Origin of the sequence: Rhodococcus sp. WS3 (assembly GCF_003797085.1) — a bacterium.
GTDB lineage: Bacteria > Actinomycetota > Actinomycetes > Mycobacteriales > Mycobacteriaceae > Rhodococcus_F > Rhodococcus_F globerula.
Genome location: NZ_RKMA01000003.1, coordinates 459,189 through 516,073, shown reverse-complemented (window position 1 = coordinate 516,073; position 56,885 = coordinate 459,189). Strand labels below are relative to the sequence as shown.

Annotated in this window: 57 protein-coding genes (1 of these 57 only partly in view); 29 read left to right on the top strand and 28 right to left on the bottom strand. The window is 62.3% G+C overall.

Going from position 1 to position 56,885, the window contains the following annotated elements:
• From EEB13_RS23565 to EEB13_RS23555, 3 genes are all read left to right on the top strand, one after another.
• A protein-coding gene (locus EEB13_RS23565) for a response regulator transcription factor (protein WP_230590122.1) crosses the window boundary here: on the top strand, positions 1-494 show its 3' portion. Its footprint begins 277 nt before the window's first position; only the last 494 of its 771 coding nucleotides appear in the window; its start codon lies beyond the left edge, outside the window; the stop codon is at positions 492-494.
• A 94-nt stretch (positions 495-588) separates the two neighbouring features.
• Entirely contained in the window at positions 589-1,755 is a 1,167-nt protein-coding gene (locus tag EEB13_RS23560) for an LLM class flavin-dependent oxidoreductase (protein ID WP_141486395.1), read from the top strand.
• Between the two features lies 1 nt (position 1,756).
• Positions 1,757-2,035, top strand: a complete 279-nt coding sequence (locus EEB13_RS23555; protein WP_141486394.1) for a hypothetical protein — start codon at positions 1,757-1,759, stop codon at positions 2,033-2,035.
• Between the two features lie 9 nt (positions 2,036-2,044).
• Here the strand turns inward: EEB13_RS23555 and EEB13_RS23550 are convergent, their stop codons facing one another.
• The gene (locus EEB13_RS23550) at positions 2,045-4,477 is read right to left on the bottom strand and encodes a YbhN family protein (RefSeq protein ID WP_033234118.1); all 2,433 of its coding nucleotides are present in this window, start codon (positions 4,475-4,477) and stop codon (positions 2,045-2,047) included.
• A 225-nt stretch (positions 4,478-4,702) separates the two neighbouring features.
• Here EEB13_RS23550 and ppk2 point away from each other — a divergent pair, with 225 nt between their 5' ends.
• Positions 4,703-5,671, top strand: coding sequence for a polyphosphate kinase 2 (gene ppk2 / locus EEB13_RS23545; protein WP_261984627.1), 969 nt, complete (start codon positions 4,703-4,705; stop codon positions 5,669-5,671).
• Positions 5,672-5,681: 10 nt separating this feature from the next.
• Here ppk2 and mgrA read toward each other — a convergent pair whose 3' ends face one another.
• Genes mgrA through EEB13_RS23525 form a run of 4 tightly spaced genes read right to left on the bottom strand, consistent with a single transcriptional unit; the run spans position 5,682 to position 9,387 of the window.
• Positions 5,682-6,713 (bottom strand): L-glyceraldehyde 3-phosphate reductase, encoded by a 1,032-nt coding sequence (gene mgrA, locus EEB13_RS23540; protein ID WP_116102174.1) that lies wholly within the window; start codon positions 6,711-6,713, stop codon positions 5,682-5,684.
• Between the two features lie 16 nt (positions 6,714-6,729).
• Complete coding sequence (locus EEB13_RS23535; RefSeq protein WP_033234119.1) at positions 6,730-8,073, bottom strand: sensor histidine kinase; 1,344 nt, start codon at positions 8,071-8,073, stop codon at positions 6,730-6,732.
• The gene (locus tag EEB13_RS23530; RefSeq protein ID WP_033234120.1) at positions 8,070-8,774 is read right to left on the bottom strand and encodes a response regulator transcription factor; all 705 of its coding nucleotides are present in this window, start codon (positions 8,772-8,774) and stop codon (positions 8,070-8,072) included. Before EEB13_RS23530 ends, EEB13_RS23535 begins: the two co-directional genes overlap by 4 nt.
• A gap of 37 nt (positions 8,775-8,811) precedes the next feature.
• On the bottom strand, positions 8,812-9,387 hold the full coding sequence (locus tag EEB13_RS23525) for a TetR/AcrR family transcriptional regulator (RefSeq protein WP_033234121.1): 576 nt from the start codon (positions 9,385-9,387) through the stop codon (positions 8,812-8,814).
• Positions 9,388-9,476: 89 nt separating this feature from the next.
• Between EEB13_RS23525 and EEB13_RS23520 the strand changes: the two genes are divergently transcribed.
• Positions 9,477-10,472, top strand: coding sequence for a hypothetical protein (locus tag EEB13_RS23520; RefSeq protein WP_045069791.1), 996 nt, complete (start codon positions 9,477-9,479; stop codon positions 10,470-10,472).
• On the opposite strand, the gene EEB13_RS23515 is transcribed toward EEB13_RS23520, so the two are convergent.
• Positions 10,469-10,846, bottom strand: a complete 378-nt coding sequence (locus EEB13_RS23515) for a DUF952 domain-containing protein (RefSeq protein WP_033234122.1) — start codon at positions 10,844-10,846, stop codon at positions 10,469-10,471. The genes EEB13_RS23520 and EEB13_RS23515 overlap by 4 nt on opposite strands.
• A gap of 76 nt (positions 10,847-10,922) precedes the next feature.
• Between EEB13_RS23515 and EEB13_RS23510 the strand changes: the two genes are divergently transcribed.
• Complete coding sequence (locus tag EEB13_RS23510; RefSeq protein ID WP_141486393.1) at positions 10,923-11,510, top strand: TetR/AcrR family transcriptional regulator; 588 nt, start codon at positions 10,923-10,925, stop codon at positions 11,508-11,510.
• Positions 11,511-11,520: 10 nt separating this feature from the next.
• Positions 11,521-12,870 (top strand): cryptochrome/photolyase family protein, encoded by a 1,350-nt coding sequence (locus EEB13_RS23505; protein ID WP_141486392.1) that lies wholly within the window; start codon positions 11,521-11,523, stop codon positions 12,868-12,870.
• Positions 12,871-12,914: 44 nt separating this feature from the next.
• Here the strand turns inward: EEB13_RS23505 and EEB13_RS23500 are convergent, their stop codons facing one another.
• A complete protein-coding gene (locus EEB13_RS23500) occupies positions 12,915-14,153 on the bottom strand; it encodes an MFS transporter (protein WP_141486391.1) in 1,239 nt (412 codons plus the stop codon).
• A gap of 111 nt (positions 14,154-14,264) precedes the next feature.
• On the opposite strand from EEB13_RS23500, the gene EEB13_RS23495 reads away from it, so the two are divergent.
• Positions 14,265-14,852 (top strand): TetR/AcrR family transcriptional regulator, encoded by a 588-nt coding sequence (locus EEB13_RS23495; protein ID WP_141486390.1) that lies wholly within the window; start codon positions 14,265-14,267, stop codon positions 14,850-14,852.
• 28 nt (positions 14,853-14,880) lie between these two features.
• Here EEB13_RS23495 and EEB13_RS23490 read toward each other — a convergent pair whose 3' ends face one another.
• Entirely contained in the window at positions 14,881-15,462 is a 582-nt protein-coding gene (locus tag EEB13_RS23490; RefSeq protein ID WP_141486389.1) for a TetR/AcrR family transcriptional regulator, read from the bottom strand.
• An 85-nt stretch (positions 15,463-15,547) separates the two neighbouring features.
• On the opposite strand from EEB13_RS23490, the gene EEB13_RS23485 reads away from it, so the two are divergent.
• The gene (locus EEB13_RS23485) at positions 15,548-15,934 is read left to right on the top strand and encodes a DUF1304 domain-containing protein (RefSeq protein ID WP_033234126.1); all 387 of its coding nucleotides are present in this window, start codon (positions 15,548-15,550) and stop codon (positions 15,932-15,934) included.
• A 307-nt stretch (positions 15,935-16,241) separates the two neighbouring features.
• On the opposite strand, the gene EEB13_RS23480 is transcribed toward EEB13_RS23485, so the two are convergent.
• The 8 genes from EEB13_RS23480 to EEB13_RS23445 all read right to left on the bottom strand — a co-directional run bounded on the left by EEB13_RS23480 (position 16,242) and on the right by EEB13_RS23445 (position 24,810).
• Complete coding sequence (locus tag EEB13_RS23480; protein WP_033234127.1) at positions 16,242-17,087, bottom strand: mycofactocin-coupled SDR family oxidoreductase; 846 nt, start codon at positions 17,085-17,087, stop codon at positions 16,242-16,244.
• A gap of 92 nt (positions 17,088-17,179) precedes the next feature.
• Complete coding sequence (locus EEB13_RS23475) at positions 17,180-19,096, bottom strand: propionyl-CoA synthetase (RefSeq protein ID WP_033234128.1); 1,917 nt, start codon at positions 19,094-19,096, stop codon at positions 17,180-17,182.
• Positions 19,097-19,223: 127 nt separating this feature from the next.
• Positions 19,224-20,288: a hypothetical protein gene (locus EEB13_RS23470; protein ID WP_261984626.1), complete on the bottom strand. Its 1,065-nt coding sequence runs from the start codon at positions 20,286-20,288 to the stop codon at positions 19,224-19,226.
• Complete coding sequence (locus EEB13_RS23465) at positions 20,285-21,772, bottom strand: acetyl-coenzyme A carboxylase carboxyl transferase subunits beta/alpha (protein ID WP_141486388.1); 1,488 nt, start codon at positions 21,770-21,772, stop codon at positions 20,285-20,287. Before EEB13_RS23465 ends, EEB13_RS23470 begins: the two co-directional genes overlap by 4 nt.
• 75 nt (positions 21,773-21,847) lie before the next feature.
• Positions 21,848-23,041 (bottom strand): ABC transporter permease, encoded by a 1,194-nt coding sequence (locus tag EEB13_RS23460; protein WP_141486387.1) that lies wholly within the window; start codon positions 23,039-23,041, stop codon positions 21,848-21,850.
• A complete protein-coding gene (locus tag EEB13_RS23455; RefSeq protein ID WP_033234131.1) occupies positions 23,038-23,934 on the bottom strand; it encodes an ABC transporter ATP-binding protein in 897 nt (298 codons plus the stop codon). Before EEB13_RS23455 ends, EEB13_RS23460 begins: the two co-directional genes overlap by 4 nt.
• Before the next feature lie 35 nt (positions 23,935-23,969).
• Positions 23,970-24,506, bottom strand: coding sequence for a hypothetical protein (locus EEB13_RS23450; protein ID WP_033234373.1), 537 nt, complete (start codon positions 24,504-24,506; stop codon positions 23,970-23,972).
• Entirely contained in the window at positions 24,499-24,810 is a 312-nt protein-coding gene (locus EEB13_RS23445) for a helix-turn-helix transcriptional regulator (RefSeq protein ID WP_033234132.1), read from the bottom strand. The genes EEB13_RS23450 and EEB13_RS23445 overlap by 8 nt, the downstream gene beginning before the upstream one ends.
• A 92-nt stretch (positions 24,811-24,902) precedes the next feature.
• Between EEB13_RS23445 and EEB13_RS23440 the strand changes: the two genes are divergently transcribed.
• The 3 genes from EEB13_RS23440 to EEB13_RS23430 are packed head-to-tail and all read left to right on the top strand — an operon-like array spanning position 24,903 to position 26,346.
• Entirely contained in the window at positions 24,903-25,322 is a 420-nt protein-coding gene (locus tag EEB13_RS23440) for a hypothetical protein (protein WP_045069090.1), read from the top strand.
• Between the two features lie 34 nt (positions 25,323-25,356).
• Positions 25,357-25,770: a VOC family protein gene (locus EEB13_RS23435; protein ID WP_033234134.1), complete on the top strand. Its 414-nt coding sequence runs from the start codon at positions 25,357-25,359 to the stop codon at positions 25,768-25,770.
• Positions 25,771-26,346, top strand: a complete 576-nt coding sequence (locus EEB13_RS23430) for a TetR/AcrR family transcriptional regulator (protein WP_141486386.1) — start codon at positions 25,771-25,773, stop codon at positions 26,344-26,346.
• A gap of 13 nt (positions 26,347-26,359) precedes the next feature.
• Here the strand turns inward: EEB13_RS23430 and EEB13_RS23425 are convergent, their stop codons facing one another.
• From EEB13_RS23425 to EEB13_RS23415, 3 genes are all read right to left on the bottom strand, one after another.
• Positions 26,360-27,199: an aldo/keto reductase gene (locus EEB13_RS23425; protein WP_141486385.1), complete on the bottom strand. Its 840-nt coding sequence runs from the start codon at positions 27,197-27,199 to the stop codon at positions 26,360-26,362.
• 132 nt (positions 27,200-27,331) lie between these two features.
• Positions 27,332-28,963 carry an ABC-F family ATP-binding cassette domain-containing protein gene (locus EEB13_RS23420; protein ID WP_141486384.1) on the bottom strand — a complete coding sequence of 544 codons (1,632 nt, stop codon included), beginning with the start codon at positions 28,961-28,963 and terminating at the stop codon, positions 27,332-27,334.
• A 31-nt stretch (positions 28,964-28,994) separates the two neighbouring features.
• Positions 28,995-29,591, bottom strand: a complete 597-nt coding sequence (locus EEB13_RS23415) for a class I SAM-dependent methyltransferase (RefSeq protein ID WP_141486383.1) — start codon at positions 29,589-29,591, stop codon at positions 28,995-28,997.
• Between the two features lie 118 nt (positions 29,592-29,709).
• Here EEB13_RS23415 and EEB13_RS23410 point away from each other — a divergent pair, with 118 nt between their 5' ends.
• Complete coding sequence (locus EEB13_RS23410; RefSeq protein WP_092806665.1) at positions 29,710-30,558, top strand: aldo/keto reductase; 849 nt, start codon at positions 29,710-29,712, stop codon at positions 30,556-30,558.
• A gap of 69 nt (positions 30,559-30,627) precedes the next feature.
• On the opposite strand, the gene EEB13_RS23405 is transcribed toward EEB13_RS23410, so the two are convergent.
• Positions 30,628-31,779: an NADH:flavin oxidoreductase gene (locus tag EEB13_RS23405; protein WP_051730468.1), complete on the bottom strand. Its 1,152-nt coding sequence runs from the start codon at positions 31,777-31,779 to the stop codon at positions 30,628-30,630.
• Between the two features lie 106 nt (positions 31,780-31,885).
• Between EEB13_RS23405 and EEB13_RS23400 the strand changes: the two genes are divergently transcribed.
• Complete coding sequence (locus EEB13_RS23400; RefSeq protein WP_033234140.1) at positions 31,886-32,350, top strand: MarR family winged helix-turn-helix transcriptional regulator; 465 nt, start codon at positions 31,886-31,888, stop codon at positions 32,348-32,350.
• Positions 32,351-32,370: 20 nt separating this feature from the next.
• A complete protein-coding gene (locus tag EEB13_RS23395) occupies positions 32,371-32,760 on the top strand; it encodes a DUF5313 family protein (protein WP_371851324.1) in 390 nt (129 codons plus the stop codon).
• A gap of 17 nt (positions 32,761-32,777) precedes the next feature.
• Here EEB13_RS23395 and EEB13_RS23390 read toward each other — a convergent pair whose 3' ends face one another.
• From EEB13_RS23390 to EEB13_RS23365, 6 genes are all read right to left on the bottom strand, one after another.
• A complete protein-coding gene (locus tag EEB13_RS23390) occupies positions 32,778-33,572 on the bottom strand; it encodes an MHYT domain-containing protein (protein WP_092806673.1) in 795 nt (264 codons plus the stop codon).
• A 33-nt stretch (positions 33,573-33,605) separates the two neighbouring features.
• Complete coding sequence (locus EEB13_RS23385) at positions 33,606-34,193, bottom strand: GTP-binding protein (protein ID WP_141486382.1); 588 nt, start codon at positions 34,191-34,193, stop codon at positions 33,606-33,608.
• On the bottom strand, positions 34,174-34,545 hold the full coding sequence (locus EEB13_RS23380; protein ID WP_033234143.1) for a DUF742 domain-containing protein: 372 nt from the start codon (positions 34,543-34,545) through the stop codon (positions 34,174-34,176). Before EEB13_RS23380 ends, EEB13_RS23385 begins: the two co-directional genes overlap by 20 nt.
• A 5-nt stretch (positions 34,546-34,550) precedes the next feature.
• Positions 34,551-34,967, bottom strand: coding sequence for a roadblock/LC7 domain-containing protein (locus EEB13_RS23375; RefSeq protein ID WP_141486381.1), 417 nt, complete (start codon positions 34,965-34,967; stop codon positions 34,551-34,553).
• The gene (locus tag EEB13_RS23370; RefSeq protein ID WP_141486380.1) at positions 34,964-37,801 is read right to left on the bottom strand and encodes an ATP-binding protein; all 2,838 of its coding nucleotides are present in this window, start codon (positions 37,799-37,801) and stop codon (positions 34,964-34,966) included. Before EEB13_RS23370 ends, EEB13_RS23375 begins: the two co-directional genes overlap by 4 nt.
• Positions 37,802-38,023: 222 nt before the next feature.
• Positions 38,024-39,130, bottom strand: a complete 1,107-nt coding sequence (locus tag EEB13_RS23365; RefSeq protein ID WP_141486379.1) for an NAD(P)-binding domain-containing protein — start codon at positions 39,128-39,130, stop codon at positions 38,024-38,026.
• Positions 39,131-39,245: 115 nt separating this feature from the next.
• Between EEB13_RS23365 and EEB13_RS23360 the strand changes: the two genes are divergently transcribed.
• The 14 genes from EEB13_RS23360 to EEB13_RS23295 all read left to right on the top strand — a co-directional run bounded on the left by EEB13_RS23360 (position 39,246) and on the right by EEB13_RS23295 (position 55,580).
• On the top strand, positions 39,246-39,977 hold the full coding sequence (locus EEB13_RS23360; RefSeq protein WP_045069110.1) for an enoyl-CoA hydratase: 732 nt from the start codon (positions 39,246-39,248) through the stop codon (positions 39,975-39,977).
• 43 nt (positions 39,978-40,020) lie between these two features.
• A complete protein-coding gene (locus tag EEB13_RS23355; protein WP_045069113.1) occupies positions 40,021-41,136 on the top strand; it encodes an MBL fold metallo-hydrolase in 1,116 nt (371 codons plus the stop codon).
• Between the two features lie 68 nt (positions 41,137-41,204).
• Positions 41,205-43,703: an HAD-IC family P-type ATPase gene (locus tag EEB13_RS23350; protein ID WP_261984625.1), complete on the top strand. Its 2,499-nt coding sequence runs from the start codon at positions 41,205-41,207 to the stop codon at positions 43,701-43,703.
• Between the two features lie 115 nt (positions 43,704-43,818).
• On the top strand, positions 43,819-44,010 hold the full coding sequence (locus EEB13_RS23345) for an antitoxin (RefSeq protein WP_033234149.1): 192 nt from the start codon (positions 43,819-43,821) through the stop codon (positions 44,008-44,010).
• A gap of 94 nt (positions 44,011-44,104) precedes the next feature.
• Positions 44,105-45,766, top strand: a complete 1,662-nt coding sequence (locus EEB13_RS23340) for a Na+/H+ antiporter (RefSeq protein WP_033234150.1) — start codon at positions 44,105-44,107, stop codon at positions 45,764-45,766.
• On the top strand, positions 45,763-46,977 hold the full coding sequence (locus EEB13_RS23335) for a lipase family protein (RefSeq protein WP_095888404.1): 1,215 nt from the start codon (positions 45,763-45,765) through the stop codon (positions 46,975-46,977). Before EEB13_RS23340 ends, EEB13_RS23335 begins: the two co-directional genes overlap by 4 nt.
• On the top strand, positions 46,978-48,195 hold the full coding sequence (locus EEB13_RS23330) for a histidine kinase (protein ID WP_141486378.1): 1,218 nt from the start codon (positions 46,978-46,980) through the stop codon (positions 48,193-48,195).
• Between the two features lie 51 nt (positions 48,196-48,246).
• Entirely contained in the window at positions 48,247-49,038 is a 792-nt protein-coding gene (locus EEB13_RS23325; RefSeq protein ID WP_092806687.1) for a LytR/AlgR family response regulator transcription factor, read from the top strand.
• Positions 49,035-49,406, top strand: a complete 372-nt coding sequence (locus tag EEB13_RS23320; protein WP_141486377.1) for a hypothetical protein — start codon at positions 49,035-49,037, stop codon at positions 49,404-49,406. Before EEB13_RS23325 ends, EEB13_RS23320 begins: the two co-directional genes overlap by 4 nt.
• 11 nt (positions 49,407-49,417) lie before the next feature.
• The gene (locus EEB13_RS23315; RefSeq protein WP_141486376.1) at positions 49,418-51,169 is read left to right on the top strand and encodes a cation acetate symporter; all 1,752 of its coding nucleotides are present in this window, start codon (positions 49,418-49,420) and stop codon (positions 51,167-51,169) included.
• A gap of 150 nt (positions 51,170-51,319) precedes the next feature.
• The gene (locus tag EEB13_RS23310; protein WP_033234155.1) at positions 51,320-51,682 is read left to right on the top strand and encodes a DUF485 domain-containing protein; all 363 of its coding nucleotides are present in this window, start codon (positions 51,320-51,322) and stop codon (positions 51,680-51,682) included.
• On the top strand, positions 51,679-53,316 hold the full coding sequence (locus tag EEB13_RS23305) for a cation acetate symporter (RefSeq protein WP_033234156.1): 1,638 nt from the start codon (positions 51,679-51,681) through the stop codon (positions 53,314-53,316). Before EEB13_RS23310 ends, EEB13_RS23305 begins: the two co-directional genes overlap by 4 nt.
• A 70-nt stretch (positions 53,317-53,386) precedes the next feature.
• Positions 53,387-53,818, top strand: coding sequence for an SRPBCC family protein (locus tag EEB13_RS23300; protein ID WP_141486375.1), 432 nt, complete (start codon positions 53,387-53,389; stop codon positions 53,816-53,818).
• A gap of 166 nt (positions 53,819-53,984) precedes the next feature.
• Complete coding sequence (locus EEB13_RS23295; protein ID WP_261984624.1) at positions 53,985-55,580, top strand: substrate-binding and VWA domain-containing protein; 1,596 nt, start codon at positions 53,985-53,987, stop codon at positions 55,578-55,580.
• A 6-nt stretch (positions 55,581-55,586) separates the two neighbouring features.
• Here EEB13_RS23295 and EEB13_RS23290 read toward each other — a convergent pair whose 3' ends face one another.
• A complete protein-coding gene (locus tag EEB13_RS23290) occupies positions 55,587-56,495 on the bottom strand; it encodes a transporter substrate-binding domain-containing protein (protein ID WP_095888408.1) in 909 nt (302 codons plus the stop codon).
• Positions 56,496-56,562: 67 nt separating this feature from the next.
• Positions 56,563-56,835: a WhiB family transcriptional regulator gene (locus EEB13_RS23285; protein ID WP_051730469.1), complete on the bottom strand. Its 273-nt coding sequence runs from the start codon at positions 56,833-56,835 to the stop codon at positions 56,563-56,565.
• Between the last annotated feature and the right edge of the window lie 50 nt (positions 56,836-56,885).

Below are 56,885 nucleotides of genomic sequence, written 5' to 3'. Positions count from 1 at the left end.
CGCAATCTCGGGCAACATTGATGTCGTCCCCGGCCATCACCCACACTCAATTATTGGATGTGCCATCGGAATCGGCGACGTACCTCAGCGATTTTCTTTATCGCAAGCGTTTGCACAGCGCAGCGGTCATGCACCTCCAACTGGCTCATGGCGTTCACGGATTGGTCGGGATTTTCGATTCGGAGGGCAAGGATCTGTCCGCGACCGACGTGGCGGGCTTGGGGATAGTGGGTCGGCAACTATCACTGTTGTGTCAGACCTTGCCCGGTCAGTCGAGTCCGAGTTGGCAGGAAAAGTTGACGCGGCGGCAGCGTGATCTTGCCGAACTGTTGGCCGACGGCCATACCAACGACGAGATCGCGGTGATCTTGTCGTTGAGTCCCGACACGGTGAAGAAATACGTCAGCCGGATCCTCGCTGTGCTGCACGTGCGCAATCGGGCGGAGTTCGTGAAGTTGGTCTACCAGCACAAATTGGCCGACCAGCAGGCCTGAAATTATCCACTTTCGTGCACTGTGACTGGCGTCACTCGATGGATAGCCTTTGTGTGCACGGCCAAGAATTGGACCACGGCACAAGGAGAAACTCATGAGCAGGCTTCGCTTCGGGTATTTCATGGCACCGTTCCACGTCCCCGGACGTAATCCGACGGCAGCGTTGCAGCGCGATCTCGAACTGGTCGAACATCTCGACCGGTTGGGCTACGACGAGGCGTGGTTCGGTGAACATCACTCCGCCGGAAGCGAAATCATTGCATCACCGGAAATCATGATTGCCGCGGCATCGCAGCGGGCACCGCGAATCCGGTTCGGAACCGGCGTGACGTCGCTGTCGTATCACAATCCTCTGTGGGCAGCTGATCGAATCATGCAGTTGGACCATCTGACTCACGGTCGCACGATCTTCGGCGTCGGGCCCGGATCGTTGCCCACCGACTCGGCGATGATCGGACTCAATCCGACAGACACGCGAGAGTTGTTGCAGGAGAATCTCGACATCGTCGTTCGGCTGCTCCGTGGCGAGACGGTATCGGCAAAGACGCGCACTCACGAGTTGTTCGACGCGAAGCTGCAACTTGCCCCGTATTCGGAGAACGGTATCGAAATAACCGTTGCCGCAGTCGCTTCCCCGACCGGGCCACGACTGGCCGGCACACATGGTCTGGGTTTGCTGTCCATCGGTGCGACCCTGTCCGCCGACGGTTTCGATGCGCTGGCACATCATTGGAACGTGATGGAGGAGCGCGCAGAAGCCAACGGCACCACGGTGGACCGTCGCAGGTGGTCTCTGGCGGGGCCGTTCCACATCGCGGAAACCGAGGCGGAAGCGCGCAAGCAGGTGGAGTACGGAATCGAGGAGTGGTTCGACTACTTCCAGCACGTCGCGGCCTTCCCTCAGATGGCGGTCTCGGGGTCTCGTTTGAACGAGATGATCGACTTCGTCAACGAGGCGGGAATCGGCGTTATCGGCACGCCGGAGCAGGCTCGGCGTCAGGTGCAACGACTGTGGGATCAGTCCGGTGGATTCGGATGCATGCTGCAGATGGGACACGACTGGGCGAATCCGCAGGACACGCGTCGTTCGGCAGAGTTGTTCGCGCAGGAGGTCTTTCCCCATTTCCAGGGGCAGGCGCAGGCCACGTTGGATGCTGCGCAGCATGCACGGGACGTCCGGGAGGGACATGCCAAGGCGCAACTCGACGCGGTGGATCATATGACGAAGAAGTACGCCCAAGAGGTCGCAGACAAGGCCTGACGTGTACGTCAGGGTCGAGGAAGGCCGGGTCAGCGTCGAGGATGCCGGGAACCTACGGGACTTCCATGTCGAGGTGCCGTCGGACATGACCGAGCGTGAACTCGACGAGGTGCTGCGCGCCCGGGATTTCGGTTATGTGCGCGGTGCAAGCGCTTTCATTCTCACGAAGCGAATCGAGAACGCCGCGGCAGGCGTGGCGGAGATGATCGACTACGCCAGGAGTAAGGGCTGGATCGACGAGGACGGAAAAGCCTTGCAAGCCCACGTTGTTCGCACGTAGCGGCTTCTTTCAGACCATGTCTTTCTTCTGTAGCCATCGCAAGATGGGCCAACCGCAGAAGACGGGCAGCCAGCAGGTCAGCACGCGGTAGAGAAGGACCGACGGGACCGCAATGCTCGCGGGGAGTCCGAATGCCGTCAGGCCGCCGATGAGGGCGGCCTCGACGGCGCCGACGCCGCCGGGTGTCGGGGCGGCAGATGCAAGCGTTCCGCCGATCATGGTCACGATCGTGACGGTGATGAACGTTGTTCCGCCGCCGAACGCTTCGACGCTGGCCCACAGTGCCAATGCTGCGCCGAGAGTTGTTGCCGCACTTCCGCCGACGATGATGAGGAAGCGTGTGGGGTTACGTGCCAGCTGACTCAGTTCGCCGAGAACCTCGGTGATCTGTGGCTTGAGATCCTCGTTGAGCCAGCGCCGCAGTTTAGGGATGAACATGAATGCGCCCAGAATTCCCAGGGCGATGCCGCCGATGAGGGACAGCACTGTCGTTCCGGGGATGAAGTGCGACAGGTTGGCATCTCGGCCGGCCACGACGGAGAAGAAGATCAGCAGACCCACGTGGGTCACTACTTGAACCGTCTGTTGCAACGCAACTGCAGCTGTGGCTCGGACGGTTCCGAGTCCACCCTTCTGGAGGAAGCGAACACTCAGTGCCAGGCCGCCGACACCGGCCGGCGTGGTGGTGGCCGCAAACGTGTTGGCCACCTGCATGATCAGCAGATGCCGATAGCTGACCATCGACGACGCGCAGGCCCACAGCGCTGCGGCGGCACCGACATACGTCAGTGCTGAGACTCCGAGTCCCAGCAGTGCCCACCACCAGTTGGCGGTCTCGAGTTCGGACAGGAATGTCGGCACCTGAACCACGAACGGGTAAGCGACGTAGACCAAGCCGATGAGGAGCACCAGCTGGATGATCTGATTGCGACTGAATCGTGTGACCTGTGCCGGGGCGACTTTCTCGATGCCGTTCTTGGCGCCGACTTCGTCGCGGATCTCGGTCATCAGCGGGGTGGAATCGGGGATTCCCTTGCGGATTCGGTTCGGCATAGCTGAGGCGGTCAATCGTCCGGAAGCGGCAAGAATTGTTTCCGCGCCCTGGGTGCGGATAGCCGCGTCCACAGCCGACTCGACGCCGAACAGTGCTGCCGTGGTGAGGAGCAGCTGTGCGTTGTCCGATTGCATCTGCACGTCGGTAGCGCCGAATTCGGAGTAGGCGTAACCGCCGAACAGGACTCCGCCGCCGTCGATGTGGATCTCGGATGCGCGGAGGTCGCCGTGTGCCATCTGGTGGACGTGCGTCGTGTGCAGTGTCTGCCACAGTGTGTCGACAAGCTTGGTGGACGGACCGTCCGCGTCGAGATCCTCGGTTTTCTGATCCCGGGCAGCGACTGTGAGTGGGATCCCACGGGGAGTGGGGCGAGCGTACATTTCCCAGCCACGATCGAGTGGTGCGGTTGCCACTGCCTTGGAACTTGCGAGTCCGATGTCGGCAAACGCGATTCCCATCAACGCACGATGTTCGACGGCTCGGCGGAGCGACGCATGACGCGGCGGAGTCTCGCGATTGCGCAGGGAAATCCAGCGGAAAGTCTGCCGGATCACGCCGCTGCTGCGCTGATTCTGTCCGTACAGTTCGACGGTCAGATCCTCGCAGAGTTCGTCGTCGGGGACTTCGTCGACGGCTGCGGACAGTACGAGTGGGCCGAGACCTGAGGGGCTGACCACTCGGAACGCCGTGACCCGGTAGCCGCGTTTCGACAGCACACGCACTGCGGAATCGAGCGGAACTTCGAGAGCGGGTGTGCCGACCAGCAGGACGATGACGGCACCGATGAGATAACCGACGGCCAATCCGAGCATCGACCGGGCGGGCACGATCGCACTGACGACGAGGTGGATCGGCGCGAACAGCAGAAGCAAGGTCCACCAGACACGTCGCCACTTCTTTGCCAGCCACGGTCCGGACACGGTCAGAACGGCGGCCAGCATCGCGATCCAGCGGGGATCGTCGAGGAACTGGGACAGGAAGGTGGCGTCGAGGCGGTCGGGCACGTCGAGGTGCCATTTCGGGGCGGAGAGCCCGGTTCCGGTGAATGACAGCGCCACCAGCGCGCACATCGCCGCCGCGGCATACCCGGCAAACAGTTTCCAGCGTCTGCCGACGATCAGTTCGATGAGAATCGCGAACGGCAGAGCCAGGATAGAGAGGCCGTACAGCAGGTACACCGTGTCGGACAGGCTGGGCGAGAGAACACCGACGATGTTGGACACGGAGGTCTCGAGGGCGTCCCACTGACTACGGGTGATCAGCGAACCGGCGATCACACCGCCAAGGACTACCGCAGCAAATACGACGCGCATGATGTCGCTGGTTCTGCGTTGCAGCGGCGGCAGCAGACTTCCCGTTACCGGGATGTCCCGTCCGTCAACACGCATATCCTCAGAACTCTTCTCATGCAGGTATCGGCAGCCGTTGTGGTTACCTCGACTCAAAGTACCGTGCCGGCGTCAGTGCGCCGCAAGGCAGCGACGTGTTGTCCATCCGCGAGCAAGCACGTGTTGCCGCGCGTTCGCGGTAAATGCAGCAGAGATCGTACGTGGCCGGACATCAGAGCGTAAAATTCACATTCCGGATGCTCGACGGTAAGGAGCGCACCACTTATGAGTCCTGAGTCGAACGGTGTCGACGGTCGGGTTCCAGACTTGTCCGTCAAAGGCGCCAGAATCTCCGTGACCGAGGACTACGCGCACGAGATCGACGAGATTGCGAACCTGACGGACAAACTCGGTGGGCTGGAGCCTGCCGAATACACGGATGCCTGGAAACAGGGGTACCCGTACGAGAAGAAGATGTCGCGGCGGGAGTACGAGCGTAAGAAGCGCCGCCTCCAGATCGAATTGCTCAAGCTGCAGTTGTGGGCCAAGGAGACCGGTCAGAAGATTCTGATCATCTTCGAAGGGCGAGACGCGGCGGGCAAGGGTGGTTCCATCAAGCGGTTCACAGAACATCTCAATCCGCGTGGCGCGCGCGTCGTTGCCCTGGAGAAGCCGACCGATATCGAGCGCACACAGTGGTATTTCCAGCGGTACGTCGCGCATCTTCCGAGTGGCGGCGAAATCGTGATGATGGACAGGTCGTGGTACAACCGCGCCGGCGTCGAACGTGTGATGGGGTACTGCACGCCGACGCAGTATCTCGAATTCATGCGGGAAGCACCGGACTTCGAGCGGATGCTCGTCAACTCCGGGATTCACCTGCACAAGCTGTGGTTCTCGGTGAGCCGTGAGGAGCAGTTGGCGCGGTTCGCCGCCCGTCGAACCGACCCGGTGCGTCAGTGGAAGCTTTCACCCACCGACCTTGCCTCCCTGGACAAGTGGGACGACTACACCCAGGCCAAGGAGGCGATGTTCTTCTACACGGACACCGGCGACGCTCCGTGGACGGTGATCAAGAGCAACGACAAGAAACGCGCTCGGCTCGAGGCGATGCGTCACGTGCTCGCCTCCTTCGAATACCCCAACAAGGATCACCGGGTTGTGGGAATCCCGGATCCCCTGATCGTCGGACCGGCGTCAGCCGTCTTCGAAGAGGGCGAGCACGTCAACGTCGAGTTGCCGACCCTGGCCTAGGTCCGCCTGTTCAGATCGAACTGGCCTCCGCCCACAGATTGATGCCGCTCTCACGCGCGTGTCGATCGATGGAGGCGAGTTCGTCGGCGCTGAACTCGAGATTGTCGAGTGCTCCGACGTTGGCTTCGAGCTGCGGCACACTGGATGCTCCGATCAGCACCGAGGTGACGCGCGAATCGCGGAGCGCCCAGCTGAGCGCGAGTTGCGCCAATGACTGGCCACGACCACGGGCGATGGCGTCGAGGGCCCGGATGTGGGTCAGAGCATCGTCGGTGAGCCACGACGGGTCGAGTGATTTGCCTTGTGCCGCACGTGAATTCTCGGGGACGCCGTCGAGGTAGCGGTCGGTGAGCATTCCCTGGGCCAAGGGGGAGAACGCAATCACGCCGACGCCGAGTTCGTCGACAGTGGCGAGTAGATCCTGTTCGATCCAGCGGTTCAGCATCGAGTAACTCGGCTGGTGGATCAACAGCGGAACACCGGCTGCTTCGAGTAGTGCGGCGATCGCGCCGGTGCGCTCGGGGGAGTACGAACTGATCCCCGCATACAACGCCTTGCCCTGCTGGACGGCGCTGATGAGAGCTCCGGCAGTCTCCTCGATCGGGGTCTCCGCGTCGGGGCGGTGACTGTAGAAGATGTCGACGTAGTCGATACCGAGGCGGCTCAGCGACTGGTCGAGTGAAGCCAGCAGGTACTTGCGTGAACCGCCGAAACCGTAAGGGCCCGGCCACATGTCCCACCCGGCTTTCGACGAGATAATCAACTCGTCGCGATGGGATGCAAAGTCCTCCCGCAAGATCCGTCCGAAATTGGTTTCGGCACTGCCGTACGGCGGGCCGTAGTTGTTGGCCAGATCGAAGTGGGTGATGCCGAGGTCGAATGCGCGTCGTAGCACGGCCCGTTGGCGGTCGATGGGGACGTCGTCGCCGAAGTTGTGCCACAGGCCCAGTGAAATGGCGGGAAGCTTCAACCCGCTCTTGCCGGTACGACGGTAGGGCATGGTGTTGTAGCGATCGGGCTGCGCGACATACGGTTCGGACATTGTTCCTGCCTTCGATTCAGTGGTGCGTTGACAGATCCTTGAGTTCGATCAGCAGTCGTGCACCGCCCAACGGGCTGTCGTGGAACGATGTGCTGCCGCCGTGTATGGAGGCTTGCTGCGCTACCAGTGCAAGCCCCAACCCGGAACCGGTCTGACTCGCAGTGGACCCGCGGGTGAATCGCCCGAACACTGCTTCGCGCTCGTCTACCGGGATACCTGCCCCGTTGTCGTCGACGGTGATGGTGAACTCGGCGGGTGCGGCGGCCCGATAACTCAGCGTGATACGCACTTCGGTGGCACGGCCGTGCCGCACGGCATTGGTGATGGCATTGTCGAGAATCAGACGAATTCCACCTGGGAGTGCGTGAATGCGATACGGCACAGGCGAATCGGCGGCGTCGACGCTCACGCGCAGATCCGGATACAGGCGCATCGCCTCCTCGGCGGCGATATCGCACACTTCGATCAGATCGGTGTCCTTGAAGTCCTCGGACGTGGACAGTTCGCCCTTCGCAAGTCGCTCGAGGTCTCGCAGGGTCGATTCCACCCGGCCTTGAGCGCGGGCGAGATCAACCAGAATCTCTTGTCTCTGAGACTGGTTCAGATCAAGGGTGGACAGCACTTCGATATCTGTGCGCATTGCTGTCAGCGGAGTGCGTAGCTCGTGTGCGGCAGCGGAGGCAAAGTCGCGGGCAGTTGCCAACGCCGACGTCGTGGCAGCTTGTGCGCTGGCGACGTCCTTGAGCATCGACTCTGCTGCTGCCGCAAGCTCGTCCGCCTCTCGGATGCCGGAAACCTGCGTCGCGAGGTCCGGGTCGCGTCGGGCGATCCGGCGGGTCAATTCCACCAGCGGACGCACAGCGGGGCCGCCGAACAACCACCCAAGGGCGGCGGCAGCGGCCACGGCGCCCAGTCCGAAGAAGGCAACCTGACGTTGCTGTTCGACCGTGATGTCGCGAGCTTCTGCATACGGAACTGCCAGTGAGACAAGAGCGTTGATGCCTTCGGCTTTCGAGGTGTATGCGCGGTACTTGGTTCCGTCGACTTCGACGGTTTCCGAACCCGGCGGCAGTTCCGGCAACCGGGTGGGTGTGCTCGACATGACCGTTCCGTCGGTGGCGGTGCGGATCGTCACCGAGAACGCGCCGGCGTCCCCGAACGCTCCGAGGAACGGGCCGGCCGTCGCAGCGTTGGCCACGAGTACCGTCGACGCGGTTTCGAGGCGACGGTCCAACTGTGCCAGGTTGTTTCGTGCGATGGCCAACGCCACGACAGCCCCGAGTGCGAGGACGATGAACGTGGCCCCCAACGCGGCAGCGGCAGCTACTCGGATTCGGAGTGAGTATTGCCGAGGCTTCACGGATTTTCCCGCAGGACAAAACCGACACCGCGCACGGTGTGCAGCAGTCGCGGCGAGCCGCCCGACTCGAACTTGCGGCGAAGATATCCGATGAACACGTCAACGACGTTGGTGTCCGCGACGAAGTCGTACCCCCACACAAGTTCGAGGAGGCGTTCGCGGGTGAGAACGATGCCGGAATTGTGTGCGAGCACTTCGAGCAACTCGAATTCGCGTTTGGTCAACGGGACCTCACTGCCGTCGACGCGAACGCGTCGTCCGGACAGGTCGATGTCGAGATTGCCGACGCGCAAGGTGTTGGCGCCTTCGCCGCGGTCACTGGCCGGGGCATTGCTCCGCCTCAGCATTGCCCGGATCCGAGCGATCAGTTCGGCGAGGACAAAGGGTTTGACCATGTAGTCGTCGGCTCCGGATTCGAGTCCGGCAATCCTGTCGTCGACAGAATTTCGGGCACTCAGCACACAGATGGGGATTTCGTTGCCTGCAGCGCGTAGCGCGGTGACGACTCCGGTGCCGTCGAGTACCGGCATGTTGATGTCGAGAACCACCGCGTCAGGATGCTTGTTCGCGATCACACGGAGGGCGTCGGCGCCGTCGACCGCCGTCAGGACGGTGAATCCCGTAAGCCTCAATCCGCGTTCGAGGGAAGAGCGGACGTCGGCGTCGTCGTCGACCACGAGGATGAGCGGAGTGTCGGTCACCGCCCTATTGTGCCCGCGGGATTGTCAGATTTGGGGATCAGACCGGTAAATCGGTGCCGTCCGGTCGTAGACCGGCCATGAACACCGCGACCAACCTCGGGACCAGGTTCGGCATGGCCTCGTCGGACAGTTCGATTTGTGGGCGGGTCAGTTTGGCCAGGGCCATGACAAATTCGAGGGGTTGAAGATCGGCGCGGACCAGTCCGGCGCTCTGAGCGGCGCCGATTGTCGCGGTCATCTTCGCTTTCGTCACCTCGCGCACTGCCAGAACTTCGGGGGCCAACTCGGTGAAACTATGTTCCACCAGGGCAGGAATGAGCGCACCCAGGCGCAGTTCCACGAGCCGATCCACCAACGTGTGCCACGCGTTTGTCGGATCGGTTGGCATCGCTGTGAGGGCGATGTCCGCAGCCTCTCGGACGTCGGTCAGCGTCGCGACGGCGACCGCGGTCACCAGGTCCTCGCGCGTCGGAAAATTGCGATAGAGCGTGGCTATCCCCACTTTCGCTAGTTCTGCGACCGCGTCGAGGGGGGCGTCGTGCCCACGCTCGGTGAACACCGCTCGTGCGGCGTCGACTATTGCGTTCCTGCGTTCGCGTGCATCGGCTCGCACATTCACCTCCGGTATTGACAGTTCATCATAACCGGAGGAATATCTTCCACAAATAGTGGAGGAAAAACTTCCACTTAGGGAAGGTGATCATGAACGTCGAAGCTGAAGCACGGGATCGCAAGAAGCTGGTGGCCGTGGTGTTGGGCTTGTCCGCCGTGATCGGGCTGATGCTGCTCGCTTTCGTGCTGCCCTCGGTAAACAGTGGCCCGCACGAACTGAAGTTGGGCATCACCGGTCCAGTCCAGGCAACCACGCAGATCAGCGCCTCGCTCGAGGCGACCAAGCCGGGTGCCTTCGACACCCAGAACTTCGCCGATGTCGACTCCCTTCGCGACGCGATTCGCAATCGAGACGTGGTCGGCGGAATCGCCGTCGACGCGACCGGCCCTCACGTGCTGATCGCGACCGCCGGCGGTACGCCGATCGCTCAAACCCTGACCGGGGTGGCCAACGGCCTCTCGGAGGCTTCGGGGGCACAAGTGCCCGTCGAAGACGTTGTGCCGCTGACGGCGGACGATCCGACTGGTGCTGGGCTCACGGCATTGGCCCTGCCGCTGGTGTTCGGAGGAATCATGCCTGCTGTTGTTCTCGTGCAACTGTTTCCGCGCAGTATCGTCAAGCGAGTGCTGGGCGCCGTCGGCGTCGCGGTTGTCGCTGGTTTTGCACTGACTGCCATTCTGCAGTTCGGCACCAATAGCCTTGACGGAAACTACCTGCTCACCGCCCTAACGCTCACCGTGGGTATTTCGGCTATTTCGCTCCCCATTCTGGGGCTCGAATCGCTGCTCGGGATGAAGGGGTTCGCGTTAGGCGCCGTCACGATGATGTTCGTCGGCAATCCGCTCTCGGGGATGGCGACAACGGCGGCGTGGTTGCCTGCGGGTTGGGGTGCGTTGGGGCAACTGCTCCCGCCGGGCGCCGCAGGGGCATCAGTCCGCTCGATGGCCTTCTTCGACGGCAATGGAGCAGGCACACCACTACTGGTGCTGTTGTGCTGGATTGCTGCGGGGATTGCGCTGTGCGTTGCCGCTGGCCGGAAGAAGTCGTCGATGCCGGTAGCCGAACCAGAGGCTGTGCTGGTCTAGCGGGCGTGGGTTGCGTACGGGGTCAGGTCGGGAATCGGCCAGGCCCCGTCAACGCGTTCCACGGCGAGTTCGGCGACCACGGTGTCCTCGTCCATCGGTAGAGGTCGGAGAATTCGAGGCTTTCCGGCCTCCCGTTCGACGTCGATGCCCGCGGAGGTCAGAGCGTCCTCGTCGATGACGGCGACGATCAGCGGCAGGGTCAGGTCGCCGAACACCAGATCGAGCACCGAAGCGAGTGCGTCCGGGGTGGTTGCGCGAATGAATCCCGCCTCGTCGTAACTGATTCCGCGAGTGGAGACCTCATATTCACCGAAGCGCTTGCACGCTTCCCAATCGTCTGCGATTGCGACGTGGACGAGTCGTTGTCCGGTCATGGTGTGCTCCTGTAAGGTTCTAGTTAATGAAACGTCAACGTAGCATTAATTGCGTGGCACCGTAATGGGGGACTTGATGGAGCAACCTCGCCGACGAGGGAGAACCAGTGACGCCGAGCGCGCTGACCGGCGTAACGAAATCCTCGACGTCGCGGTCGACTCGTTTCGGGAAGTCGGCTTTGCGCGAACGACCATCGATGCGATTGCCACGGCGGCCGGCGTCGCCAAGCGCACCGTGTACAGCTACTTCGGCGACAAGTCTGCGGTGTTTGCAGCTGCCGTCGCACGTCAGCACTCGTACGTCGAGAATGCAGGCAGTGGCCAGTCCGACCTTCTCGCAGCAGCAGTGGATATCGTCGTCGCCTTGCACAGCGAAAATTCGATTGCACTGCACCGCATGATGATCGGTGAGGCATTGCAGTTCCCTGACCTGGCGGCAGCGTTCTACGAATCCGGCCCAGCCAAGTCGATTGCCTTCCTGGAAAAGATATTGCTGGATCAGCACGGTGAGGAGGCTGCGCTGTGCGCGGATCAGCTGTACACCTTGCTGCTCGGTGAGGAACACCGTCGGCGATTGCTCGGGCTCGCCTCCGAACCGACACCCGAGAAAGTTGGGCAACTTGCTGCTCGGGCGATGGGGTGCGTTCTGGGATCTGATCGGTAGGCTCGACGGAGTGAGCAACTCTGTGGTCTGGTTTCGACGCGATCTGCGGGTAGGTGACCTTCCTACCCTGAGTGCGGCTTCGGATGCCGGCGGTGAGGTGTTGGGGCTGTTCGTTCTCGACGAGAAACTGCTCGGACCGGCAGGGTCACCCCGCCAGGATCAACTGTTCGCCAACTTGACGGCGCTCGATCAGCAACTCGACGGACGATTGATGGTTGTTCGAGGTGATCCGGCGGACGTGGTGCCTCGTGTAGCGGAATCCGTTGGCGCCGAAGAAGTTCACATCAGTGCCGACTACGGACCGTACGGCCGGCGGCGCGACGCTGCAGTGGCGGAGCAGGTGGAGTTGATCGCGACCGGTTCTCCGTACGCCGTAGCGCCCGGACGCGTCACCAAGGCCGACGGTGATCCGTACAAGGTGTTCACGCCGTACTTCCGTCAGTGGATGGAACACGGTTGGCGGGGCCCCGCGTCGACCGATACGCAGACCGTTCGTTGGTTCGATCCGAGCGGCAAGGACGGTGGCCCGCGCCGGGTGAAGATTCCCGTGCCATCCGGCTCCGTCAGTGATTTCGTCGGTGAGGCCGGTGCGCTCGAGCAGTGGAAAGAATACTGCGAGAACGATCTTGACCGGTACGACGACGAACGCAATCGGCCCGATCTCGACACCACCAGCCGGATGTCGATTCCGCTCAAGTACGGCACGATCCATCCGCGAACCATGTTGGCAGATCTGTCCAAGCGACTCGGCGACGGCGCTCAGGCTTATCGTCGCCAGCTGGCCTGGCGAGACTTCTACGCAGACATCCTGTTTCAACGCCCCGACAGTGCACGGAAGAACTACGACAACAAGTTCGACCGCTTACGTCACGACGGTGGAGCCGACACAGACGCCGTCTTCACCGCCTGGTGTGAGGGCAAGACAGGTTTCCCGATCGTCGATGCGGGCATGCGGCAACTCGCGGCCGAGAACTGGATGCACAATCGGGTGCGAATGATCGTCGCGTCCTTCCTGGTGAAGGACCTGCACATTCCGTGGTGGCGTGGCGCGCGATTCTTCATGTCGCATCTGGTGGACGGTGACTTGGCGTCCAACCAGCACGGGTGGCAGTGGACCGCGGGGTCGGGCACGGATGCCTCGCCCTTCTTCCGCGTCTTCAACCCGATCACGCAGGGAGAGAAGTTCGATCCCGACGGCACATACGTCCGTCGGTGGGTCCCCGAACTCCGCGATGTTCCTGGTAAAGCTGTCCACTCACTGAAAGCGATGCGCCCGGTCGACTATCCGGATCCGATTGTCGACCACGCGCTCGAACGTGAAGAAGCCCTGCGGCGTTACGGCGAGATCAAGGTGGAGTGAAACCGTCGATCGATCGCTGCCGAAAGAACCAGCAGGGAGAAAATCTACTCGTGAATGGATGGCTTCGAGACTTTGCGTTCTCCGGTCATCAACAGTCCGACCAGCGCGGCGGCCGCGAGAATCATGACAAGTGCCCCATAGCCGCGCGTCGTATCCACCAAGCCCACCTTGCCGACCAGATAGCCGGCCAGCAATGCCGGAAGGCTGTTGGCCAGGTATGCGATGACGTACACGGTGGACAACAGACCCGCGCGTTCGTGGTTCTCGGCGAGCGGCATGACAGTGAGGATGGTTCCCTGGAACCCCGCTCCGAAGCCGATGCCCGCAACGGCCGTACCGGCCAGAATCAGTACCGCAGAGGATGTTTCAGCGCCGACGAGTGTGACGGCCACCCCGAGCACCAGTGCTGTGGTTCCGATCAGCATCACAGTCCGGCCACCGAGTGTGCGGAAGGTGAGCACTGCGGCCGCTCCGAATCCCGTCAGCGTTGCGACCATGACGGCGCCGATGAGAGAGCTGTGAACGTCGAGTGCGTTGCGCGCCAACGCCGGTCCGAGTGAGAGGTAGAACCCGCCCAACGCCCAGACCGCGATCAGGCACGGTGCGGTCAACGCGATCATCGTGCGTGCTTGGCGGGGAACGGCAAGGGTGGGGCGTAGTGACTCCCAGGCTCCAGGCCGTCCACCCGAGGTTTCCGGCGCGGCCCACACTCCGAGGATTTCGAGAACGACCAGTACGAGGAGAACCAGGTAGACAGTGCTGGTGGGCCGAGGGAGGTGCTCGCTGATGAGACTCGAACCCACCGCGCCGACGGCAAGGCCCACCGTCGGGGCGACGCTGTTGATGATGGACCCGCGGCCGGGAGTGCGTTCGAGGTCGATCAACGCAGAACCCAAAGCGCTGATTGCTGCGCCGGTGGCAACACCCTGTACGACGCGGGCGATCAGTAGGATCGCCAAGCCGTCGGCCGAGGCGAACAACACGAGCGAGACTGCCTCGAGAGCGAGCGCTCCGAGCAGGACCGGACGTCGGCCGATGTGATCCGACAAGGACCCGGCGGTCAGGAGTGTGGCGAGTAGTGCGAGGGCGTAGATGCCGAAGACGAGCGTCGACGCGAGCGAGGAGAATCCCCACATCTGTTGGTAGTGCTCGTACAGGGGCGTCGGGGTCGCGGATGCGCCCAGGAACGTGGCGATGATGACGGCGATGAGTGTGAAAGCTGCTCCTCGACCGAGACGCAGGCGTGCGGTGCTCTCGGTCGGTGATGAAACGGTCGTTGTCATTGTCGTGGCGCTCCCGTGCGGGTGGTGAAGACATAAACGCAAATACTTTGCGTTTGGGACGCTACGCTGGGCGATGTCCTAATGCAACATCTTTGCGTTAGGATTGGATTCATGAGTCCGTCCGCAGTTCCGCGCCCCGGTGGCCGCAGCGCGCGCATCCAACAGGCTGTGCACGCGTCGGCGCGCAAGTTGTTGGAACAGCGCGATCGAGCAGAGATCACGGTGCCGATGATCGCGACCGACGCGGGCGTGACCCCGTCGACCATCTATCGACGGTGGGGCGACATCAACGAAGTCTTTGCGGACGTTTCGATCGAGAGGCTGCGCCCCGATGCCGATCCGCGTGAAACGGGTTCGCTCCGAGGGGATCTGACAGTCTGGGCGCAGGAGTACCTCGAGGAGATGTCCGCGCCGGTCGGTCGTGCGTCGCTGCGAGATGTGCTCATGAGCGACGATCAAACGCACGCACCAGATGGCACCAAGAAATTCAAGTGCGCCTTCTTCTGCCGTACGCAGATCGATGTGATACTCGCGCGTTGGCCGGAAGCTGTTGCAGTGGATGGTGATTCGTTGGTGGATCATGTAGTGGCGCCGATCATCTACCGAATTCTGTTCGACCTCGAACCGGTCTCGCCGCAACGAGTCGCGGAATTGGTAGACCAGGCGCTTGCCCTCGAGGCGCGGGTCGCTACGGAGTGACGCGCGTGAGTGATTTTCGAAGAATCTGCTAGCCCCAACCGAGAAGCAAGCGGCGTGCAGATTCCAGTGTTGCTGTCGCCTGGGCTGTATCAACTCGCGCCAGTACGAGCGCGCTTACGGTGCAGGACAGAAGAATTCGGGTTCGGTCCTCGAGGGTGGCGGCCGTAGCGCTCGGGAATGAGGCTTGTAACCCACTGTCGATCGCGTCGGAGAGTTCTTGCCGGTAGCTGCGAATCACAGCCGCGACGGCGTCGTCGTGCGCGCCGATTCCCGCTGCTGCGTTGAGTAGCAGGCACCCGCGTCTGGGTGAATCAGGTGTCATGGTTGTGATGGCGCCGCGCAGGGAGGTGAGGTAGCGCTCAACCGCGTCGGGCGTCGGATTGTCGGTCAGGCCGCGCAGGCGCGGGCGGATGACGTGTTCGAGGTACATCTGCACCGCCGCGTCGAATACGCCGCGCTTGTTGCCGAACGAGTTGTAGAGGCTCGACCGACTCAAGCCGGTTGCCGTTTCGAGGTCGGTGAGCGACGTTCCTTCGTATCCGCGAGCCCAGAACACATCCAACGCTGCGGCAATCGCGCTGGTGGTATCGAACTCCTGTGACCGGGCCATCAAAAGCCACCCCTTTCTGTATCGTTCGGTCCAGTATATATTGGACCGAACGATACAGAATTCACCGAAACTCAGGAGTCCACCGATGAACGTCGCCGGCTACATCTTCGCCGCACTGGCCGCAGTTGTGCACGTCTACATTTTTGTCCTCGAATCGATCCTCTGGACGGCGCCGAAGACCCGCGCCACATTCGGTGTGAAGTCGGAGGAAGAAGCGCTGACAACAAAGCCGCTGGCGTTCAACCAGGGCTTCTACAACCTTTTCCTGGCGATCGTCTCGGTGATCGGCATTGTCGTCGCAGCAACAGGTTCGGCGTCAGTGGGAATCGCGCTTGTTCTCGCGGGAACCGGGTCGATGGTTGCGGCGGGTCTTGTCCTGATCCTGTCTTCGCCGGACAAAGCGCGCGCCGCGGTCGTTCAGATGCTGTTCCCGGCTATCGCAGTGATCTTGTTGGTGATCCACCTGCTGTAAGGGTGGGACGGTCGGGATGGGTAAAAGATCCGATCCGGTTCGATAATAGGTGGTGAGAGGCTTGCCGCGTTTGTCCGAATCTGAAAAAATACCGCCGATTGGCGCGCACTTTTCCGAGAATGCTTCTATCCTGGTCTTGGGTTTGTTGCGCATCCCACACAAGAGTTTCCTACTTCAGACGAGGAGCGCCTATGAGGTTGCCGACTACTTGTTCTGTTGCTACGAAGGCTTGATCAAGCCGAGAATTGCCCCTGCCGGATGGTGCTCGAGACCCATCCGGCAGGGGCAATTTTGTGTGCCTAGCCGCCTAGCCGCCGGCGAACTTTTCCGACGTGCCCAGGTCGATGGGCAACGCGATACCGGTGATTCCGCGTCCGGCAGGTCCCACCAGATAGAACACCGCGTCGGCGATCACCTCGGGATCCACCCACGGATGCGGCAGGAGATTCAGCTTCGACATGATGGGCGCGGTGTCCTCGAGAACCGGGTTTTCCAGATCTGGCCGGAATGCTCGAACCATGGGTTCGTTGTCGATCATCGTGGTGCGCACGTTGCCCGGGTGCACTGAATTGACCCGGATGTCGGCCCAGCCGAGCTCGTTGGCCAATGACTTCGCCAATCCGCGGACGGCATGTTTGGACGCCGAGTAGTGGGCGATGCCCGGCACGCCCCGCAGGCCCGCCATGGAACTGATCAGCACAATTGATCCGCCTCGGTTGCCACTCATGATGTGGGGGATTGCGACCTTTGTGGTCAACCAGACGCCGGTGACGTTGATGTCCATCAATTCACGGAATTCTTCCGGGCTCAGATCCCACGACAACTTCGCTGATGCGGCAATACCGGCATTGGCGATGACGATGTCGAGTCGGCCGAACTTCTCGACACCGGCATCGACCGCTGCTTTGAGCGCGTCATGATCACGGGTATCGGCGACGGAGGCGGAGATGCGTCGGCCCTGCGCCTCTACCAATTTGACGGTCTGAGCCAGGTCCGCCTCGGTAGCCATGTCGTATCCGGCTGTCGCGACCGGTGAGCACAGATCCACTGCGATGATGTCTGCGCCCTCGGACGCGAGGCGCACGGCGTGTGCGCGGCCCTGACCGCGGGCCGCTCCGGTAATGAATGCGACCTGTCCGTCCAATGTGCCCATGTTGAATCCCCTGCCCGTGTGACTACCTGAAACCTAGAACATGTTCATCTTGCGGGTTCTGGCGGTGCCGGGCAGGGGAACCGGAAAATTTGTTATCCGCGAAGGAGTTTCGTCAGATCTTCGAGGACGGTCGCGTCCTCGATGGTGGATGGCACTGTGTACTCCTCGTTGTCGGCGATCTGGCGCATGGTCTTGCGCAGAATCTTGCCGGAACGAGTCTTCGGTAGGGCGCCCACCACCGTTACGTCGCGGAACGTGGCGACGGCACCGATCTGATCGCGGACCCGGGCGACCAGTTCTTTGCGCAGCGTCTCTGGATCGATGTCGACGCCGGACTTGAGTACGACGTAGCCGCTGGGACGCTGTCCCTTGAGTTCGTCGTGGATGCCGATGACGGCGCATTCCGCGACTGCGGGATGGCCTGCGACAACAGCTTCCATGCTGCCGGTCGAGAGGCGATGGCCCGCAACGTTGATCACGTCGTCACTGCGGCCGAGGACGAATACGTAGTTGTCCTCGTCGATGTAGCCGGAATCGCCGGTGAGGTAGTAACCGTCGAAGGTGGAGAGATAGGACTTGACGTAGCGATCGTCGTCGCGCCACAGTCCGGCGAGTGTGCCGGGAGGAAGGGGGAGACCGATCACGATGTTGCCCTCGGTGCCTGCCTCGACGAGTTCGCCCTTGCCGTCGACGATTTCGACGCGATAGCCGGGGCACGCGACGGTGGGGGAACCGGCCTTGATCGCCATGGGTTCGAGGCCACGAAGGTTTGCGCAGATCGCCCACCCGGTTTCGGTCTGCCACCAGTGATCTATGACCGGACGGTCGAGAACGCGGGTCGCCCATTCGTACGTGTCGGGGTCGAGGCGCTCACCGGCGGCAAACAGGGTATCGAGCGACGAGATGTCGTACTTGGCAATCTCTTTCGCGTCGGGATCGGCTTTGCGGACAGCGCGGATTGCTGTCGGCGCGGTGAACAGCGCCGAGACCTTGTACTCGGAAATGATGCGCCAGAACGCGCCGGCATCCGGCGTTCCGACGGGCTTGCCCTCGTACATGACCGTCGTGGCTCCCGCGAGCAGCGGGCCGTAGACGATGTACGAGTGGCCGACCACCCAGCCGACGTCGGACGCCGTCCACCACACCTGGCCAGGGGAGATGTTGTAGAGATTCTTCATCGTCCAGGTCAAGGCAACAGCGTGTCCGCCGTTGTCGCGCACAACGCCCTTGGGCTTACCCGTGGTGCCCGAGGTGTAGAGGATGTAGAGCGGATCGGTAGCGGCGACAGAGACCGGAGCAGCCGGCGTCGTGTCGGAGATCAGCTCGTCCCAGTCGAACCACGCTGCGCCACTGGACTTGTAATCGGCCGCCGAACCCGGAATCTGCTCACGATTTTTCACGATGACGGTGTGCGCCGGTGTCGCGGAAAGCTGCAGAGCCTTCTCCACCATCGGCAGATATTCGATGGTGCGGCCCGGCTCGAGGCCACCAGACGCGGTCACCAGGACAACCGGGCCGGCGTCGTCGATACGAGTTGCGAGTTCCTTCGCGGCAAAACCGCCGAACACCACCGAGTGCACTGCGCCGATGCGCGCACAGGCCAGCATCGCAATTGCTGCTTCGGGGATCATCGGCATGTAGATGATGACGCGATCGCCCGCCACAACACCTTGGTCGCGAAGCACACCGGCAAACAGTGACACCTGCTCGAGCAGTTCCGAGTACGTGTACGTGGCCTTGGTGGGGACCATCGCGGAGTCGAAGATCAGTGCGGTCTGATCGCCGCGGCCGTCACGGACGTGGCGATCGAGAGCATTGAAGCTCGTGTTCAGCGATGCGCCCGGAAACCAGCGGTAGACGGGCGCCGCGGAATCGTCGAGAGCTGAAGTGGGAGCCACATCCCAGTCGACTGCCTGCGCAGCGTCGAGCCAGAACTTTTCCGGCTGGTCCATGCTCTCGCGGTACGCGTCGGCATAGGTGGTGTGGGACGCCGGCTGGCTCTCGCTCATCGATGTGGGTCCTTTCCTCAACTTCGGAACATCTGTGACGGGAAACACCTTAGGCCAGGTAGGGGACAGATTGGGGCTGAGGATGGCCGGGAAGGTTCCTTTGCGCTGGACGGGCTCGATTTGTCGGTCAGTGGCGGGTTTCGAGCGCGGGGTCAGGAGCCGGCGCGAGTTCTGCCTCCTCGCGTCGAATCGTGACGCGGAGTACGGCGAGCAGGAACAGTGAGAGAACAAATCCGGTGAGGGCGCCGAACTGATCTTGGGCAAACAGGAACACCTGCGTCACGAGAAGGTTGACGACGATGGAAGCCCGCAGCAGTCGCAACGCGCGTAGGTAGCGTCCGCGGAACAGGAACCACACACCGAGAATGACCAGGATTCCGGCGGTAATACTCGACAGCAGAACCACAAGATCGGAGATGTCCTGCGCGATGATCTCTTCGTCGGTCACAAACGCGACGACGACGCTGATCACTGCGCTGAGTGCGTCCAGGACAAAGATTGCCAGCACGACACGGCGGACTATTCGATGACCGACAAAGGCGTCGAGGCGGGCCGAGACCGAGTTGCGCCACTGTGTGATCCGCGATTCGATACCGTCGCCGGTGGGGGTGTGTGAGTGCAGACCAGCCCTGATCGAACCGGCCAAGTCGGCAAGCGTGGGGTCGCGGACTCCGTCGAGAACGCGCAGTGCGTGGTTGTAGTGAACGGTATCCAGTTGTCCGAGAGCAAGATCCGACAGCGCTCGCGCGCCGATGGACAGTCGATGGCGGTCGTTCATGCCGCGCCGGATCACCACTTCACGCGCTACCAGGTAGAACAGAACAAAGACGACGTACATGATGGCAATGGCGGGTTGGTAGAAGTAGTTGACGTCGGACGTGACGAACTTGCCGATCTCGTCGATGAACAACCCGAATCCGATGCCGCCGATCAGCGATGCGCGGTCGCGGATTCGACTGCCTTCCGTGATGGCTGTCATGACGATCGCGACCGCCATCAGTAGTCCGCCCCACAGAACATGCGCGATATGCAGTGCACCGCCGCCGATCTGGGGATATCCCATGGCAGCGAGGTAGGCGCGGGTGATGAGCACCGTGGCAATCGAGGCGAAGAGGAACACTTCGAAGCGCGCCAGCGCGGCGCGGTCGTAGCTGTGCGTCAGTACGTTCGGATCGGTCGCCTTCGGATTCACCGGGGTACCCCCAAATTACGATAGCGAGAGATCCGCGCAGAGGTTCTGTCGACGGTGGATTCAGTTGCCAGCAGGGCGAGTTCGTGAGAGATTGCCGCCCCGACGCGTTTGGAGAACTCGACGGGTTCGTCTGCCGCATCGGGCCGTTCGGGGATGATGGCGTCGACGATGCCGTCACGTAGAAGGTCCGACGATCGAATTCCCTGGGCCGCGGCCATCTGCGGAGCATGGGTGATGTCGCGATGCACGATCGCACTGGCGCCTTCGGGTGGCAGTGGGGCGAGCCAACCGTTCTGTGCGGCCAACACCCGATCAGCCGGCAGAAGCGCCAATGCGCCGCCGCCAGTGCCCTGACCGAGAAGCACCGAAACCGTGGGCGTCTTAAGCATCACGAGATCTGCTATGCAGCGGGCGATTTCGGGAGCCAGTCCGCGTTCTTCAGCTTCTTTGGACAGCGATGCTCCGAGCGTGTCGATCACGAGAACCAAGGGAAGTTGTAGTTCTTCCGCCAGTTTCATGCCGCGTCTCGCCTCACGCAGGGCCGCAGGCCCCATGGTGTTCTGCGTTGACTGCCCACTGCGATCCTGCCCGAGCAGGATGCAGGGGTAACCCCGGAACCTGGCGAGCGAGAGCAGGATCGTCTTGTCGGTCTCACCTTGGCCCGTGCCACTGAGCGGTACCTGTTCGGTGGCAGCATGGCGCAGTAGTTGCCGGATACCCGGACGGTCTGCGCGGCGGGACAGCATCACCGACTGCCAGGCCGGAACGTCGGGGATTTCGGGAACATCTGCGGATTCGGGTGCTGACGGCGCCGGGGGATCGCTGATAACACACAGTGCTCGATTGACCAGCAGGCGAAGACGTTCGACGGGCACAACACCGTCGATGACGCCGTTGCGGTACAGATTTTCCGACGTTTGAATGCCCTCGGGGAACTTTTCGCCGTACAGCGACTCGTAGACACGTGGTCCGAGAAAGCCCACCAGTGCGCCTGGTTCGGCAATGGTGATGTGACCAAGCGATCCCCAAGAGGCAAATACGCCACCGGTGGTGGGGTTGCGCAGGTAAACCAGATACGGCAGATGTGCCCCCTTGTGGAGTGCAACAGCCGCGGCGATCTTGACCATCTGCACGAAGGCAACGGTGCCCTCCTGCATCCTGGTTCCGCCGGACGTGGGGGAGGCCAGGAGCGGAAGTTGTTCTGCCGTGGCACGTTCGACGGCCGCCGTGATTCGTTCCGCTGCGGCGACGCCGATCGAGCCCGCGAGAAAGCTGAAATCGCAGGCGATTACCGCGACCCGACGCCCACGAACGGTGCCGACGCCGGTAGTTACCGACTCGTCGGCACCGCTCTTTTCCCGAGCTTTGGCAAGGTCTGCGGCGTACTCCGGGCCGGGATGGACGTCGAGCGGCGCCACGTCCCAGGAGGCGAAGCTCCCTGGATCGAGTACCTGCGCCAGTAATTCCTCGGCCGAGATTCGCACAACACCCTCCGTATCAGGTAAGCACCTTCGCTGCGGACGAACCTACGGGGCGAAGTGCGTGAGTGTGAAACCGGATCAGCGGCCGAAGGCTTCCTTCCACGAGACGACCTTGCCGATGCGAAGGATGGAGCGCTGGTAGATCTTTGCCGCGATCATCGAGAAGATGACGGTCACAGTCACCATCAGCACGATGGTGCCCACGATCTGGAATGGCGTTGCCACACCCGCAGCGATCCGTAGCGGCATGAGGATGGCGGAGAACGGCGGAATCCAACTGAGAACGTTGCTCAGAGTTCCGTCCGGATTTCCGACGGTGGAGAACGCGATACCGAACATCGCCACGATGAGTATCACCAGTGGTGCGGCTGTGGCATTGACGTCTTCCTGCCGCGACACCATGGAACCCGCGGCGGCATAGAGAACGGCAAAGAATGCGAACCCGAGAATGAACCAGCCGATGGTGCCGATCAGCACGCCGATCGCGGTTCCGGTCACAGTCAGAAGCCCGGTTGCCAGGCCCGTGCCAACTCCGGCTATCGCGTACGCGGCCAGCTGGAGTAGTCCAACCGCACCGATTCCGAGTACCTTGCCCCACAGCAACTGCAACGGACGAAGCGTCGAAAGTAGCAGTTCGACAACACGACTCGACTTTTCCTCCACGACACCCATTGCCACGTAGGTGCCGAACAACATGATCTGCATGTACAGCAGCGCCACCGCTGCAACGGACAGCGCGATGCGCTGACCCTGCTCGGGGTCTGGCGGATCGAGAGTATCGACGGTGACCGTGGCGGCTGCCGTTGCGTCGGCAAGCTGCGCCGGATCGACTCCCGCCTCGGTCAGCGCGGTCGATTGCGCTTGCTGGGCAACGGAACTCTCGACAACCACTCGCAGGTTGGTGTCGATTTCCTTGTTCGTGACGACGGTGACGCTACCGCCGTCGCCCGGTACGACTGCGAGGTCGAGGTTTCCGTCCTTCACGTCGGTGCGGGCTGCTTGCTCGTCGCTGTACTCCTTCACCTCTACCGGAGTTCCGATCGCGTCGCCGGTGGTGACAAGAGTCTGCGAGAGCGACTGATCGCCCACCACACCGATCGTGGACTTGCTGTCGTCACCGCCGGAGAACAGCGAGATGCCGATGATGCCACCGACAATCGCGATCAGAATGATGATGTTGCTGATCAGGAAACTCTTTTTGGCTATCTGCGTGGTGAATTCGCGCCGCGCGACCAACCCCACAGCGCGGGCCCCACTCAACTGTGTACTCACGCTGCAACCACCTCGCGGAACAGATCGGTCAACGACGGGCGTCGACGGGTGAATTCGTGAACCGGGCCCGTTTTCAGAGCAGCGTGCAGGATCTGCTGATCGTCAGCGGTGGCGTCGACGCTCAGGAGCGTCCGTCCACCGCCGTGGCTGATTGCCGAGACGCCGATGAGGTGATCGGCCCAGCCGGCGGGAGCGTCGGGCGCATGCACTTCGAGCTGGGCATTTCCCTTACCGCGCAACTCGTTCACTGTTCCGATCTCGCGCATACTGCCCCGGCTGATGATGCCCACACGATCACACAGGCGCTCCACCAGTTCGAGTTGGTGGCTGGAGAATATGACGGGCACGCCCGTGCGCGCCTTTTCGACCAGGACTTCACTCATGACGTCGACAGCTACCGGGTCCAAACCCGAAAAGGGTTCGTCCAGCACCAGTACCGCGGGATCGTGAACCAGTGCGGCGGCGAGTTGCACACGTTGCTGATTGCCCAGCGACAACGAGTCGACGGTGTCCTTGACTCGACCGGCGATGTCCAAGCGTTCCGTCCAGCGCTCTGTTGCCGCCCGTGCGTCAGCCTTGGACAGGCCGTGTAATTCTGCGAGGTAGGACAATTGGGTGCCCACCTTCATTTTCGGATACAGTCCACGTTCTTCCGGCATGTACCCGATGGTGCGGCGCACATCGAGGTCGACAGGTTTGCCGCCGAGCCGGACCTCCCCGGAGTCGGCCGCAAGCACACCGAGGGCGATGCGCATGGTTGTCGTCTTTCCGGCGCCGTTACTGCCGACAAACCCGAAGATCTCCCCTGGATGCACCTCGAAGCTGAGGTTGTCGAGCGCAACGACGTCGCCGTAGCGTTTCGAAATGCCGTCGATCGTGAGGGTGGCTGGCATGGTTCCTTCCCATAGGTCGAAATGTTCTACTGCGGTCAGTCTGTGTCGCCAGGTTCCGGATCGGGTTGCGTCCAGGCAATGATCATCGCCGGTGTACATGCGCCGATCAGCATCGCGGTGATTGCCATCCCACCTCCCGAGTACGCCAGTCTCTCTACATTCCACCCCACTGTCGAGGTGAAAATCAGGAATATCGCGACAATGAAGACCAACGTTTGGGTTACGGTCAGCGCGATCGAGCGGGCACTGTTGCGCTGCTGGATCTCCCATTCGTCCAGCGCATCACGTGGCGCGTCGCCCTGACGCCCTGAGACCACTTGCACAGATGTCCACAGGGGCAGAAATATGAATGTAAGCGGCACCCAGAGCAGGGGAGCCACCGTGGTGTTGAAAAGAAAAGCGACTGCCAAGACGATCATCGCGGTGAATACGACGCCGAGCGCGGTCACGAGCACCCGTCGGCGCCGACGGGTGCGCCACTTCGGCAACCAATGCCGGAAAGTTTCCTCTTGCTGCAGGAACTGTCTGGTGCGGCGCGCCTGGTAGCGGTCGATCAGATTTAGTTCAATCAGATTCGTTTGGGACACTGGTCTTTTCGCTCCCTTCGGTGATCCGGCCCGGTCGGTAGACCTCGGTGGACAGGGGGCCGAACTCCGCGCGGGAGAACACCGCTTCCACCGGGAGGTCGAACACGTCGCAGATGCGGAACGCGAGATCCAGGCTGGGGTAGTGGTCGCCGCGCTCGAGCGCGCCGACGGTCTGGGGATTTACATCGACAAGGTGTGCCAGCTGCGCCCGAGTCATCTTTCGCTCGGCACGAAGTACACCGATGCGATTGAAGATGGGGAGCGAGGCTCCCCGCCGGACTGGGCTCATGCATCAAAGTGTTGTAAAAACCCAACGTTTTATCAAGGATTCTGCATCCCGAAGTCATGCCGGCATGTGCCGATCGGATTAGGGTTTGCGATATGGCTACGGATGAATTGGTGCTCGAGAAGTCCCACGTTGTGATTCAGGTGCTCGAGGACGGCAGCTACAGCGTGGGGTCGCAAGGCCGGGACGAGGTCTGGCACGCGCCGATGGAAAAAGGTGCCGTCGTCGGCATCGGGCAGCACACGCCCGGCGACGTCGAGGGTGAATCGTGGTGGGTGGTGTACGGGCAATCCGATGCGCAGGCCGACGTGACGGTTCGCCTCGAGGACGGTTCCCACGTTCCGGTACTGCGCATCGGCGACATCTTCGTTTGTGAATGGGTGAGTGTGCCGCAGCGGGCGTTGCTCTATCGATCGGATCGTCCGGTGGAGTCTCAGCCGACCAACTTGTCGGTGCTCTTTGCCCGTCCGCGGTTCATGCCCAACGCGCCGTTCCCGGAGAACGATCGCCTGTAGAGAGTGTTACGGTACGTACTGTACCGTTTAGAATATGACGTCCTGGCCCGCAGAACTTCCCGTTGTTCAACTGCGCATTGCGCGCCCCACCGATCGGCTTGCCGAGGTAATTGCCTTCTATCGCGATTGTGTGGGCTTTGCCGAGTTGTATCGATTTGCCGGGCATGCGGGATACGACGGCATCATGCTCGGGCTGCCGGATGCGAGTTATCACCTCGAATTCACTACTCACGAGGATGGCAGTCCATGTCCGGCGCCGACCCGCGACAATCTGCTGGTTCTGTACTTCACCGGAGAGTCTGCGATGTACGAGGTGGTCCAGCGGTTGGGTGAGGCCGGGCATGAACCGGTCGAGTCCGAGAATCCGTACTGGATCGAGAACGGCGGCATGACCTTCGAGGATCCCGACGGATGGCGCCTGGTCCTCATGCCGCGGCCGGTGCTCTAAATGGTGCGCACGCGTGACGACCGTATCGACGACGCTGTCATTGCCGCGGCTTTGGAGTTGTTGGCAGAGAAGGGTTATGCCGAGCTGTCGATCGGATCAGTCGCATCGAGAGCCGGTATTCACAGGCCTGCGATTTACCGGCGATGGCCGTCCAAGCGGCATCTGGTTGTCGATGTTGTTGTCGGACAGATCGGTATCCATCCGACGCCGGATACCGGCGATCTTCGCGCCGATCTGATCGCCGGCATCACGACTGTGGTTGTGGGACTGCGGGACACCGTTGTCGGCTCCGTGCTTCCAGCGCTGGTTGCGGACCTGGCGGCAGACCCGGAACTGGCCAGCACTTTCCGTGAGTCCTTCTTCGAGCCGCGACGCAATTCCACTGCGGCAGTGCTGGAATCGGCGCGCGTCCGGGGCGAGATTCGTGGGGACTTCGACCTGGGTTTTGTGCTCGACGCACTCGCAGCACCAGTCTATTATCGGGCGCTGTTCCGGCACTTGCCCCTGGACGTGCACCTTGCGGAGCAGGCGGTCGATACGGTCCTGCTCACATTGGCACCGCGCGAAGAATCGTGATTTCTTTTTCGGCTCAGTTCAATTCGAGCGGATCTGGACCGACACGAGTGTTTGTGTTCAGCGCGTCGATTGCTGCCGACTGATCGGCGCTCAGAGCAAAGTCGAAGATATCGGCGTTGTCGCGCATGCGCTGCGGTGTCACTGTCTTCGACAGTACGGTGTGACCCTGTTCGATGTGCCAGCGCAAAATGACCTGCGCCGGCGATTTGTCCAGTGCCGCAGCGATGTCGACGATCGTCGGATCATCGAGGATGGTGCCCTGGCCGAGCGGGCTCCACGCCTCGATCTCTATACCGCGGTCTTGTGCGTATTTCCTCGATGCGTGCTGTGCCAGCCTGGGGTGCAGCTCGATCTGGTTGACGGCGGGTGTGATCGAACTGTGCTCTGCCAGTAGATCGAGGTGCTCGGGGAGGAAGTTGGAGACGCCGATTGCTCGGGTACGTCCGGACGCGAGGATTTCCTCGAACGCCGCCCAGGTCTCCGCGATCAGGCCCTTGCCCGGCGCCGGCCAGTGGATCAGGTACAGGTCGACGTAGTCCAGGCCGAGCTTGCTCAAACTGGTGTCGAACGCTGCCAATGTGCGGTCGCCGCCCTGATCGTCGTTCCACAATTTGGTGGTGACAAACAGTTCGTGTCGGGGGATGTCCGAGGCCGCGATTGCGCGGCCGACGCCGGCTTCGTTTCCGTAGATCGACGCGGTGTCGATGTGGCGATATCCCAGGTCGAGGGCGGTAGCGGTGACATCCTCGGTCTGCTCGTCCGGAACTTGGAACACGCCGTATCCGAGTTGCGGAATGGTGATCGGTTCGCCGGTGGTTCCGTGGGTCAGTGTGCGGTCGGGTATCGACAACATCGTGGGTGCCTTTCGAGACTCGAGGTGCAGCGACGGCCTTCTGAGCCGCAGCGACCTATGCCGCGCATGCAACTATTGCGTGCGCCGGATAAATAGTTGCACACGCGTGTTGTCTGCGCAAGCGCGGGACTGCTACTCCTCGAAAAGTTGCCCGTCGTCCATACGCCACTTCCGGGTGCTGCGAGTGGAACTGAGCATCCGGCGATCGTGAGTGACAAGAAGCAACGTGCCCTCGAAGGATTCCATTGCCTGCTCGAGCTGCTCGATCGCCGGCAGGTCGAGGTGGTTGGTGGGCTCGTCGAGCACGAGCAGGTTGACCCCGCGGGCCTGGAGCAAAGCCAGTGCCGCCCTGGTTCTTTCGCCGGGGGAGAGGGACGCTGCCGACCGCAGCACGTGATGCCCGCGTAGACCGAATTTGGCGAGGAGAGTACGGACGTCGGCGTCGGGCCACTCCGGAACCTGGGCACCGAAAGCCTCGACCACCGGCTGATCACCCTCGAACAGCCCTCTGGCCTGATCGATTTCGCCGATAGCGACACCGGATCCGAGGGAAGCGATTCCCTCGTCCGGAGTGAGTTTGCCGAGCAGGACATTCAACAGGGTGGTCTTACCGGCGCCGTTGGCGCCGGTGATGAGAATGCGGTCACCCCAATCGATTTGCGTCGTGACGGGTCCGAAGGTGAACTGGCCGCGGGTTACCTTGGCGCCGTTGGTGGTTGCGACCACAGATCCGGATCGGGGAGCGGCCGCGATTTCCATGCGCAACTCCCATTCCTTGCGAGGCTCCTCCACCACGTCGAGGCGCTCGATGCGGCGCTGAGTCTGACGGGCTTTGGCCGCTTGCTTTTCCGTCGACTCGGTACGCAATCCGCGGCCGATCTTGTCGTTGTCCTTGGCCTTACGGCGCGCATTGCGTACGCCGTGTTCCATCCAGTTGCGCTGCATCTGGGCGCGATCTTCGAGTTCGGACCTGGTGCCCGCATATTCTTCGAACGCCTCGCGGGCGTGCTGGCGAGCAATCTCACGCTCAGCAAGGTACGACTCGTACCCGCCGTCGTAGACGGCGATATTCTGTTGTGCCAGATCAAGTTCCACGATTCCGGTGACGGTGCGCGAAAGGAACTCGCGGTCGTGGCTCACCACAACAAGGGCCGCTCGCGTTTCTGCGACAAAGCGTTCGAGTTGCTCGAGGCCACGCAGATCGAGATCGTTGGTGGGCTCGTCGAGCAGCAGGATGTCGTAGCGAGAAAGCAGCAGCGACGCGAGGCCGGCGCGAGCCGCCTGACCACCGGACAGCGCCGTCATGCGTGCATCGAGGGGAACTCCGAGGCCCAGTTCGTCGACAACTTTTTCCGCGCGTTCCACCAGGTCTGCGCCGCCGAGTGTGAGCCAGCGCTCGAGCGCCGGCGAGTACAGGTCTTCCGCGGAATCCGCGAGGGTTTCCGCAGCGGCGTTCATGACGTCTTCGGCGTGCGTGACTCCGGTGCGTCGGCCCAAGAATTCGAGAACGGTCTCACCTGCGATGCGGTCGGGTTCCTGCGCCAGGTAGCCAACAGCGGCGTCGGGTGGGCTGAGGGTGATCGACCCCTCCACATCAGCGGTTCCGGTTCCGGCCAGCGCTGTCAGGAGCGTCGACTTGCCCGCGCCGTTGGCGCCGACAAGTCCGATGACGTCGCCGGGGGCGACGGTGAGATCGAGATCGGAGAACAGGGTACGTTCTCCCCGGGAAGCTGAGAGTCCGCTGATGCGCAGTGTTGCAGTCACAGGTGAAGTATCCCTTGTGCTGCGCACAGCGTCAGCGTCGCACCAGGTGATACCAGCACGGATGGGCCGCACGGGCAGGCAACGGCGCATCGGCCATATCGGCCGGATCACTCGACACCATGGTCCAGCCGTCGAAAGCTCGGGCGACGTCGTCCTTCGACACGCCATGCGGCATCGGCCATCGATGGCCTGGACTGAAGGCGAACATGATCAACGACGCTTCCGGTGCCGTGACGGCATTGACGGACTCCGCGTATTCACCGCGCTCGTGATCGTTCAGCCCGTGGAAGCATCCGATGTCCAGGACCAGCATGTGACCCGGGTCGACTGCGATGTGCAGATCGGTTGCGTCCTCATGCAGGAACCGAATGTTCGAGTGGGCCTCGCGGGCCCGGATCCGTGCTTTGTCCAGAGCTTCCTGCTCGTTGTCGACTCCGGTGACCTGCCAGCCACGCTTTGCCATGTCGATGGAGTGCTTTCCGGTTCCGCATCCGATGTCGAGGGCACGTCCGTTGTCGGGGACGGGGACAAAGTCGAGTAGAGCGGACAGTTGGGTGTCAAAACCTCGCCGGGTGTGCTCCCACGGAGTCACTCCCACTTTGTAGGCGAGATGGTAGGGAAGATTCATCGCCGTCCCTTTCCCTCGAGGAGATTTCAAGGCGTGTCTTCCAAGGTAGACGGGGTTTTCGGGCAGGACAAGGGGGCATGCGCGGGAACACTCCACCGGTTTGCCGCGTTGACTGGGTATGACCGAACCACAAGACGTGACCACTGTTCCGAGCATTGTGTTGGCCGACGGCAAGGCCATACCCGCTTTGGGATTCGGTGTCTTCCAAGTGCCGGACGACCAAACTCGAGACGCCGTATCAACCGCCTTGCAGGCTGGTTATCGAAGTATCGACACCGCCAAGATCTACGGAAACGAGGCCGGTGTCGGGCAGGCGATTGCCGAGTCCGGTATCAACCGCGAAGACCTATACATCACCACCAAACTGTGGAATGACGATCAGGGATACGAGTCGACGCTGGCGGCATTCGACGCGAGCCTCGAGCGACTCGGCCTCGATTACCTCGACCTCTACCTGATCCACTGGCCGGTGCCGTCGCAGGACCTTTACGTCGACACGTTCAAGGCATTCCAGAAGCTCAAGGCCGATGGTCGGGTGCGGTCGATCGGTGTTTCGAACTTCACCGTCGACAACCTCGAACGGGTGATCGGGGAGACGGGCGAGGTGCCGGTCCTCAACCAGATCGAATTACACCCCAAGTTCAACCAGTCCGAACTTCGCGCCTTCCATACCGGCAAGGGAATTGCCACCGAGGCGTGGAGTCCGCTCGGCCAAGGCACTCTGCTCACGGATCCCGTCATCACCGCGATCGCCGACGCCCATGGCGTGACCGCCGCTCAGGTTGTCATTCGTTGGCATCTGCAGATCGGCAACGTCGTGATCCCCAAGTCGGTGACACCGTCGCGTATCAAGGAGAACTTCGACGTCTTCGGATTTGCATTGACGCCGGACGAGATCAATGCCATTGGATCACTTGATGATCCGGCCGGTCGAATCGGTCCGAACCCGGCGGTGTTCGGGAGCTAGATCAACGAATACCTGCAATAAGGCAACGGCACTCCCACTATCGAGTGGGAGTGCCGTTGCCGTGTCGGATCAGTTCAGATGTGTGCGGTGCTCTGCGGTGAAAGCGATGTGTTCATCGGTGCGTCCGGTGCGGAGTTTCTCCACCCACTCGGGGTCGGCGAGAAGTGCGCGCCCGATGGCGACCATGTCGAATTCGCCGTCCTCGTACTGAGCTTCGAGACGCTCCAGTCCGGTGACATCGGATGCCGCGTCGGCGGTGAAGGCCGTGGTGAACACAGAATCGAGCCCGATGGATCCGACTGTGATGGTGGGCAGGCCGGTCAGCTTCTTCGTCCAGCCGGCGAGTCCAAGTTTGCTGTCGTCACCGCCCAGTTCGGCGAACGCCGGCTCCCAGTGTCGCCTCGTCGACGGGTGCAACACATCGACTCCCGCATCGACCAGCGGAGCGAGGATGCGCCCCAGTTCCGCCGGACTCTGGGCGATCCGAGCGTCGTACTGACCGGACTTCCACTGCGAGAAACGGTAGACGATCGCGAACTCGTTTCCGACAGCCTCTCGGATGGCAGCGACAACCTCAGCCGGGAAGCGAGTTCTGGCTTCGAGCGATCCGCCATATGTATCTGTGCGGACATTTGTTCCAGCCCAAAGGAATTCGTCCAGTAGGTAGCCGTGCGCGCCGTGTAGTTCCAGGCCGTCGAATCCGGTGCTCTGTGCGTTGAGGGCGGCATCTACCCAGGCCTGCTTCAGTGTTTCGAGATCAGACGTGGTGAATTCTCGTCCCAAGCGCGTGCCGTCGAGCGCCAAACCGGACGGGCTGACGGTCTCGGCCTCGGGATTGAGGCGGGAGTTCTCGCCGCGCTCGACACCCAGATGCCAGAGTTGCGGAATGATGGATCCGCCCTCGGCGTGGACGGCGTCGACAACCGAGCGCCAGCCGTCCAGGCTCGAGTCGCCGTAGATGCGCGGAACTCGGGTATGCGGGCCGGCGGCGGGGTCTGGGATGTACGTGCCTTCGGTGATGATCAGGCCGACACCACCGGCTGCCCGACGACGGTAATACTCGGCTACGTCGGCTCCGGGAATTCCGTCGGGCGAGAACGCGCGGGTCATCGGGGCCATGGCAAAGCGGTTACGCAACGAGAGTGATTTCACCTCGAAGGGCTGGAAGAGGCCGCGCAACGCGGAGGCCTCGGGGGCGTTCGAAGTGGGGGAAAGAGTCACAGGTCTGTTCAACGTGGCGGCCTCGACGACTATTCCGGGTTATGGCAGTCGATATTAGTTAGTGCAGTATTAGTTATCGCACTAACTAATCTGTTACGGTGTACTCATGACCACGCAGGAGTCGCTCACCGATCCGCTGGCACTCGACCGCCAGGTGTGTTTTGCGCTCGCCGTTGCGAACCGGGCCGTGCTGTCCGTATACCGTCCATTGCTCGAGCCGATGGGCCTCACGCATCCCCAGTATCTCGTGATGCTGGCGTTGTGGGGGAAGGCCCCGATGGCGGTCAAGGAAATCGGGCAAGCATTGCAACTCGATTCGCCGACGCTGTCACCGCTGCTCAAGCGTCTCGAGGCGTCCGGGCTGATCACGCGAACGCGGAGCCGGGCTGACGAGCGCCAACTCGACGTCGATCTCACCGAAGCTGGTGCAGCTTTGCGGAGCGAGGCGGAGAAGATTCCGCCGGCAGTGGTGGAGAAGCTTGGTGTGGGACTAGCTGAACTCGAAGAACTTCACACGGTGCTCACGCGTGTCAATGAAGCCGCGTTGCGTGCTGGAGCACTAGACCAATGAAAGGCAAGGATATGTCTACCGTGCCCGCAGGAAAACAGCGCACGTCACCGAATCCTCTTCAGTGGCTTGGCTATTCGTTCGGTCGCAAGTTGCCGGATTCCATGCAGGAATGGGTGCGCAACGATCTGATCGGCGATTGGGCGGTGCCACGTCACCTCGTCCGCAGCATGGTGCCGTTCCTGCCGGTTTTTGCAGTTTTCATGCTGTTCCCGGGTCCGTGGGCGCTGCGAGCGTCCATGGTGCTTCTCGGAGTATTGCTGGCGTTGTTCTATTCCGTTTCCTACATGGCGCAGAACAGGTCTCGTCGACTCGAACGCCACGGCCTGCCCGCGGATCTGGAAAACCCGAAAAAGGTCACTCGTCACGACGCCGAGAAGGCCGCATACGACAAGCTGTACGGCCACAGTTAGTCGGGGCCGTACGAACTTCAGTCCCTAGTTGCGAATTCGCGTGCCTCGAATGCCAGATCGTCTGCAGCGGAATCCATGCGGGCGATCTCGCGATCAGGCACCGTCAGGACGGCGACGATCGGCACTGCCATCGCAAGAAGTCCGATGACAAAGACGGGGAAGAGGAACGCGAACACCTCGAGCCCGACGGGTGCGGGGGCGGACGTGTCGTGGACAACCTCCACCGCTGCCATACCGGTGTAGTGCATGCCGACCACGGCGACACCCATGATCACACCGGCGATCAATCGCATGACGGTGGATTCCATCACCATCGTGAACCACAACGCGGCGGTGCCGGCCACAACGGCGATCACCAGTGACAGTGCGACGAAGTACATGTTGTAGTTGATCTCACCCTGAAATCGCAAGGCCCGCATACCCGTGTAGTGCATGATGTTGACCGCGATGCCGACGAGGAAGCCGGCGGCCAGGAGCCGAGACCAGCGGAATTCTGTGCCGACGATCAACAAGCCGACAAATACTGCGGTCACGGACATCAGCGCCGAAATGATCGTCCAGGTCAGACTGTAGCGAATGGGACTGCCGGGCACGGCAAACCCGAGCATTGCGATGAAGTGCATCAACCAGATACCGACACCGCCGATGGACAGTGCGCCCATGAACAACCAGCGCAAGCGAGCTGCCGGGTGGGTGGCCGCCGCGCCGTGTCGGGTGCATGCCAATCCGATGACCGATCCCGAGACTGCAACGGCGAACGCCAGTCCGAGCAGCCAGATTCCCATCGAGAAATGGTGCATTTCATCCGACATGCCAGTTCCTTAGGTTTGTTGTTGTCAGAGGTGTCAGTACAGTGCTGCGGACGCGATACGTTCGAGCGCGTACTCGGTGATCGTGATCAAGGCCTGCTTCGCAGATTCCCGGTTACGCGCGTCGATTTCGATCATCGGGACGCGGTTGGGCAGCGCGAGAGCCTGACGAAGATCACTCGCGGCGTGGATCGGAGCTCCGTCAAAACGGTTGACTGCCACGATGAACGGCAATCCGCGTGCTTCGAAGAAGTCGACAGCGGCAAAGCTGTCTTCGAGGCGACGTGTGTCGACGAGGATGACCGCTCCGATGGCGCCGGTGATGAGGTCGTCCCACATGAACCAGAACCGTCGTTGACCCGGTGTGCCGAACAGGTACAGGACCAAATCGTCGGCCAGCGTAATGCGGCCGAAATCCATTGCAACTGTTGTGGTGTCTTTGTTCGGTGTCGCGCCGAGGTGGTCGATGCCGTCACTGGCGTCTGTCACCAATGCTTCGGTGCGCAGCGGCACGATCTCGGAGACCGTCCCGACAAGGGTGGTCTTTCCGACACCGAAGCCGCCGGCGATCACGATTTTCGTCGAGGTGACGCGAGATGATGCGTCAGAGTGCCCGAAGTCCACTGAGGGTCCTTTCGATCAATTCGCGGCGCTCGACCGCAGTCGCATCGCTTCGCAGAGTGGCTTGTACTTCCAATGCCCCGGCGACGATCAGATCCGCCACCAGGACTCGGGCCACCCCGATCGGAACACCAAGGTGTGCACCGATTTCCGCGATGGAGATCCGCTGCTCGCAGAGGGAGACGATCGAGGTGCGAATGTCTTCAGGTGCAAGGCGCCCAGCGACGGCATCCTCCATCGTCGCGACAATCGCTTCGATGGGGAGGTCGATGGACGGCTGAGTCCGACCTTCGGTGAGCGCGTATGGACGAACCAGACTCGGTTCGGGGTCAACGCGTTCGGGGTGATTGGACATGAGTATCAAGAATCCCGACCCGAACGAGCGGCAATGTCCATCGTCGGGCCGACTCGGTCGACCAGAGTTGCCATTTCGTACCCGATCTGACCGATATCGCATCCCGCAACGGCCAGCGCGGCCAGGTAGGCGCCGCTGCCGACGCCCATCAGCAGTAGATAACCGTTCTCCATCTCGACAACTGATTGCAGGACGACTCCGCCGTCAAACAACCGTGACGCACCGGCGGAGAGGCTGGCGAGTCCCGAAGTCACAGCGGCCAATTGGTCAGCTCGATCGAGCGGAAGGTGGGTGCTCGCAGCACTCAACAGTCCGTCGGCCGAGACGATGATCGCGTGGCTCACTCCCGGTACGTCGCGGGCGAAACCCGAAACCAACCAGTCGAGTGAGCGAGGAGTCTCTTGGGCTCCGGCTGAATTCACTGTTCTCCTTCATCGTTGCGCACATTCGCACCACTGGGCGTGGTCGACCCGACAGTATTCTCGGTGCTACGACGCCGTCCGCGACTGACGCCGGACTGGTAGTCGCTCCACCCGCGTCTGACGTTCTCCGGATCCGTGCTCTGGCGGTGAGTGCCCGAGCGCAATGGTGCATTGGTGCCGCCGACAGTGCCGGGAACCAACCTCGCACCACGATCACGGATGGGTAGACCGGAGTCGGCGATTCTGGTGACGGGCAATTCGAACGACGCCCGGGCCGCAAGCCACCCCTGGTCGGCTTCTGTTGTCCAGGCGACTTCACCTGTGGCAGAAGCTGTCCCCGCTGTCGGGTCGACCAGCCACTCGGACACCATGCGGGCGTAGATCGGTGATGCTGCTGGGGGAGCGGAGACGGGCGCATCGGAAGGTTCCGTTGCGCGTGCGCCGGTACGTGGTGGGAAACCGTCGCGCGCTCGAGAGGAGAAGAACGCCGCGGTGTTGGTCGGGGCGGTGGAGTTGAGTCGGTGCCTCGGTGCCGGTTCGGTGATTGGCTCCGGGGCAACAGTTTCCGCCGGAGCGACGAAATGCTCGGCAGGTGATGCACTCGGTTCGGGCGTCGGCGCCGCTGTGACGGGATCGCCGATTCCGGCTGCCCCGCTGGCACCTGGTGTGCGACGCGGCAGCCCGATCGGTTCGACAGGGGCGCTGGCGCCGAGTTGCGCGGTCACAGTTGTGGGAGCGCCTCCGACGGGCGTCGGCAGGACCGCCCTGACGGTGTTACCAGGCTGACGCTGCGGAAGTCCCGCAGCGGACATGGTGGGTGCTTGCGCGCCCATCGAATATGTCTCGGCCACTGTGGGTTCGGGAGCGCGCACGGGCTGAGCCGATAGCGGCGGTGCCTGGACGGGAGCAGCATTCCTGGCCGGAGCACCCTGGTGGGCCGGACTAGTGAACGGTGCAGTCACTGTGTCAGACGGATGCGCTTCGAGCAGTGCCGCGGGCAGGAGGATCGAGGCGGTGATGCCGGCGCGGTCGGGTGCATTGCCGGTGGGCCGCAGTCGAACGGAAATGTTGTGTCGCATACTGATCCGGCTGATGACGAACAGTCCCATGTGCCGGGCAGTGTCCGGCGTCATCTCGCCGCCCGAAGCCAGGCGCCCGTTGGCGTCGACAAGATCCGCGGTGGACATTCCCAGTCCCAGGTCGGCGACCTCCACGAGCATGGAGCCGTCGTTGGTGCGGGCCGCGTTGATGGTCACGGTCGACTCGGGCGGTGAGTATCGCAGCGCGTTGTCGAGGAGTTCGGCGACAATGTGTACGACGTCTGCGCTGGCTTGCCCGCTGATGACGGCGGACGGAATCTGACCGAGCCCGACGCGAAGGTAGTCCTCGACTCCGGAGACGGAGGCGCGCAGAGCGTCGGCAAGCTGGATCGGCGCGGTTCGACCGCGTCGACTTTCGGTGCCGGACAGGATGAGAAGGTTCTCGCCGTTGCGTCGCATTCGGGCCGCGATGTGGTCGAGGCGGAATAGGTTTTCGAGGCGCTTCGGGTCGTCTTCGTCCTGCTCGAGTTGCTCGATCAGGCCGAGTTGCTGTTCGACGAGGGACTTGTTGCGCCGTGACAGCGTTTCGAACATGTCGTTGACCTGGCGTCGCAGGGTTGCCTGTTCGCCTGCCAGGCTGATGGCCTGCCCGTGCATGTCGTCGACTGCGCGGGCAAGCTGTCCGATTTCCTCGTGAGTGTGGACGGGTACACGGGGGATTTCGAGGTCGCTGATCTTTTCGCCGGAGCGGATTCGTTCGATGGCCTCGGGCAGTCCGCGTCGTGATGCTTGCAGTGCCGCGAACCGGAGACGTCGGATGGGATCGACCAACGAGCGACTGATGATCAACGCGACCACGAGTGCGGCGAGGACAGCGGCGAGAACCAGGGCAGTGTCGCGCAGAGCTGCAGTTCGGGCAGTGTTGGATTCGGCGGTCACGCTGGTGCCGAACTGTTCGACGGCTGCGTCGGTGACCTCGTCGTACTGGTCGCTACTGGTTTGCAGTCCGATATCGACCTGACTGCTGAGCGGGGACGACGACGAGGTGGCGCCGATTTCGGCGATGCGGCTCTGTGCGGACGAACGCAGCGCGTTGACGGCCACTGCGGTCGGTGAGCTGTCCGATTCGTCTGGTGGTAGCACCTTGTCGAGTGCCGCTAGCTCCACGCCGGCGGTGGTGGCAAGCGCGGTGCGTGTTTGTTGATCGAGGCGGCCGGAGCCGAACAGAACGCGCTGATCGGACAATGCCCGACGTGCTTCCCACAGGGACGAGAACTCGCCGCCGCGCTGACGCAGAATGGGGCGCTGGGATGTATTGATGACGTCGGTGAATGCGCTCGAAATGTTGGTGGACACTTCATTGACGAGTGTGACGAGCCGTGCCGGTGCAACTGCGCCCGCTGCCACTTCGTCGACGATGGATGTGCTGTCCTCCAAAGCTCGGGTGACTTTGTCGTTGAGCACGTCGTCGGCCTGGAACGAGCGGCCGGCGGTGACAAGTTCCTGCATCGAATCGTTCACTGCCGTTGTGGCAGTCGTTGTTTCAGTGCCGGAAGAGGATGCGACTGCGAGGTCGTACAGAGCTTCCTCGAGGTGGAGGGCTGCGGGTACTGCGAGCACTCGTTCGGATGAGGAACTGAGCCTGGAGGCCTCGGCCAGTTCGGCCTGGATCCGGAAGGCGCCGAGTACGACGGCGATGAGCATCGGAACGGCAAGGACCGCGACGACCTTCCAACCGAGGCGCCACTCGCCGATCGACCACCAGGAGGTTGCTGTGTGTGCATCGTGTTTCATGCGGACCGCTTCCCCTTCATATTTGCCCCCTCGCCCAGTCCCCCGGATGGGTCACTGCGCGCACTCCTTCGAGCGCACGCAATCGAAGAAAGGTTAGCTGAACGGTAACAGACCGATCCGTGACAGGCTAGGCGTATGCCGGATTCCGGACCTAGGGCCGAAAATGTCCTGTCTGATCAGCTAAAGGACGAATCGGGCAAACGTAGCCAAATGGAAGCTGGATCAGCGAAGTTCGAGAAAGGACGTCAACTCGGCTGCAGCTGCCTGGCCGGCGCGGTTCGCGCCGATCGTCGACGAGGAGGGCCCGTAGCCAACCAGATGCACACGAGGATCGGAAGCCACCTGAGTTGCGAGGCGACCGCTCATCTCGATTCCGCCGCCGGTCCCACGCAGTCGAAGCGGCGCCAGGTGGTCGAGCGAACTCCGAAACCCAGTGCACCACAAGATGACATCGGCATACACGGTTGTGCCGTCGGCCCATCGCACCCCGTCCGGAAGGATCTCCGAGAACATCGTTCGTCGCGTCATCACGCCACGTTCGCGTGCCGCACGAATGGCAGGCGTCACCGGAAGGCCGGTGACCGACACGACCGACCCTGGCGGCAAACCGCGTCGTACTCGGTCCTCGACCATGGCGACGGCATCCCGACCGATCTCCGGGGAAAACGGTTCGTCGCGGAACTCCGGTTCGCGACGCGTCACCCACGTGGTGGTCGTTACCTGTGAAATCTCGTCGAGCAATTGCACCGCGGAGATGCCACCACCGACAACGACAACATGTTTGCCCGCGAACTCGTTGGCCGAGTAGTAGTCCTTGGTGTGTAATTGGCGCCCACGGAACGACGCGGCACCACGGTAGTAAGGAATGAACGGGCGCTCCCAGGTTCCGGTCGCATTGATCAGCCCGCGGGCCGCGTAGACGCCGTGGTCGGTCTCGATCCGTAGACGTTCCTGCCTCGGACACACCACTCGCGTATGGACGGGTCGGTGGACGGGCAGTTCGAATTGCTTCTCGTACAACTCGAAGTAATGGGGTACCGCAACCGACGCCGGTACCTGCTCGGCGTCGGTTCCCGTTGTTTCCGCGAACGACATACCTGGGAGATCGTGAACTCCGTTGACCGTGCTCAAGGTCAGGCTCGGCCACCGAAACTGCCAGGCACCGCCGGGACCGGCTGCGTGATCGAGCACGACAAATCCCGATTCGGGTAGAACAGAGAACTTGCGGAGGTAGTACGCCGCGGACAATCCGGCCTGGCCGGCGCCGATCACCACGATGTCGACATCGACGCTCTCGCTGCGTCCCTCGTCACTATCGTTCGTACTCATCGGTAATCTAACCTCCTGATGCGCAGAACTCTGCGGTGAGAGAACTACGTGGTCGGCAAACTGCATTCGGATCAACCCTTGCGCACGAGCCTTCCAGAAAAGAAAGTGAGCGGACATGATCGGGACTTCCCGTGACGGCAATGTCGTGACCATCGAATTGCAGCGTCACGAGCGTCGCAACGCGCTCAGCGCGGAACTCTGCATCGCGATCAAGGACGCAGTGAATGCCGCCGTCGCCGATCGCGCTCACGTCATCGTGATCACCGGACAGGGGTCCGCATTCTGCGCCGGTGCCGACCTGTCCGGTGACGTGTACATGGAAGGCTTCACCGACCGACTTTTCGAGATGCTCCGCTCGATCGACACGGCGCCGATCCCGGTGATCGCCGCGGTCAACGGTCCGGCCATCGGTGCAGGCACGCAGCTGGCCATTGCCTCCGACCTGCGCGTTGTCGCCCCGGCTGCGCGGTTCGGCATTCCAGCGGCGACGCTGGGTGTGTCTGTCGACAAATGGACGATGCGACGGTTGGCGTCACTCGTCGGCGGTGGCCCTGCTCGCACCGTTCTCCTCGGCATCGAGCAGATCGGCGCCGAAGAAGCATTCAACCGCGGACTTGCCAACAAGATCGGCACCCTCGACGACGCCCAGGAATGGGCGCACCGCATCGCCAACCTCGCACCACTGTCCTTGCGTCATATGAAGATGGTCCTCAACGACGACGGAACGATGGAAGAACAGTCGCCCGAGCAACTCGACGCACTGCACGCCGCGTGGCTCAGTGACGACGTGCAGGAAGCCCGCGCCGCCCGCATCGAAAACCGCCCACCGGTCTTCAAGGGCAAATAGTCGCGTCCCGCTCCGAAGGCAAATAGTCGCTAGTCTGGGCCCAATGAAGACGACGACGCTTCTCGGTGCTGCCGCGATCACCGCGGCAGCAGGATGGATAGCCCGCGCCGCATGGGGAATCCCGACGCAGATCGGGGCGTCGCGCAATGCGGTGCAACCCTATGCGGCGATGTCACCTCGATATCGGAATCGTCAGTTCCACAATTCGGACCCCAGCAGCGTGCTCGTGCCGGGCACCGATGCCGGGATGGCAAAGTCGTTGCTCACCCGCGGTTCGACGGGTCGGCCTCGCGCGCCCATCCCGTTGGCGACGCCGCTCGCACCGGCTCAGGCCGGGGGAGCAGCTGTCACCTGGTACGGGCATTCGAGTGTCCTCGTCGAGGTCGATGGCTACCGGGTGCTAGCCGATCCCGTGTGGAGTGAGCGTGTATCACCTTCTGTCACAGTCGGTCCCGCGCGTATGCATGCCGCTCCGGTGGCGTTGGCGGACCTCCCGAGCGTGGATGCGATTGTCATCTCCCACGATCATTACGACCACCTCGACATGGAGACGGTCAAGACTTTGACCCGCACCCAGACGGCGCCCTTTGTGGTGCCGATCGGGATCGGCGCGCATCTGCGGCATTGGAAGGTGCCGGAGAACCGCATCGTCGAATTGGACTGGGACGAGTCGACGACTATCGGTGACCTGGTGCTTACCTGCACCGAAGCTCGACACTTTTCCGGGCGAGGTCTTGTCCGCAACGCGACCCAGTGGGCATCGTGGGTGTTTGCCGGGCCGAAGCATCGGGTGTTCTTCGGAGGGGACAGCGGATACACACCGCGGTTCGTGGAACTCGGCACCACGTACGGGCCTTTCGACCTGACCCTCCTTCCTGTCGGCGCGTACGACGTGCGGTGGCCGGATATCCACATGAACCCGGAAGAAGCGGTTCAGACCCATGCGGATCTCAACTGCGGCGACCCCACGCGCGGGGTGTTTGTTCCGATTCACTGGGCTACGTTCAATCTGGCATTCCACTCGTGGTCCGAGCCGATCATCCGGTTGACCGAAGCTGCCGCCGATGTCGGCACGACGGTGGCGGTGCCGATGCCGGGTGGACGGATCGATGCGCTGTCCGCGCAACCGCCGACAAAATGGTGGATTCCCCTGGGGTAACCGATCGACTCGAGGCGGCGATCGGAGTCGGACCCGGTTTTGTCTCGGCGAGTGCGTAATCTTTGACCATGGCTCACGAGCACATCGGTTCAGAAGGCACGGCGACCTCGATCGCGACAGACGGTGACGGGGATGCCGTCGACGTTGTCCGGGGCCTGACCGCAGATCAAGTTGCGTCGCGGATCGCGTCGGGGCAGACCAACGACGTACCCGATCGGGCGTCTCGTTCGGTCAAGGACATCGTTCGCGGCAATGTGTTCACGAGGATCAACGCGATCCTGCTGGTGCTGCTGGTGATTGTTCTGGCAACCGGCTCCGTGATCGACGGAATGTTCGGACTGTTGATCATCGCGAACAGCGGTATCGGCATCATTCAGGAGATCCGCGCCAAGAAAACGCTGGACGCCTTGGCGATCGTCAGTCAAGCGAAGCCCATGGTCCGGCGTGACGGTATTGCTGTTGCGTTGGCCCCCAAAGATGTTGTGCTCGATGACATTATCGAACTGGGTTCGGGCGATCAGATTGTCGTCGACGGCGAAGTGGTGTCGTCGTCGGCGCTCGAAGTGGACGAGTCGTTGCTCACCGGCGAAGCCGATCCGGTACACAAGAGCGTCGGTGAGTCGATACTCTCGGGCAGTTTTGTCGCCGCGGGCAGCGGCGCGTATCGCGCCACCAAGGTCGGGGGCGACGCGTATGCCGCGAAGCTCGCGGAAGAGGCCAGCAAGTTCACGCTCGTTCATTCGGAACTGCGCAGCGGCATCGACCGCATTCTGAAATTCATCACGTACCTGATGATCCCGGCTGGTGCGCTGATCATCTACAACCAGCTGTTCTCGAGCGGTGAGTCCCTCGGTCCGGCTCTGAACGGCATGGTCGCGGCCCTCGTTCCGATGGTCCCCGAGGGCCTGGTGCTCATGACGTCCATCGCTTTTGCCGTCGGCGTCATTCGATTGGGCAAGCGGCAGTGCCTCGTTCAGGAATTGCCCGCGATCGAGGGGCTCGCTCGCGTCGACGTCGTGTGTGCAGACAAGACGGGAACCCTGACCGAGAACGGTATGCGGCTATCGGAGTTGAAACTCGCCGACGGGTCTGCCGACGAGTCGGTGATCAAGGCCGCGCTCGCCGCGATGGCTGCGTCCGACCCTCGGCCGAACGCCAGTGTTCTGGCGATCCGTGAGTCCCTGACCGACGACGCAGGCTGGGGTGAAGCTACATCGGTGGCACCGTTCTCATCTGCGAAGAAGTGGAGCGGGCAGTCGTACGGCGTCCACGGCAACTGGGTGCTCGGTGCTCCGGACGTGCTGCTCGATCCGTCGTCGGAGATGGCCCGTCTGGCAGAAGAAGTCGGTTCAAGCGGACTTCGTGTTCTCATGTTGGGCAGCAGCAACCTGCCGGTCGACGACGGCGACGCTCCGGGCGTCGTGACACCGGAAGCCTTGGTTGTCCTGGAGCAGAAAGTTCGCCCGGACGCGCAGGAAACGTTGGAGTACTTCGCAAGTCAACGGGTAGCCGTCAAGGTCATCTCCGGTGACAATGCCGTGTCCGTCGGTGCAGTGGCAGGTTCGCTCGGACTCGAAGGCGGCGATCGACCGATCGATGCGCGTGAGCTTCCGAGCGATCAGGAGAAACTGGCCGATGTACTTGACGGCGCAACCACCTTCGGACGCGTTCGCCCGGATCAGAAGCGAGAGATGGTTGCGGCCTTGCAGTCTCGCGGCCACACCGTCGCGATGACCGGCGACGGGGTCAACGACGTCCTGGCCCTCAAGGACGCCGACATCGGAGTCTCGATGGGATCCGGCAGTCCCGCGACGCGCGCTGTCGCTCAGATCGTGCTGTTGGACAACAAGTTCGCGACGTTACCGTACGTGGTGGCCGAAGGCCGTCGAGTGATCGGCAATATCGAACGTGTCTCCAACCTGTTCCTGACCAAGACCGTGTACTCGGTGGTTCTCGCGTTCCTGATCGGAATCACCGGTGTGCTGTCGAAGATGCTCGACTTCGAACCGCTGTCGTACCCGTTCCTGCCGCGCCACGTCACCATCGCGGCCTGGTTCACGATCGGTATCCCCGCGTTCATTCTTTCGCTGGCACCGAACAACGAACGGGCCCGTTCCGGCTTCGTGCCACGTGTGATGCGACTGGCTTTGCCGTCGGGAATCATCATCGGCGTCACCACCTTCATCGCGTACGTGCTCGCGCACCGTAATCACGATCTGACACCTGAGCAGGAAGGCACCACTGCTCTGATCACGTTGATCATGATCGCGCTGTGGGTACTGGCCGTCGTTGCGCGACCGTACGTGTGGTGGAAGTTGGTGCTGATCGGTGGTTCAGTCGCCGGCTACCTGATCTTGTTCGCGTTGCCGTTCACCCGTGAGTTCTTCAAGTTGGATCCGAGCAATGTGGCAGCAACTACACTCGCGATCACTCTCGGTGCGGTAGGCGTCGTATTGGTGGAGGTGTCCTGGTGGGTCAGTGCCCGGTTGCACGGTGAGAAGCGAAAGCTGTTCACCACGCCGGACGATCTGCCCGGGGAACACCATCACGCGGAGGCGCAGAGGTAGTTTCCAGCCCCCCACCTTGATGGCGCCACATCGTTCGACCTGTGAGAATCTATGTGTGTGCGGAGGTTCTACTTTCCGCAGCAGGATGTGCATGAGCACCGGGAGAGGACACAAAATGGGTTTCTTGGACAACGTCAAGGGTCTGGTCGAGAAAGGCCAGGAACTTGCCTCGGAGAACTCCGACAAGGTTCACGACGCAATCGACAAGGTCGCCGACATCGCCGATAACAAGACCGGCGGAAAGTACGGCGATCAGATCGACAAGGCAGCCGAGGCTGCCAAGAAGGCTGTTCCCGAAAAGGAGTAGCCCGCCAGCAATCAGGAGCCCACACCTCGACGAGGTTGTGGGCTCCTGTGCGTCCGCTGGGTGACTTGTCAGTCTGGGCGGGCACAATGAACGGGTGAACTTCACCTGGATTCTGCTGGTCGTCATCGCCGCCATCGCAGTGACAGGGCTGGCGAACCGCCGAAATCTTCAGGCGCCTCTGGTTCTGGTAGCTGTGGGTTCGGTCGCGTCGTTCATCCCGGGAATGCCTCGGCCCGAACTCGATCCACACGTCATTCTGGGTGTAGTACTTCCGCCGTTGCTCTATTCGGCTGCGCTGAAATTCTCGGTGGCGACGTTCAAACGCAACCTCGCGGCGATCTTGCGTCTGGGTGTCGGGATGGTCCTCGTGACGGCCTTCGTGGTCGCCTTCTTCGCCGAATGGCTGGTTCCGGAATTCACGATCGGTGCGGCACTGGTGCTCGGCGCGGTGATCGCACCCACCGACGCGGTCAGCGCCGTGGCAGTGGGACAGAAACTCGGATTGCCCAAGCGCGTCATCGCAATTCTCACCGGTGAGGGTCTGGTCAACGACGCTACTGCGTTGACGTTGTTCACCGTCGCCGTCGCCGCGGTGACAGGTACTCGGATCGCCACGGATTCGCCGTTGCTGTTCTTCGCCTACGAAGTGGTCGGCGGAGTAGCAATCGGCCTGGTTCTTGCATTCATCGTGAAATTCGTGCGCGCTCGGATGTACGATTCGCCGCTCGAAACGGGTTTGGGCCTGGTACTTCCGTTTGCCGCGTATCTAGCCGCGGAAGAACTCCATGCGTCGGGTGTTCTCGCGGTTGTGGTCGCGGGCTTGGTGATCGGGCACTATTCGACGGATGCCTCGATCATGACGAGGCTGCAGGAACGGTCCGTCTGGTCGAGCCTCGACACGCTACTCGAGATGTTCGTCTTCGCCTATATGGGCCTGCAGTTGAGCTTCGTGATCGACGATGTCGTCAACGACGGTCTTCCGGCGGTCAACGTAATCCTGTACGGGCTCGCGGTGTTGGCGGTGGTCATCGTGATCCGGCCGCTGTGGTTGTTCCTGAGCTACTCCCGGGTGCGATTCGGAATAACGTTGCGCCGTGGGCAGCGTCAGAAACAGTTGACGTGGAAACAGAACGTAGTCGTGTCCTGGGCCGGGATGCGCGGCGTGGTCACTCTTGCCGCGGCCGGCGGTATTCCGTTTGCACTCTCCTCCGGTGAACCGTTTCCCGGCCGCGGTGTGATCCAGGCGATCGCCTTCATCGTTGCGGTGGGAACGCTGCTCCTGCAAGGTTCCACACTGCCGTTCCTGATCCGCAGACTGGACGTTGCCGATCCCTACGAACAGTTGCGCACGCAGGAGCAAATGGAGTTGGCGCGCACCATCTCTCGTCAAGCCGGTGAGAAAGCGCTGGCCGACGTGGTGGCCAGTCCACCGCCAGGCGTCGCCGGCGCCGAACTTCAGGCAATCATCGAACGCGTGCGACGCTCGATGCAGGCCAGACTCCAAGTGCAGGAGACGGACGAGAACAACGATCGCGACACGGCGATGTGGAATGCGGGTGCATTGTTCGACAAGTTTCGGCATCAGTCGTTGCGCACACAGCGCATGGCGTTGATTGCCGCGAGGGACGACGGTGATCTCGACGACGAGGTATTGCGTACCGTGTTGGAGAGTCTTGATCTCGAAGAGGCTGCAGCTGAGGAACGGGTACGGCGCCGCCGCGCTCGCGCGGCGGCCGGAGGGGATGGCACAGCATGAGTGCACGACTGCGGCACGTGATCTGGGGGACGCTCGCGGCGAGTGCCCTTGTGGTGAGTTCGGCCTGTGGATCTGCAGGAACCGAGGAGACAGCGGGAACGCAGACGCAGTCCACCACATCTGTCGCGCAGGCTCTGCCCGCCCCGGTGAGCGCAGCACGCGGCGTTGTCTTCGAGGACCAACCGTTTGCGACAACCGCTGCCGCCGGAGCGAGCGCCCGGAAGATTCTGTACGGCTCCACATCCGGCGTCGACGGTCGCGAAACACAGGTGTCGGGAACGGTATTCACCCCACCCGGAACTCCTCCCGAAGGTGGCTGGCCCATCGTCTCCGTCGGCCACGGCACCACGGGAATCTCGGACGATTGTGCACCGTCAACTTCGCCGACGCTCCTCGGAGCGATGGGGCTGGTGGAGCCGCTGCTGAACGCGGGTTACGTTGTTGCGGTCTCGGACTTCGAGGGGCTCGGGACTCCTGATCCGCACCCGTACCTGCAACCGGATACCGCCGCCTACAACGTGATCGACGCGGTGCGCGCGGCACGCAACATCGTGCCGGACACGTCGGACAGGTGGGCCACGTTGGGACTCTCGCAAGGTGGTCAGGCGTCGTGGGCAGCTGCGGAGAAGGCAGGCGAATACGGGGACGGGCTCGAATTTGTCGGTGCGGCAAATCTTTCGCCCGCGGCCGACATCTCGCCGATCATCACCAGTGGGGCGGATGTGAATCTGTCACTGCCCCAACAATTGTTGCTGCCGTACGTTCTCGAGGGTCTGTCGCTGTCCCATCCGGATCTCGAGCGTGACGACTACGTACACGGAGCGTTTGCGGAGAATTACGAACTGCTGTCGTCGTGCCTCACGGCCAGGGCGCCCGAGAAGTTGTCGTTGGTGGGGAAGGTGACGCCGGCCGATACGCGCCCGGCTACTGACGCCGATGCCGATCGAATTCACGGCTGGCTGAGCGACATCGCGCTGCCGCGTGGGCAAGCGAGCGGCCCGATGTATGTGGTGGTCGGGGCAAACGACAACCTGATTCTCCCCGAGTGGACCGAGGCAGCGGTGGCCCGGGCTTGTTCGGACGGCGACGTGATCGAGTTCGTGTCACGGCCCGGGGAGGGGCATGCCGACGGCCGGGCCGTTCCCGGCGCCGTTCAATGGATTCAGGATCGTTTCAGCGGCGTACCTGCGCCCACTACCTGCGGGGCCTAGATGAGTCCGACGGTCGCGGTCCTGTTTGCCTGCGTGGTTGCCCTTCTCAGCGCGGCTCTGGCGGCGGTCTGGATGCGGACCAGACGCGAGGTCACCTCACCCACCGAACGAGCGGTGCACACGGCGCTGCATACGGCTTCCCTTGCCGCGCGGCCACTTCGGCGCGGACTCGACAGTGAATCGGCTGCCGAAGCGGCACCCCACTTGCGTGAATTGACCGGCGCTCGAGGTTTGGGCATCACCGACGCGGCGGGAGTTGTGCTGGCGTGGAACGGGCCGCACGAATCGATGGCCGAACAATTCCACGATGCGGCACTGCGGGCGATCGAAGGTGAGCGCCGAGTACTCGTGACCCATTCGGACCTGGTGCGGGGCAGTGACGATCACGCGGTGCGTGCCTTGATCGCCCAGCCGCTTCTCATCGAGGACAGCGGCGTTGTCGGGGTATTGGGGATCGTGACGACGGAGGACCCATGGCCCGGCATGCTCGGCGCGATCACGGAGGTCGCGCGCTACGCGTGCAGCCAAATCGAACTTGCGGATCTCGATGCGTCGCGGGCGCGTCTCGACCGAGCGGAAGTGCGGGCACTGCGCGCGCAGATCAGCCCCCATTTCATCTACAACGCACTCAATACCGTGGCGTCGTTCGTTCGTACCGATCCGGCGCGGGCGCGTGAGCTGATCCTCGAGTTCGCCGATTTCACGCGCTACTCGTTCCGCTCGGCAGGCGAGTTCACCCTGCTTGCCGACGAACTGCGCAATATCGATCGCTACCTGACTCTCGAGCGGGCCAGGTTCGGTGATGCGCTCGACGTGCGACTGCAGGTGGCGCCCGAAGTGCTCAACGTGGTCCTGCCGTTCCTGGCGCTGCAACCACTGGTGGAGAATGCTGTCCGGCACGGTATCTCCGGCAAACCGGAGGGCGGCACCATCAGCATCGTGGCGGCAGACGAAGGCCCGGACTGCGTCATCAGCGTCGAGGACGACGGCGTCGGTATGGACCCGGACATCCTGCGGTTCGGTTCCCTCGACGCCATCGAATCCGGGGCCGGCCGCCCCAGCGCCCGGGAGGCCGCGCACGTGGGTCTGGCCAACGTCGACGATCGCCTGCGTGCGGCGTTCGGCAACGATTACGGCCTGGTGGTGGAGACCGCGCCGGGAGCCGGAACCAAGGTCAGCATGCGCGTGCCCAAGTTCAAGCAGGGCATTCGGGTGTGATCGGCGGCTTTGTGGGTTCGGTGCGGGTAACCGTGGGAATATGGGTGTGCTGTGAATGAGACTGACATAGGTGCCCAACTGACCGTGCTTGCCGTCGACGACGAGAAACCGGCGCTCGACGAGCTGGCTTTCCTGCTGCGCGCGCAAGAATCGGTGGCGCACGTCCACACCGCGTCGGATGCAACGACGGCGCTGCGGATCCTTCGTGACGGTGGCATCGACGGCGTTTTTCTCGACATCAACATGCCAGGACTGGACGGTTTGGAACTGGCCGGGATTCTTTCCAATTTTGCGACACCGCCGCCGGTTGTCTTTGTGACCGCACACGACGATCGGGCAGTGGCCGCCTTCGATCTCGGTGCGGTCGACTACCTTCTCAAGCCGCTGCGCGAAGAGCGGCTGGCGCAGGCGGTGAGCCGAATCGTGGGTCGCGCGGGGCGTAATCAGGCGGGCGCACAAGCCGATGCCGCACCCAGCGACGAAGTGATTCCGGTGGAACTCGGCGGCGTCACGACACTGGTGCAGCGCTCGGCGGTGGAATGGGTCGAAGCCGACGGAGACTACGCGCGGTTGCATACCGCAGGTAAGTCGCACCTCGTGCGTATCCCGATTTCTACCCTCGAATCCCGTTGGGCCGATGCGGGTTTCCTGAGGGTTCACCGTTCGTACCTGGTGTCCCTTGCCTTGGTGACCGGAATTCGCACCGTCGGGAGTGGTTTGGTGGTGACTCTTCGCCCACACAGCGGTAAGCCGCCGGTGGAGTTGCCGGTGAGCCGTCGGCATACGCGTGAGTTGAAGGATCGTTTGGTGCGCACCCCCAAGCAGAGTTGGTTGTCGCGGTGAGTGGGCACACCGATCCGCCTGCGCGTCAGCGGGTGGTGCTGGCGCAGCGTCACGGCGCCCGCATCGTGCGTACCCGGGTAGAGGTGCAGGAACAGACCGAGGTCGGCGACGCCATGATCCGGGGTCTGGTTCGTGCTCAGTTGGGCCTGGCGATCCGGCTGGCTGTGGTCGCAGCCGGATCATTGTGCGCGATACCGCTGTCGACCATGCTTTTTCCGGCGCTGTCGGATTACTCGGTGTGGGGGATCAGGCTTCCGTGGTTGGTGATGGGCGGCGCCGTGTTGCCCTTGTTGCTGATCACCGGGTGGGTGTTCGTGCGTCGGGCTGAACGCAACGAGCAGGACTTCACCAATCTCGTGGACGACTGAGCGCGGGCGCTGTGGGTGGGCAATCGATTCCGGTGTTGACGGTGTTGGGCATCGTGGCGGCGGCAGTGGCGACGGTTGCGATCGGAATCTACGGAGTGCGGCTTTCTCGCACCACGTCCGACTTTCTGGTTGCCTCCCGCACGGTGGGGCCGCAGTGGAATGCCACGGCGATCTCAGGTGAATACCTTTCTGCTGCGTCCTTTCTCGGTGTTGCCGGTCTGGTGGCGAAGTACGGGGCGGACGCGTTGTGGTACCCGATCGGGTTCACTGCAGGCTATCTGGCGTTACTGCTTTTCGTAGCAGCACCACTCCGTAGATCGGGCGCGTACACCGTTCCGGACTTCGCTGAATTCCGTTTGGGTTCACCGCGTTTACGTAAACTGGCAATGCTCGTGGTTGCGATGGTGTGCATTCTCTATCTGATTCCGCAGTTCCAAGGGGCCGGTCTGACCCTCAATATCCTTCTCGGCGTGCCGAGTTGGATCGGTGGGGTTGTGGTCGGGGTGATCGTCATCGCCAACGTCGTCGGTGGCGGCATGCGATCGATCACGTTCGTTCAGGCATTCCAATACTGGCTCAAACTGTCTGCGGTGGCGATTCCGGCTGTGGCACTGGCCTTCTACTTCTTTGCTGACGAACATGACGTAGGTGCTCCGGCGCCGCCGACGGTCAGCGAGCAGACCACCGTGGACATCACCACCGATGTTGTGGTGCAGGTGGCCGAACCGGTGAGTGTGCAGGGAGGAACGGTGGATGGTCGCTCGGCCACGGGCAGTGTTGTCCTCGAGCCGGGCGAGCACACCCTCGGCGAGGGAATGTCGATGGTTCTGGAAGCCGGTGCAGCCGTTCCGGTGGTAGCCGGGGCGCCGGCGCACAATTCGGATTGGATCACGCCCGGTTGGGGATTCGGCGGTCCGCACCCGACGTATCAGGTGTATTCGCTGATGCTCGCGACCTTTCTCGGGACGCTCGGATTGCCGCACGTACTGGTGCGGTTCTACACCAATCCGGACGGGCGGACGGCGCGACTGACATCGCTGGCCGTCGTTGGTCTTGTTGGCGTCTTCTACTTTTTTCCGGTCCTGCTCGGAGTGTTCGCTCGGTTGTACGTTCCGCAGTTGCTGATCACCGGAACCTCCGACGCTGCAGTGCTGCTGTTGCCAGGTTCGGTGTTCTCGGGGTGGGGCGGGCAGTTGCTGGCAGCACTGGTGGCGTCGGGCGCGATTGCCGCGTTCCTCTCCACGTCGTCTGGTCTGCTCGTGAGCATCGCCGGTGTGATCAGCACCGACGTCCTGCGAGGGCGGATACGCGATTTCCGGATCGCCGCCCTTCTGGCCGGTGCGATTCCATTGGCCATGTCACTTGCCGTGGTGTCGGTCGATCTCTCGATCACCGTCGGGTTGGTATTTGCCGTTGCCGCGTCGACGCTCTGCCCGTTGCTCCTGCTCGGCGTCTGGTGGCGCGGATTGACCGCGGTCGGCGCCGGCGCAGGCATGGTGGTGGGCGGCTTTGTAGCCGGGACGGCAGCAACGGTCGCGATCCTCGGCGGATTGTCGGAAACGGTGTTGAGCGGGTGGCCCGCTGCGATCTTCGCGTTTCCGGCCGCCGTCAGCGTGCCGCTCGCGTTCGCCACGATGGTTGTTGTCAGTAAGGCATCGAGCAAGCAGATACCTGCGGATATAGCGCGGATCTTCACTCGTATGCATGCTCCCGAGCGTCTGGACATGGGTTCCGACCGCGAGGACGAGCTGCGTCAGCCCTGATTTCGGCGTGCCGCTGGTCGCGCTTGGACGACCGTTCAGCGCACGACTCGACAGCTCACCGTGTGAGCGCCACCACAGCCATTTCATGTGACTCCGATCTCACTAACGTCTGGACGTAGTTCACTTCACACGCGAGGCGAGGAGCCGGCAGTGTCCACAGCAGAAGTCAGTGAGGGGTCGCCGCAAGAGCGGCGGACCCCGGATGCCCAGGCATTCATAGACATGCAAGCAAGTCCCGAGTTCCAGGAACTCCGGACGCGCCTGCGCAAGTTCGTTTTCCCCATCACTGCATTCTTTCTGCTCTGGTATGCGGTGTACGTCCTTCTGGCGACCTACGCCCACGACTTCATGGCGACCAAGGTCATCGGCAACATCAACCTCGGCATCATTCTCGGCCTCGGACAGTTCGTGACGACGTTCGCGATCACTGCCTGGTACGTGAAGTTCGCCGGCCGCGAACTCGATCCGCGTTCTGCTGCTATCCGTGACGAGCTGGAAGGCCCCGTATCGTGATCACCACACTCGCCGCGTCCGGGACGGATGTGGGAAACCCCGTCTTCAACATCGCGATCTTCCTCGCGTTTGTCGTCGGCACGATGACACTCGTCATTCGCGCCAGTCGCACCACGAAGAAGGCATCCGACTTCTACACCGGTGGCGGGCAGTTCACCGGTCCGCAGAACGGTTTTGCCATCGCCGGTGACTACCTTTCGGCTGCCTCCTTCCTCGGGATCGCCGGGGCCATCGCCGTTTACGGTTACGACGGCTTCCTCTACTCCATCGGCTTCCTTGTCGCGTGGCTCGTGGCCTTGCTTCTGGTCGCCGAATTGCTGCGCAACACCGGCAGATTCACGATGGCCGACGTATTGAGCTTCCGCCTCAAGCAGCGCCCGGTGCGTATGGCCGCGGCGATCTCCACACTTGCTGTCTCGCTCTTCTACCTGTTAGCCCAGATGGCCGGTGCCGGTGGACTTGTCGCGCTGTTGCTCAACATCGAAGGTAAGACCGGTCAGGCAGTCGTGGTCGCGATCGTCGGCGTGCTGATGATCGTCTACGTCTTGGTCGGCGGTATGAAGGGCACCACCTACGTGCAGATGGTCAAGGCCGTTCTGCTGGTGGCCGGCGCCGGAATCATGTTCGTGCTCGTGCTCTTCGCGGTCCGGGGTAACTTCTCCCAGCTCCTCGCGGATGCGCAGAACGTGGTCAGTAACTCCTCCAACGAAGCTGTTGCCGGTCGCGACATTCTTGCGCCGGGGGCAAAGTACGGGCTGACCGGGATGACGCAGCTCGACTTCATTTCTCTCGGAATCGCTTTGGTGCTCGGCACTGCAGGCCTGCCGCACGTGCTGATGCGCTTCTACACCGTCCCCACCGCCAAGGAAGCTCGCCGTTCCGTCACTTGGGCGATCGCACTGATCGGCGCCTTCTACCTGTTCACGCTGGTGCTCGGCTACGGTGCAGCCAAGATGGTCGGACCCGACGTGATCCTGGCTGCTCCCGGCAAGGAGAACTCTGCGGCACCGCTGCTGGCCTTCGAGCTCGGCGGCACGATCTTCCTCGGCATCATCTCGGCCGTGGCTTTTGCCACCATCCTCGCGGTGGTCGCCGGTCTCGCGATCACGGCATCTGCGTCGTTTGCTCACGACATCTACGCCAGTGTCATCAAGCGCGGCAACGCAACCGAAGAACAGCAGGTTCGGGTTTCACGCATCACCGTTGTCGTGATCGGTGTCATCTCCATCGTTCTCGGTATCGGCGCCATGGGCCAGAACATCGCCTTCCTGGTGGCTCTCGCCTTTGCTGTTGCGGCCTCGGCGAACCTGCCGACCCTGCTGTACTCGCTCTTCTGGAAGAAGTTCAACACCACGGGTGCGCTGTTCAGCATCTACGGCGGTCTGATCAGCTGCTTGACGCTGATCGTGTTCTCCCCGGCCATCTCGGGCAAGCCGTCGTCGATGCTCCCGAACTCGGACTTCGCGTGGTTCCCGCTCTCCAACCCCGGCATCGTCTCGATCCCGCTGGCATTTGCCCTCGGCATCATCGGTACCTACATCGGGCGCAACAAGCCCGAGGATCCGGCCAAGCAGGCCGAGATGGAAGTTCGTTCCCTCACCGGCGTCGGCGTCGAGAAGGCTGTCGATCACTAGGGGCGCAGCCCCCGTGCGCCTTTCTGGTACCTCCGGTAACCAGAAAGGCGCACAGCGCTATTGTCCCACCATGGCAAAACTCACAGTGAAGATCGACGTCCCCCTTCCGCCGCAGGAAGTGTGGGACAAGGCATCAGATCTCAGTGGCTACGAGAATTGGCTTGTCGTCCATGACGGTTGGCGAGGGGAACTTCCCGAACAGTTGGGGGTGGGAACCGAGATCAGCTCAGTTGTCACGGTGAAAGGCCTGCGTAATCGTGTGCGCTGGACCATCAAGAAGTACGACGTGCCCACGGCGCTATCGCTCAAGGGTGACGGCAAGGGTGGGGTCAAGCTGGGGCTCGAACTCGACGTCAAGGCCAAGGGGACGGGTTCGGAGTTGGCGTTGACCGTCGAACTCGGTGGCGCCCCGCTTTTCGGACCCATCGGTTCCGGCGTTGCTCGGGCTCTCAAAGGGGATATCGAGCAGTCGTTGGCGCAGTTCGTTCGAATCTACGCTTGAAACTTTGCAAGTAGTTACTTTGCGGCAAACATGAGTTAGGATTCTTTTCGGCGGGATAAACCGGGCATAGGTTTGTTATGAACCTGGTGCTCCGCCGGAGAGGATTCCGCATATGTCTGGTCGTCACGGCTCGTCCGGGGTACCAACAGCGTCTATGCCACGATCGGTGAAAGTACTGGTTGGAGTGCTGTCGGTGGTTGCCGTCGCAGGTTCCGCGGCGTTTGCCGTCACCTTCAGCAATCTGGGGGAGGATGCTCCGACGGTCACGCCTACCGCCGCGACATCGGAGTGCACACAGACCGACAATCTGGTGGTAGCGGTTGATCCGTCCATTGCCACCGCCGTCGAGGCGGTAGTGGCGACGATTGATCCGGAAAAGCTCGGTTGCGCATCGTTCACCGTGGTGTCCCAGGACTCGGCTCGAACCTACGGGGACTTTGCGCTCGGCGGTTCCGGTCCGGCGATCTGGATACCCGATTCGTCAGAATGGCTCGACAAGGCCGGGGCGGCTGGTCGTTCCGTCTCGAAGGTCAGTGATTCGGTAGCGTCCACACCGGTGATCACGGTGTCGAAATCCGGTGAAACTACCAGTCCGGCAAGCTGGATCGACGTCCTGGCAGTTCCAGGACTGCATATCGGTGATCCGCTTTCCAGCGCTGTGTCCAGCGCACCCATCGTTGCCGCGTTTGCCGAAACTCAGGCGCGCGGCGGCGATACCGCGTCCATCTCGGCCGCATTGGTTCCCGTGGCACAAGCTCAACTCGGGAATGTGAAGGAAGCCGGTTCGACCATCCGCATAGAAAAGGTTGCCGAGGACAGCGGAACCGCGGTCACCACCGAACAGACGTTCATCGCGTACATGGCCGCTCATCCCGACGCTCGGTTGACCGCCGCAGTGCCGACGTCCGGCACGGTGTTCATGAATTACCCGATGGCGCTGACCGGAGAATCGACTGCACTGCCGGCCGCGCAGGTTCTCGCCGACGCACTCACGTCTGCTAGCGGCCGCACAGCCTTGTCCGGTCTGGGTTTTCGTGCAGCGGGCAACGAACCGTTGCCGAGCGGCGGCGTCGGGATTATCACGCCGTTGGTTCCGAGCGATCCGTCTGTGGTGGCCACAGCGCTGGCGCGCTACGAGATTCTGTCCCGGCCCTCCCGCGCATTGGCGGTTGTCGACGTCTCCGGCTCGATGGACTACGTGGAAGGCGGCGTGACCCGAATGGCCGCTACGGCGCAGGCCGGCGACATCGCGATCCGAATGTTCCCCGCCAATGCGCAATTGGGTCTGTGGGCCTTCTCGATCGACCTCGGCGACGGCACCGATTACCGCGAACTCGAGCCTGTTGCGCGCATGGATGCGCCCGAGGGCGACACCGATCATCGGACCAAACTTCTGTCTCACGTCGACGAGCTACCGTCACTTGTCGGTGGCGGAACTGGGTTGTACGACAGTGTTCTGGCGGCATTTCGTCAGATCCAGAGCACGTATGACCCGTCGTCGATCAACTCGGTCATTCTCCTGACCGACGGGGCCAACGACGATCCGTCCGGTATCTCGCGGGAGGAGTTGCTCGACACTCTTGCACGCGAGCGCGATGCCGCCCGTCCGGTACCGATCATCACCATCGGCGTCACCGGCGATGCCGATACCGAAGTATTGAAACAGATTTCAGCAGTCACCGGCGGAAACAGTCACTTCGCACCCACACCCGCCGATATTCCCAAGGTGTTCGTCGGCGCGATCAGCGGCCGTGGCAACTGATCGGATCTAGTCGAGGATCTTTGCGTCCGCAGTATCGGTGATCCATTCGGTGGCAAGAGCTTCGAGGGTTCCGTCGGCATACAGTGAGTCGACTGCGGCCGACACGCACGCGGTAAGTGGACTGTTCTTCTCGAGGACGGCACCGAAGAACTCGGTGACGGCGTTCGGCCGCGGAAACTGTCCGACGATCACGGACTGTGGCAGTTCGGTCTCCGTGATGTGGAATCCGGTGGGAATGTCGACAACCAGGGCGTCGATCTCGCCGGCCGCCAATGCGGCCTTGGCTTCGTCGGTGTTGGCGTAACTGCGCGGCGGGGTTGACGGACTGATGGTCTCGGTGATGGCAAGCAGGCTGGTCGACCCGGCCTGTGCGCCAAGTCGGTACTGCGTCAGCGAATTCAGATCCGTGGCCTGTGCAGCGCCGTTGTTCTGCAAGGCAATGACCGACTGCGCCACCGCGTAGTACGGCGAGCTGAAATCGACGGACTCGCGGCGATCTCCGGAAATCGTGAACTGGTCGAGCGCGAAGTCGAAGTCTTTGCTGCCAGGCTTCAGCGCGTCGTTGAATGCGACGCTCGTGAACGTGACCTGATCGGGGTTGTAACCAAGTTTCTCGATCACAGCGCGGGCCACTGCACCCTCGAATCCTTGCCCGTTCGACGGATCGCCGTCGTGAAACCAGGGCTCGTACGACGGCGAACCGGTAGCGATGGTGAGTGTGCCGTCGTTGGTGGTCGTGCCACTGCCCGGACCGCATTCCGTCACGGCTGCAGTGGACGGAAGCTTGGTGAAGGCCTCGGGAATGCTGGTGGTGGTTTCCGGGACTGCAGCGGCGCTCTCAGGCTGAGTGGAGCATGAACCCAAGAGGATCGCGGAGGCGAAGATTGCAGTTACGGCAACGCAACGTCGTGGCATAGGCACGTTGCCATCTTGCCTGTATGTCCGGTATCGATGTGATCGGGGTCTTGTACCCGGCCAATTTTCAGGCTGCTGAGCGACGGAGAACGAGGCGTTCCGTTGGTGTCGTTCCTCCCCAGACGCCGTGTGGTTCACCGGTCTCCAGTGCAAAGTTCAGGCAGTCGTTGATCACCGGGCAGCGGAAGCACACCTGCTTGGCCGTTTGTTCGCGCGCAAGCCGATTGCGCCCGCGTTCCTCGCCGGGTGAATAGAAAACCGCTGGATCAACGGACTTGCAGGTTGCGAGCATGCGCCAGTTGTTGTCCACACACAGTTCCGACATGTGCTGCGTTGTCATCGTGGTTGTCCTTTCGGCTCGAGCCTCAGTGTGGCCGGTGAGGGTTGCGC

Excerpts from the sequence above, each read along its gene's own strand:
- EEB13_RS23560 (WP_141486395.1), top strand. The coding sequence starts at position 589 with ATGAGCAGGCTTCGCTTCGGGTATTTCATGGCACCGTTCCACGTCCCC.
- EEB13_RS23550 (WP_033234118.1), bottom strand. The coding sequence starts at position 4,477 with ATGCGTGTTGACGGACGGGACATCCCGGTAACGGGAAGTCTGCTGCCG.
- ppk2 (WP_261984627.1), top strand. The coding sequence starts at position 4,703 with ATGAGTCCTGAGTCGAACGGTGTCGACGGTCGGGTTCCAGACTTGTCC.
- mgrA (WP_116102174.1), bottom strand. The coding sequence starts at position 6,713 with ATGTCCGAACCGTATGTCGCGCAGCCCGATCGCTACAACACCATGCCC.
- EEB13_RS23520 (WP_045069791.1), top strand. The coding sequence starts at position 9,477 with ATGAACGTCGAAGCTGAAGCACGGGATCGCAAGAAGCTGGTGGCCGTG.
- EEB13_RS23515 (WP_033234122.1), bottom strand. The coding sequence starts at position 10,846 with ATGACCGGACAACGACTCGTCCACGTCGCAATCGCAGACGATTGGGAA.
- EEB13_RS23510 (WP_141486393.1), top strand. The coding sequence starts at position 10,923 with ATGGAGCAACCTCGCCGACGAGGGAGAACCAGTGACGCCGAGCGCGCT.
- EEB13_RS23500 (WP_141486391.1), bottom strand. The coding sequence starts at position 14,153 with ATGACAACGACCGTTTCATCACCGACCGAGAGCACCGCACGCCTGCGT.
- EEB13_RS23495 (WP_141486390.1), top strand. The coding sequence starts at position 14,265 with ATGAGTCCGTCCGCAGTTCCGCGCCCCGGTGGCCGCAGCGCGCGCATC.
- EEB13_RS23490 (WP_141486389.1), bottom strand. The coding sequence starts at position 15,462 with ATGGCCCGGTCACAGGAGTTCGATACCACCAGCGCGATTGCCGCAGCG.
- EEB13_RS23485 (WP_033234126.1), top strand. The coding sequence starts at position 15,548 with ATGAACGTCGCCGGCTACATCTTCGCCGCACTGGCCGCAGTTGTGCAC.
- EEB13_RS23480 (WP_033234127.1), bottom strand. The coding sequence starts at position 17,087 with ATGGGCACATTGGACGGACAGGTCGCATTCATTACCGGAGCGGCCCGC.
- EEB13_RS23475 (WP_033234128.1), bottom strand. The coding sequence starts at position 19,096 with ATGAGCGAGAGCCAGCCGGCGTCCCACACCACCTATGCCGACGCGTAC.
- EEB13_RS23455 (WP_033234131.1), bottom strand. The coding sequence starts at position 23,934 with ATGCCAGCCACCCTCACGATCGACGGCATTTCGAAACGCTACGGCGAC.
- EEB13_RS23445 (WP_033234132.1), bottom strand. The coding sequence starts at position 24,810 with ATGAGCCCAGTCCGGCGGGGAGCCTCGCTCCCCATCTTCAATCGCATC.
- EEB13_RS23440 (WP_045069090.1), top strand. The coding sequence starts at position 24,903 with ATGGCTACGGATGAATTGGTGCTCGAGAAGTCCCACGTTGTGATTCAG.
- EEB13_RS23435 (WP_033234134.1), top strand. The coding sequence starts at position 25,357 with ATGACGTCCTGGCCCGCAGAACTTCCCGTTGTTCAACTGCGCATTGCG.
- EEB13_RS23430 (WP_141486386.1), top strand. The coding sequence starts at position 25,771 with ATGGTGCGCACGCGTGACGACCGTATCGACGACGCTGTCATTGCCGCG.
- EEB13_RS23425 (WP_141486385.1), bottom strand. The coding sequence starts at position 27,199 with ATGTTGTCGATACCCGACCGCACACTGACCCACGGAACCACCGGCGAA.
- EEB13_RS23415 (WP_141486383.1), bottom strand. The coding sequence starts at position 29,591 with ATGAATCTTCCCTACCATCTCGCCTACAAAGTGGGAGTGACTCCGTGG.
- EEB13_RS23410 (WP_092806665.1), top strand. The coding sequence starts at position 29,710 with ATGACCGAACCACAAGACGTGACCACTGTTCCGAGCATTGTGTTGGCC.
- EEB13_RS23400 (WP_033234140.1), top strand. The coding sequence starts at position 31,886 with ATGACCACGCAGGAGTCGCTCACCGATCCGCTGGCACTCGACCGCCAG.
- EEB13_RS23390 (WP_092806673.1), bottom strand. The coding sequence starts at position 33,572 with ATGTCGGATGAAATGCACCATTTCTCGATGGGAATCTGGCTGCTCGGA.
- EEB13_RS23380 (WP_033234143.1), bottom strand. The coding sequence starts at position 34,545 with ATGTCCAATCACCCCGAACGCGTTGACCCCGAACCGAGTCTGGTTCGT.
- EEB13_RS23370 (WP_141486380.1), bottom strand. The coding sequence starts at position 37,801 with ATGAAACACGATGCACACACAGCAACCTCCTGGTGGTCGATCGGCGAG.
- EEB13_RS23365 (WP_141486379.1), bottom strand. The coding sequence starts at position 39,130 with ATGAGTACGAACGATAGTGACGAGGGACGCAGCGAGAGCGTCGATGTC.
- EEB13_RS23360 (WP_045069110.1), top strand. The coding sequence starts at position 39,246 with ATGATCGGGACTTCCCGTGACGGCAATGTCGTGACCATCGAATTGCAG.
- EEB13_RS23355 (WP_045069113.1), top strand. The coding sequence starts at position 40,021 with ATGAAGACGACGACGCTTCTCGGTGCTGCCGCGATCACCGCGGCAGCA.
- EEB13_RS23350 (WP_261984625.1), top strand. The coding sequence starts at position 41,205 with ATGGCTCACGAGCACATCGGTTCAGAAGGCACGGCGACCTCGATCGCG.
- EEB13_RS23345 (WP_033234149.1), top strand. The coding sequence starts at position 43,819 with ATGGGTTTCTTGGACAACGTCAAGGGTCTGGTCGAGAAAGGCCAGGAA.
- EEB13_RS23335 (WP_095888404.1), top strand. The coding sequence starts at position 45,763 with ATGAGTGCACGACTGCGGCACGTGATCTGGGGGACGCTCGCGGCGAGT.
- EEB13_RS23330 (WP_141486378.1), top strand. The coding sequence starts at position 46,978 with ATGAGTCCGACGGTCGCGGTCCTGTTTGCCTGCGTGGTTGCCCTTCTC.
- EEB13_RS23300 (WP_141486375.1), top strand. The coding sequence starts at position 53,387 with ATGGCAAAACTCACAGTGAAGATCGACGTCCCCCTTCCGCCGCAGGAA.
- EEB13_RS23290 (WP_095888408.1), bottom strand. The coding sequence starts at position 56,495 with ATGCCACGACGTTGCGTTGCCGTAACTGCAATCTTCGCCTCCGCGATC.
- EEB13_RS23285 (WP_051730469.1), bottom strand. The coding sequence starts at position 56,835 with ATGACAACGCAGCACATGTCGGAACTGTGTGTGGACAACAACTGGCGC.